The organism is Modestobacter versicolor (assembly GCF_014195485.1).
Lineage (GTDB): Bacteria > Actinomycetota > Actinomycetes > Mycobacteriales > Geodermatophilaceae > Modestobacter > Modestobacter versicolor.
In genome coordinates, this window is the sequence record NZ_JACIBU010000001.1 from 341,011 (window position 1) to 398,681 (window position 57,671).

The 57,671-nt window shown below is 74.1% G+C and carries 52 protein-coding genes (2 of these 52 only partly in view); 40 read left to right on the plus strand and 12 right to left on the minus strand.

Annotated elements, in window-relative coordinates; all coding sequences use genetic code 11:
- The 16 genes from uvrA to FHX36_RS01625 all read left to right on the plus strand — a co-directional run.
- Positions 1-1,794: the 3' portion of an excinuclease ABC subunit UvrA gene (uvrA, locus tag FHX36_RS01550; RefSeq protein WP_110550577.1), read on the plus strand. The gene continues 1,140 nt to the left of window position 1, outside the view; 1,794 of the gene's 2,934 nt are visible here — the last part of the coding sequence; its start codon lies beyond the left edge, outside the window; it ends in the stop codon at positions 1,792-1,794.
- 188 nt (positions 1,795-1,982) lie between these two features.
- Positions 1,983-2,966 (plus strand): Bug family tripartite tricarboxylate transporter substrate binding protein, encoded by a 984-nt coding sequence (locus FHX36_RS01555; RefSeq protein WP_110550578.1) that lies wholly within the window; start codon positions 1,983-1,985, stop codon positions 2,964-2,966.
- A complete protein-coding gene (locus FHX36_RS01560; protein WP_110550579.1) occupies positions 2,963-3,559 on the plus strand; it encodes a tripartite tricarboxylate transporter TctB family protein in 597 nt (198 codons plus the stop codon). The genes FHX36_RS01555 and FHX36_RS01560 overlap by 4 nt, the downstream gene beginning before the upstream one ends.
- Positions 3,559-5,145 carry a tripartite tricarboxylate transporter permease gene (locus FHX36_RS01565; RefSeq protein WP_246405386.1) on the plus strand — a complete coding sequence of 529 codons (1,587 nt, stop codon included), beginning with the start codon at positions 3,559-3,561 and terminating at the stop codon, positions 5,143-5,145. Before FHX36_RS01560 ends, FHX36_RS01565 begins: the two co-directional genes overlap by 1 nt.
- A gap of 14 nt (positions 5,146-5,159) precedes the next feature.
- Positions 5,160-5,561, plus strand: a complete 402-nt coding sequence (locus FHX36_RS01570; RefSeq protein ID WP_110550581.1) for a universal stress protein — start codon at positions 5,160-5,162, stop codon at positions 5,559-5,561.
- Positions 5,562-5,587: 26 nt separating this feature from the next.
- Positions 5,588-6,493 carry an alpha/beta fold hydrolase gene (locus tag FHX36_RS01575; protein ID WP_110550582.1) on the plus strand — a complete coding sequence of 302 codons (906 nt, stop codon included), beginning with the start codon at positions 5,588-5,590 and terminating at the stop codon, positions 6,491-6,493.
- 70 nt (positions 6,494-6,563) lie between these two features.
- Entirely contained in the window at positions 6,564-8,633 is a 2,070-nt protein-coding gene (gene uvrC, locus FHX36_RS01580; RefSeq protein WP_110550583.1) for an excinuclease ABC subunit UvrC, read from the plus strand.
- On the plus strand, positions 8,630-9,592 hold the full coding sequence (gene rapZ, locus FHX36_RS01585; RefSeq protein ID WP_183513446.1) for an RNase adapter RapZ: 963 nt from the start codon (positions 8,630-8,632) through the stop codon (positions 9,590-9,592). Before uvrC ends, rapZ begins: the two co-directional genes overlap by 4 nt.
- Complete coding sequence (locus tag FHX36_RS01590; protein WP_343056548.1) at positions 9,592-10,626, plus strand: gluconeogenesis factor YvcK family protein; 1,035 nt, start codon at positions 9,592-9,594, stop codon at positions 10,624-10,626. Before rapZ ends, FHX36_RS01590 begins: the two co-directional genes overlap by 1 nt.
- 79 nt (positions 10,627-10,705) lie before the next feature.
- Positions 10,706-11,680 (plus strand): DNA-binding protein WhiA, encoded by a 975-nt coding sequence (whiA, locus tag FHX36_RS01595; RefSeq protein ID WP_425487818.1) that lies wholly within the window; start codon positions 10,706-10,708, stop codon positions 11,678-11,680.
- 207 nt (positions 11,681-11,887) lie between these two features.
- Positions 11,888-12,892 (plus strand): type I glyceraldehyde-3-phosphate dehydrogenase, encoded by a 1,005-nt coding sequence (gene gap, locus FHX36_RS01600; RefSeq protein ID WP_110553186.1) that lies wholly within the window; start codon positions 11,888-11,890, stop codon positions 12,890-12,892.
- Positions 12,892-14,085 carry a phosphoglycerate kinase gene (locus tag FHX36_RS01605; RefSeq protein WP_110553185.1) on the plus strand — a complete coding sequence of 398 codons (1,194 nt, stop codon included), beginning with the start codon at positions 12,892-12,894 and terminating at the stop codon, positions 14,083-14,085. Before gap ends, FHX36_RS01605 begins: the two co-directional genes overlap by 1 nt.
- Positions 14,085-14,897 carry a triose-phosphate isomerase gene (gene tpiA, locus FHX36_RS01610; protein ID WP_110553184.1) on the plus strand — a complete coding sequence of 271 codons (813 nt, stop codon included), beginning with the start codon at positions 14,085-14,087 and terminating at the stop codon, positions 14,895-14,897. The genes FHX36_RS01605 and tpiA overlap by 1 nt, the downstream gene beginning before the upstream one ends.
- A 106-nt stretch (positions 14,898-15,003) precedes the next feature.
- The gene (locus FHX36_RS01615; RefSeq protein ID WP_258372890.1) at positions 15,004-16,707 is read left to right on the plus strand and encodes an ABC transporter substrate-binding protein; all 1,704 of its coding nucleotides are present in this window, start codon (positions 15,004-15,006) and stop codon (positions 16,705-16,707) included.
- Positions 16,708-16,890: 183 nt separating this feature from the next.
- Positions 16,891-17,124 (plus strand): preprotein translocase subunit SecG, encoded by a 234-nt coding sequence (gene secG / locus FHX36_RS01620; protein ID WP_220036015.1) that lies wholly within the window; start codon positions 16,891-16,893, stop codon positions 17,122-17,124.
- A gap of 272 nt (positions 17,125-17,396) precedes the next feature.
- Entirely contained in the window at positions 17,397-17,738 is a 342-nt protein-coding gene (locus tag FHX36_RS01625; protein WP_183513447.1) for an RNA polymerase-binding protein RbpA, read from the plus strand.
- Between the two features lie 48 nt (positions 17,739-17,786).
- Here the strand turns inward: FHX36_RS01625 and pgl are convergent, their stop codons facing one another.
- From pgl to tkt, 5 genes are all read right to left on the minus strand, one after another.
- Positions 17,787-18,599, minus strand: a complete 813-nt coding sequence (gene pgl, locus FHX36_RS01630; protein WP_183513448.1) for a 6-phosphogluconolactonase — start codon at positions 18,597-18,599, stop codon at positions 17,787-17,789.
- A complete protein-coding gene (locus tag FHX36_RS01635) occupies positions 18,596-19,801 on the minus strand; it encodes a glucose-6-phosphate dehydrogenase assembly protein OpcA (RefSeq protein ID WP_183513449.1) in 1,206 nt (401 codons plus the stop codon). Before FHX36_RS01635 ends, pgl begins: the two co-directional genes overlap by 4 nt.
- 37 nt (positions 19,802-19,838) lie before the next feature.
- A complete protein-coding gene (gene zwf, locus FHX36_RS01640; protein ID WP_110552459.1) occupies positions 19,839-21,356 on the minus strand; it encodes a glucose-6-phosphate dehydrogenase in 1,518 nt (505 codons plus the stop codon).
- Positions 21,357-21,518: 162 nt separating this feature from the next.
- Positions 21,519-22,625, minus strand: coding sequence for a transaldolase (gene tal / locus FHX36_RS01645; protein WP_110552460.1), 1,107 nt, complete (start codon positions 22,623-22,625; stop codon positions 21,519-21,521).
- A 30-nt stretch (positions 22,626-22,655) separates the two neighbouring features.
- Positions 22,656-24,881, minus strand: coding sequence for a transketolase (gene tkt / locus FHX36_RS01650; RefSeq protein WP_110552461.1), 2,226 nt, complete (start codon positions 24,879-24,881; stop codon positions 22,656-22,658).
- A gap of 323 nt (positions 24,882-25,204) precedes the next feature.
- On the opposite strand from tkt, the gene FHX36_RS01655 reads away from it, so the two are divergent.
- Complete coding sequence (locus tag FHX36_RS01655; protein WP_110552462.1) at positions 25,205-26,128, plus strand: heme o synthase; 924 nt, start codon at positions 25,205-25,207, stop codon at positions 26,126-26,128.
- Positions 26,129-26,187: 59 nt separating this feature from the next.
- Complete coding sequence (locus FHX36_RS01660; protein WP_110552463.1) at positions 26,188-26,622, plus strand: hypothetical protein; 435 nt, start codon at positions 26,188-26,190, stop codon at positions 26,620-26,622.
- Positions 26,623-26,650: 28 nt separating this feature from the next.
- On the opposite strand, the gene FHX36_RS01665 is transcribed toward FHX36_RS01660, so the two are convergent.
- On the minus strand, positions 26,651-27,589 hold the full coding sequence (locus FHX36_RS01665; protein WP_258372760.1) for a COX15/CtaA family protein: 939 nt from the start codon (positions 27,587-27,589) through the stop codon (positions 26,651-26,653).
- 170 nt (positions 27,590-27,759) lie between these two features.
- Between FHX36_RS01665 and FHX36_RS01670 the strand changes: the two genes are divergently transcribed.
- The 10 genes from FHX36_RS01670 (at position 27,760) to FHX36_RS01715 (ending at position 38,058) form a co-directional block, all read left to right on the plus strand.
- Entirely contained in the window at positions 27,760-30,312 is a 2,553-nt protein-coding gene (locus FHX36_RS01670; RefSeq protein ID WP_110552465.1) for an ATP-dependent Clp protease ATP-binding subunit, read from the plus strand.
- 163 nt (positions 30,313-30,475) lie between these two features.
- Positions 30,476-31,309 (plus strand): MarR family transcriptional regulator, encoded by an 834-nt coding sequence (locus FHX36_RS23265; protein ID WP_183513451.1) that lies wholly within the window; start codon positions 30,476-30,478, stop codon positions 31,307-31,309.
- Between the two features lie 29 nt (positions 31,310-31,338).
- The gene (gene sufB, locus FHX36_RS01680) at positions 31,339-32,745 is read left to right on the plus strand and encodes a Fe-S cluster assembly protein SufB (protein ID WP_281371888.1); all 1,407 of its coding nucleotides are present in this window, start codon (positions 31,339-31,341) and stop codon (positions 32,743-32,745) included.
- On the plus strand, positions 32,745-34,067 hold the full coding sequence (sufD, locus tag FHX36_RS01685; protein WP_110553216.1) for a Fe-S cluster assembly protein SufD: 1,323 nt from the start codon (positions 32,745-32,747) through the stop codon (positions 34,065-34,067). Before sufB ends, sufD begins: the two co-directional genes overlap by 1 nt.
- Positions 34,064-34,408: a non-heme iron oxygenase ferredoxin subunit gene (locus tag FHX36_RS01690; RefSeq protein ID WP_110553215.1), complete on the plus strand. Its 345-nt coding sequence runs from the start codon at positions 34,064-34,066 to the stop codon at positions 34,406-34,408. Before sufD ends, FHX36_RS01690 begins: the two co-directional genes overlap by 4 nt.
- Positions 34,409-34,421: 13 nt before the next feature.
- Positions 34,422-35,264 (plus strand): Fe-S cluster assembly ATPase SufC, encoded by an 843-nt coding sequence (gene sufC / locus FHX36_RS01695; protein WP_110553214.1) that lies wholly within the window; start codon positions 34,422-34,424, stop codon positions 35,262-35,264.
- Positions 35,261-36,586: a cysteine desulfurase gene (locus FHX36_RS01700; protein WP_110553213.1), complete on the plus strand. Its 1,326-nt coding sequence runs from the start codon at positions 35,261-35,263 to the stop codon at positions 36,584-36,586. The genes sufC and FHX36_RS01700 overlap by 4 nt, the downstream gene beginning before the upstream one ends.
- Before the next feature lie 2 nt (positions 36,587-36,588).
- The gene (sufU, locus tag FHX36_RS01705; RefSeq protein WP_110553212.1) at positions 36,589-37,050 is read left to right on the plus strand and encodes a Fe-S cluster assembly sulfur transfer protein SufU; all 462 of its coding nucleotides are present in this window, start codon (positions 36,589-36,591) and stop codon (positions 37,048-37,050) included.
- Position 37,051: 1 nt separating this feature from the next.
- Complete coding sequence (locus tag FHX36_RS01710; protein WP_014741600.1) at positions 37,052-37,423, plus strand: metal-sulfur cluster assembly factor; 372 nt, start codon at positions 37,052-37,054, stop codon at positions 37,421-37,423.
- Between the two features lie 74 nt (positions 37,424-37,497).
- The gene (locus tag FHX36_RS01715; protein ID WP_220036017.1) at positions 37,498-38,058 is read left to right on the plus strand and encodes a hypothetical protein; all 561 of its coding nucleotides are present in this window, start codon (positions 37,498-37,500) and stop codon (positions 38,056-38,058) included.
- Between the two features lie 66 nt (positions 38,059-38,124).
- Here the strand turns inward: FHX36_RS01715 and FHX36_RS01720 are convergent, their stop codons facing one another.
- Both FHX36_RS01720 and FHX36_RS01725 read right to left on the minus strand, forming a co-directional pair.
- Positions 38,125-39,945 (minus strand): SCO7613 C-terminal domain-containing membrane protein, encoded by a 1,821-nt coding sequence (locus tag FHX36_RS01720; RefSeq protein ID WP_183513452.1) that lies wholly within the window; start codon positions 39,943-39,945, stop codon positions 38,125-38,127.
- A 61-nt stretch (positions 39,946-40,006) separates the two neighbouring features.
- A complete protein-coding gene (locus tag FHX36_RS01725) occupies positions 40,007-42,166 on the minus strand; it encodes a DUF2157 domain-containing protein (protein WP_183513453.1) in 2,160 nt (719 codons plus the stop codon).
- A gap of 127 nt (positions 42,167-42,293) precedes the next feature.
- On the opposite strand from FHX36_RS01725, the gene FHX36_RS01730 reads away from it, so the two are divergent.
- The 10 genes from FHX36_RS01730 to FHX36_RS01775 all read left to right on the plus strand — a co-directional run bounded on the left by FHX36_RS01730 (position 42,294) and on the right by FHX36_RS01775 (position 50,535).
- Complete coding sequence (locus FHX36_RS01730) at positions 42,294-43,895, plus strand: ABC-F family ATP-binding cassette domain-containing protein (RefSeq protein WP_110553625.1); 1,602 nt, start codon at positions 42,294-42,296, stop codon at positions 43,893-43,895.
- Between the two features lie 160 nt (positions 43,896-44,055).
- On the plus strand, positions 44,056-44,289 hold the full coding sequence (locus FHX36_RS01735; protein ID WP_110553623.1) for a helix-turn-helix domain-containing protein: 234 nt from the start codon (positions 44,056-44,058) through the stop codon (positions 44,287-44,289).
- Positions 44,286-45,062 carry an enoyl-CoA hydratase/isomerase family protein gene (locus tag FHX36_RS01740; protein WP_110553621.1) on the plus strand — a complete coding sequence of 259 codons (777 nt, stop codon included), beginning with the start codon at positions 44,286-44,288 and terminating at the stop codon, positions 45,060-45,062. Before FHX36_RS01735 ends, FHX36_RS01740 begins: the two co-directional genes overlap by 4 nt.
- Before the next feature lie 87 nt (positions 45,063-45,149).
- Complete coding sequence (locus tag FHX36_RS01745; protein WP_110553619.1) at positions 45,150-47,045, plus strand: ABC transporter ATP-binding protein; 1,896 nt, start codon at positions 45,150-45,152, stop codon at positions 47,043-47,045.
- A gap of 169 nt (positions 47,046-47,214) precedes the next feature.
- A complete protein-coding gene (locus FHX36_RS01750; RefSeq protein WP_181428891.1) occupies positions 47,215-47,442 on the plus strand; it encodes a hypothetical protein in 228 nt (75 codons plus the stop codon).
- A 32-nt stretch (positions 47,443-47,474) separates the two neighbouring features.
- A complete protein-coding gene (locus tag FHX36_RS01755; RefSeq protein WP_181428890.1) occupies positions 47,475-48,176 on the plus strand; it encodes an ABC transporter ATP-binding protein in 702 nt (233 codons plus the stop codon).
- Entirely contained in the window at positions 48,173-48,832 is a 660-nt protein-coding gene (locus tag FHX36_RS01760; RefSeq protein ID WP_183513455.1) for a hypothetical protein, read from the plus strand. Before FHX36_RS01755 ends, FHX36_RS01760 begins: the two co-directional genes overlap by 4 nt.
- A gap of 102 nt (positions 48,833-48,934) precedes the next feature.
- On the plus strand, positions 48,935-49,402 hold the full coding sequence (locus tag FHX36_RS01765; RefSeq protein WP_110554223.1) for an SgcJ/EcaC family oxidoreductase: 468 nt from the start codon (positions 48,935-48,937) through the stop codon (positions 49,400-49,402).
- Positions 49,399-50,229: a sulfurtransferase gene (locus FHX36_RS01770; RefSeq protein ID WP_110554222.1), complete on the plus strand. Its 831-nt coding sequence runs from the start codon at positions 49,399-49,401 to the stop codon at positions 50,227-50,229. The genes FHX36_RS01765 and FHX36_RS01770 overlap by 4 nt, the downstream gene beginning before the upstream one ends.
- A 30-nt stretch (positions 50,230-50,259) precedes the next feature.
- Positions 50,260-50,535, plus strand: a complete 276-nt coding sequence (locus tag FHX36_RS01775) for a hypothetical protein (protein WP_110554221.1) — start codon at positions 50,260-50,262, stop codon at positions 50,533-50,535.
- Between the two features lie 7 nt (positions 50,536-50,542).
- Here the strand turns inward: FHX36_RS01775 and FHX36_RS01780 are convergent, their stop codons facing one another.
- From FHX36_RS01780 to FHX36_RS01790, 3 genes are read right to left on the minus strand one after another with little or no spacing between them, the layout of a single operon-like run.
- Complete coding sequence (locus FHX36_RS01780) at positions 50,543-51,244, minus strand: sirohydrochlorin chelatase (RefSeq protein ID WP_110554220.1); 702 nt, start codon at positions 51,242-51,244, stop codon at positions 50,543-50,545.
- Between the two features lie 52 nt (positions 51,245-51,296).
- The gene (locus tag FHX36_RS01785; protein ID WP_183513456.1) at positions 51,297-52,058 is read right to left on the minus strand and encodes an SDR family oxidoreductase; all 762 of its coding nucleotides are present in this window, start codon (positions 52,056-52,058) and stop codon (positions 51,297-51,299) included.
- Positions 52,058-54,877, minus strand: coding sequence for an aconitate hydratase (locus tag FHX36_RS01790; protein ID WP_110553231.1), 2,820 nt, complete (start codon positions 54,875-54,877; stop codon positions 52,058-52,060). Before FHX36_RS01790 ends, FHX36_RS01785 begins: the two co-directional genes overlap by 1 nt.
- A gap of 255 nt (positions 54,878-55,132) precedes the next feature.
- Between FHX36_RS01790 and FHX36_RS01795 the strand changes: the two genes are divergently transcribed.
- Both FHX36_RS01795 and FHX36_RS01800 read left to right on the plus strand, forming a co-directional pair.
- Complete coding sequence (locus FHX36_RS01795; protein ID WP_110553230.1) at positions 55,133-56,086, plus strand: phosphatase PAP2 family protein; 954 nt, start codon at positions 55,133-55,135, stop codon at positions 56,084-56,086.
- A 9-nt stretch (positions 56,087-56,095) separates the two neighbouring features.
- Positions 56,096-56,833 carry an SIR2 family NAD-dependent protein deacylase gene (locus FHX36_RS01800; RefSeq protein WP_110553229.1) on the plus strand — a complete coding sequence of 246 codons (738 nt, stop codon included), beginning with the start codon at positions 56,096-56,098 and terminating at the stop codon, positions 56,831-56,833.
- A gap of 6 nt (positions 56,834-56,839) precedes the next feature.
- Here the strand turns inward: FHX36_RS01800 and FHX36_RS01805 are convergent, their stop codons facing one another.
- Positions 56,840-57,671, minus strand: partial view of an IclR family transcriptional regulator gene (locus FHX36_RS01805; RefSeq protein ID WP_258372899.1) — the 3' portion only. 113 nt of this gene lie beyond the right edge of the window; the window shows 832 of its 945 coding nt (coding positions 114-945); its start codon lies off the right edge, out of view; the stop codon is at positions 56,840-56,842.

Here is a 57,671-nt window from a genome sequence, read left to right on the forward strand (position 1 = left end):
GTGCTGCCCTTCCTCGAGCGCCGGCACGAGGACACCGACAGCGAGTTCATGAAGGACAAGTACGAGGGCTACATGCGGGACGTGCCGTGCCCCGTCTGCCACGGCACCCGGCTGAAGCCCGAGATCCTGGCCGTCAAGATGAACGGCCGGTCCATCGCCGAGGTCACGGGCCTGTCCATCGGCGACGCGTCGGAGTGGCTGGACGCGCTGGAGCTGGGCGAGCGCGAGAAGGCCATCGCCGACGCCGTCCTCCGCGAGATCCAGGCCCGGCTGTCCTTCCTCGTCTCCGTCGGGCTGGACTACCTGTCCCTCGACCGGCCGGCGGCGACCCTCGCCGGTGGTGAGGCGCAGCGCATCCGGCTGGCCACCCAGATCGGCTCGGGGCTGGTCGGCGTCCTCTACGTGCTCGACGAGCCCTCGATCGGGCTGCACCAGCGCGACAACGTCCGGCTGATCGAGACGCTGGTCCGGCTCCGCGACATGGGCAACACGCTGATCGTCGTCGAGCACGACGAGGACACCATCAAGCACGCCGACTGGGTCGTCGACATCGGCCCGGGCGCCGGCGAGCACGGCGGCGAGGTCGTGGTCAGCGGCACCTACGAGGACCTGCTGGCCAGCGAGCGGTCGATCACCGGGCAGTACCTGTCCGGCCGTCGCGAGATCGCGATCCCCAAGGAGCGGCGGGTGCCGACCCCGGGTCGCGAGCTGGTGGTCAAGGGCGCCCGGGAGAACACCCTGCGCGGGATCGACGTGACCTTCCCGCTCGGCGTCCTGGTGGCGGTCACCGGTGTCTCGGGCTCGGGCAAGTCCAGCCTGGTCAACGACATCCTCTACACCACGCTCGCCAACGAGCTGAACCGCGCGCGGATGGTGCCCGGCCGGCACCGCACCATCACCGGCCTGGACCAGCTGGACAAGGTCGTCGGGGTCGACCAGTCGCCGATCGGCCGCACCCCGCGGTCCAACCCGGCCACCTACACCGGCGTCTGGGACCACGTCCGCAAGCTGTTCGCCAGCACCTCGGAGGCGAAGGTCCGCGGCTACCAGCCCGGCCGGTTCTCCTTCAACGTCAAGGGCGGCCGCTGCGAGGCGTGCTCGGGCGACGGCACGCTCAAGATCGAGATGAACTTCCTGCCGGACGTCTACGTGCCTTGCGAGGTGTGCAAGGGCGCCCGGTTCAACCGGGAGACCCTCGAGGTGCACTACAAGGGCAAGACGGTGGCCGAGGTGCTGAACATGCCGATCGAGGAGGCCGCGGAGTTCTTCGAGGCCATCCCGGCGATCTCCCGGTACATGCGCACCCTCACCGACGTCGGGCTCGGCTACATCCGGCTCGGCCAGCCCGCCACGACGCTGTCCGGCGGTGAGGCGCAGCGGGTCAAGCTCGCCAGCGAGCTGCAGAAGCGCTCCAACGGCCGCACCATCTACGTGCTCGACGAGCCGACCACCGGCCTGCACTTCGAGGACATCAACAAGCTGCTGCAGGTCATCCAGGGGCTGGTCGACAAGGGCAACTCGGTCATCGTGATCGAGCACAACCTCGACGTCATCAAGAGCGCCGACTGGCTGATCGACATGGGCCCCGAGGGCGGGTTCCGCGGCGGCATGGTCGTCGCCGAGGGTGCCCCGGAGCTGGTCGCGACCGTCCCGGAGAGCCACACCGGCCGGTTCCTGGCCACCATCCTGGACCCGGAGGCCGTCGCCGCGGCCGCCGCGCCCGCCGCCCCGAAGAAGCGGACCCGCAAGAAGCCGCAGCTCACCGCTGCGGTCGCCGGCGAGCAGGCCAGCTGACCGCTCCGGCCGGGCCCCGCGCGGCCCGGCCGGCCACCGGACCGGACGGGGTGCGCCCCGCCCGGTCCGGCGGTCCGCACTACCAGGTCACGCTCCGGGGCCGAGTCACCGCCCGGAGTTCCCGGAGCCCGCCGGCTGTGGTTGCCTGGCTGCGCCGAGAGCAGCGTCGCCGCAGGAGGAGCACCACCGTGCCGTTGAGCCGCAGGAACTTCCTCGCCGGAGCCGTCGCCGCACCCGCCCTGGCGGCGCTGTCCGCCTGCGCCGGCACCGTCGTCCAGCCCGGTGACCTCTCCCGGCTGCGGATGATGGTCCCGGCCAGCCCCGGCGGCGGCTGGGACACCACCGCGCGCACCCTGCAGCGGGTCATCCAGCAGGCCGGTGTCGCCCGCAACGTGCAGGTCTTCAACGTCGAGGGCGCCGGCGGCACGATCGGCCTGGGGCAGCTGGCCCGCGAGGACGACGACGCGCTGTTGATGATGATGGGCCTGGTCATGGTGGGCGCCATCGACACCAACGACTCCACCACCCGGCTCGACGACGTCACCCCGATCGCCCAGCTGATCGCGGAGACCGAGCTGATCGTCGTGCCGGCCGAGTCGCCCTACGACGACCTCGCCTCCTTCGTCGAGGCCTGGGCCGCCGACCCGCGCGGCACACCGATCGCCGGTGGCTCGGCCGGTGGCACCGACCAGATCCTGGCCGGGCTGCTGGCGCAGGCGGCCGGCATCGACCCCGAGCAGGTCAACTACATCCCGTACTCCGGGGGCGGTGAGTCGCTGTCGGCGCTGCTCGGCAACCAGGTCGCCGCCGGCATCTCCGGCACCGCCGACTACGGCGCCCAGGTCACCTCCGGCACGCTGAAGGGCCTCGCCGTGTCCACGGCCGAGCGGTCCGGGCAGGTGCCCGACGTCCCGACGATCATCGAGTCCGGGTTCGACGTCGAGGTGACCAACTGGCGCGGGCTGATGGCCAGGCCCGGCATGACCGCCGACGCCCGCGACGACCTGATCGCCGTGGTGCAGGACGCGCACGACACCGACGAGTGGGCCGAGGCGCTGGAGAACAACGGCTGGCTGGACACCTTCCAGACCGGTGACGAGTACGGCGACTTCCTCGCCGAGGAGGAGACCCGCGTGCGCCAGGTCCTGACCGAGATCGGGCTGATCCCGTGAGCACCGCCGCCGGGCACCCGAGCGACCCGCCGGCGGGTCAGCCGGCCGAGTCACCGGCCGGGGAGCCGGTCCAGCAGCACGTCCAGCAGCCGACCCGGCCGGAGCGGAACACCGGCGAGCTGGTGATGGCCGCGCTGCTCGCCGCGCTCGGGGTCTACCTGCTCATCGACGCCGGGGCCATCGCCGTCCCGGGCTCGTCGAACACCGTCGGCCCGCGGTTCTTCCCCTACGCCGTCGGCGGGCTGACCGTGCTCACCGGGGCCGCGCTGGCGATCCGCGCGCTCCGCGGTGACCGCGGGCCCTCCGACGACAGCGAGGACGTCGACCCCGACGCCCCCACCGACTGGCGCGCGGTCGCGATCATCGCCGTGGCCTTCGTCGCCCACGCCCTGCTGATCAACGTCGTCGGCTGGCCGCTGGCGGTGGCGCTGATGTTCGCCGCGGTGGCCTGGGCGCTCGGGGCGGTCGGCACCGTCCGGCCGTTCCTGATCGGGCTGCTGGTCAGCTGCATCGTCTGGGTCATCTTCGTGAAGGCGCTCAACGTGGCGCTGCCCGGCGGCACCGTCCTCGAGTTCGTGACGGACTGGATCTGATGGCCATCGACGAACTGCTCGGCGGTTTCGCCGACGCGCTCACCCCGCTGAACCTGCTGTTCGCCCTGCTGGGCGTGCTGCTGGGCACCGCCGTCGGCGTGCTGCCCGGCATCGGCCCGGCGATGACGGTCGCACTGCTGCTGCCGGCCACCTACGTGCTGGAGCCGACCAGCGCGCTGATCATGTTCGCCGGCATCTACTACGGCGGCATGTACGGCGGGTCGACGACGTCGATCCTGCTCAACACCCCGGGTGAGTCCAGCTCGATCATGACCGCGCTCGAGGGCAACCGGATGGCCAAGGCCGGGCGGGGCTCGGCGGCCCTGGCCACCGCGGCCATCGGCTCCTTCGTGGCCGGCACCATCGCCACCCTGCTGCTCGCGCTGGTCGCCCCCACCGTCGTCGACCTGGCCATCGGCGTCACCCCGGCCGACTACTTCGCGCTGGCGGTGATCGCCTTCGTCGCCGTCGCCACCGTGCTCGGTTCCTCCCCGCTGCGCGGCCTCGCCGCGCTGTGCCTGGGCCTCTACCTGGGGCTGGTCGGCACCGACGTCCTCACCGGTCAGGAGCGGTTCACCCTCGGCGTCCCGCAGCTGTCCGACGGCATCGACGTCGTGGTGGTCGCGGTCGCGCTCTTCGCGGTCGGCGAGGCGCTCTACGTGGCCTCCCGGCTGCGCCGCGGCGCCGTCCAGGTGATCGACCACAAGGGCAACTGGATGACCAGGGACGACTTCCGCCGCTCGTGGAAGCCGTGGCTGCGCGGCACCGCGTTCGGCTTCCCGTTCGGTGCGCTGCCGGCCGGCGGTGCGGAGATCCCGACGTTCCTCTCCTACGCGACCGAGCGGAAGCTCACCAAGCACCCGGAGGAGTTCGGCAAGGGCGCCATCGAGGGCGTCGCCGGCCCGGAGGCGGCCAACAACGCCGCGGCCGCCGGCGTGCTGGTGCCGCTGCTCACCCTGGGCATCCCGACCTCGGCCACCGCCGCGATCATCCTGGCCGCCTTCCAGGGCTACGGCATCCAGCCCGGGCCGACGCTGCTCACCACCGAGGGGCCGCTGGTCTGGGCGCTGATCGCCTCGCTGCTGATCGGCAACGCGATGCTGCTGGTGCTGAACCTGCCGCTGGTCGGGCTGTGGGTGAAGCTGCTGCGCATCCCGCGGCCCTACCTCTACGCGGGCATCCTGATGTTCGCCTCGCTGGGCTCCTTCGCGGTGAACGCCGACCCGCTGGACCTGGTGCTGCTGCTGGTCCTCGGCCTGCTCGGCTTCCTGATGCGCCGGTACGGCTGGCCGGTCGCCCCGGCGGTCATCGGCCTCATCCTCGGGCCCATCGCCGAGACCAACCTGCGCCGCGCGCTGGCGATCAGCGGCGGCGACCTCGGCGTGCTGGTGGACAGCTGGTTCAGCCGGATCGTGCTGTTCCTGGCACTGGTGGCCCTGGTCGGGCCGATCGTGCTGCGGTTGGTGAAGGGCCGCCGGTCGACGCCGGCGGAGGTGCAGGCCGACGGTCGGCTCGAGCACCGCGACCGGGACCAGGCCGTCCGCACGGGCGCCGACCGGGAGGACTGGGGGGCGTCGGACGGATGAGCGGAGACACGGACATGGCAACGGTCGTCGTGGGGCACGTGCCCAGCCCGCGTGGTGCTGCCGCGCTGGAGCACGGGCTGCAGGAGGCCCGCCGCCGGGGCGCCCGGCTGGTGGTCGTCAACAGCTCCCGGGGTGACGCGCTCGTCGACCCGGAGTACCTGCAGGGCGACGCGCTGCGCCGGCTGGAGGACCAGCTGGCCACCTCGGGGGTGCCGTTCGAGGTGCGCCAGCCGGTCGGCCGGGACGTCGCCGAGGAGCTGTCCCAGGTGACCGCGGAGACCGGCGCCGAGCTGCTGGTCATCGGCATCCGGCACCGGTCGGCGGTCGGCAAGCTGCTGATGGGCAGCGCCGCCCAGCGGATCCTGCTGGACGTCGACTGCCCGGTGCTCGCGGTCAAGACACCGCCGTCGTCCTGATCCCGGCGACCGAGGAGGAGCGCGCGATGCCCGGAGAGCGGCACGTCATCGAGAGCGTCGGCGGGGTGCACGTCACCTACCGGCGCTGGCTGCCCGGCGGCGACGCCCGGGCCACCGTCCAGGTGGTGCACGGCGCGTCCGAGCACTCCGGCCGGTACGACCGGCTGGCCGCCGCCCTCACCGCGCGCGGCCTGGCGGTCTACGCCATGGACCTCCGCGGCCACGGCCGGACGGCGGAGGGCACCGGCACCGGCCGGTTCGGCGCCCCCGGCGTCTCCGGCGTGCTGGACGACGTCCGGGCGCTGCACCTGGTCGCCGCGGAGCAGCACCCCGGCGTGCCCCGGCTGCTGGTCGGGCACTCGATGGGCTCGGTCATCGCACTCGCCGCGGCGGAGCAGGACGGCGGCGACCTCGCCGGGCTGGTGCTCTCCGGCCCGCTCGGCGTCGACCCGGACCTGGTGGACACCGTCTCCGCCCTGGAGGCCGCGCTGGCCGCCGGGCGCGGGGACCAGCCGCTGGACGCGCTCGGTGCCTTCAACGCCTCCTTCGAGCCGGCCCGCACCCCCTACGACTGGCTGTCCCGTGACGAGGCCGAGGTGGACGCCTACCTCGCCGACCCGCTGAGCGGCGACGACATGCCGCTGACCCACGCCTACGCGGCCGGCGTCTTCGGGCTGAACGTCCGGGCGACCAGCCCCGAGGGAGTGGCCGAGCTGCCCGCCGGGCTGCCCGTGCTGCTGCTGTCGGGTCAGCGCGACCCGGTCGGCGGCGTCGACGCCGGCCAGGTCACCGCGCTCGCCGGGCTGCTCCGGGACCGTGGGCTGCCGGTCGAGCAGCACGTCTACCCCGACGCCCGGCACGAGGTGTTCAACGAGACCAACCGGGACGAGGTCGTCGCCGACCTGCTCCGCTGGACCGACGCCCGGATCTGAGCCCGCGCGCATCCGCGCAGGTCGGGAACGGGGCGTCCGGAGTGTCGGGGGGCCGACCTAACCTGGGGTCATGCCCGACCCGTCCACGTACCGCCCAGCGGTCGGCAGCATCCCGGAGGACCCCGGGGTCTACAAGTTCCGCGACCCGGCCGGCCGGGTCATCTACGTCGGCAAGGCCAAGAGCCTCCGGCAGCGGCTGAACAGCTACTTTGCCGACGTCTGGGGCCTGCACCCGCGCACCCGGCAGATGGTCACCACCGCGGCCAGCGTCGAGTGGACCGTCGTCGGCACCGAGGTCGAGGCGCTCCAGCTCGAGTACAACTGGATCAAGGAGTTCGACCCGCGGTTCAACGTCCGCTACCGCGACGACAAGAGCTACCCGTCGCTGGCAGTCACGCTGAACGAGGAGTTCCCGCGGCTGCAGGTGATGCGCGGGCCCAAGCGCAAGGGCGTCCGCTACTTCGGCCCCTACGCCCACGCCTGGGCCATCCGCGAGACGCTGGACACCCTCACCCGGGTCTTCCCGGCGCGCACCTGCTCCAACGGCGTGTTCAAGCGGGCCAGCCAGATCGGCCGCCCGTGCCTGCTCGGGTACATCGGCAAGTGCGCGGCGCCCTGCGTCGGCCGGGTCAGCGCCGAGGAGCACCGCGAGATCGTCGACGACTTCTGCGACTTCATGGGCGGCCGCACCGACCAGATGATCCGCCGGCTCGAGCGGCAGATGGCCGAGGCCGCGGAGGAGCTGAACTACGAGAAGGCCGCTCGGCTGCGCGACGACCTCGGCGCGCTGCGGCGGGCGCTGGAGAAGCAGGCCGTCGTCCTCGGTGACGGCACGGACGCCGACGTGGTCGCGTTCGCCCAGGACGAGCTGGAGGCCGCCGTCCAGGTCTTCCACGTCCGCGGCGGCCGGGTCCGCGGCCAGCGCGGCTGGATCATCGACAAGGTCGAGGACGTCACCACCGGGCAGCTGGTCGAGCAGTTCCTGCTGCAGGTCTACGGCGGCGTCGACGAGCAGACCGGCACCGGCGAGGTGGGCGACTCCGTGCCGCGGGAGGTGCTGGTCCCCGAGCTCCCCGACGACGCCGAGGTCTACGCCGAGCTGCTCAGCGAGCTGCGCGGGTCGCGCGTGTCGCTGCGCGTGCCGCAGCGCGGCGACAAGCGGAGCCTGATGGAGACCGTCGAGCGGAACGCCAAGGAGTCCTTCGCCCGGCACCGGGTGAAGCGGGCCAGCGACCTCACCGCCCGCTCGATGGCGCTGTCGGAGATCCAGGAGGCGCTCGACCTGGCCGAGGCGCCGCTGCGCATCGAGTGCATCGACATCTCGCACGTCCAGGGCACCAACGTGGTCGCCAGCATGGTGGTGTTCGAGGACGGCATGGCGAAGAAGTCGGACTACCGGCGCTTCTCGGTCGCCCAGGGCACCGACGACACCGCCGCGATGGCCGAGGTCGTCCGGCGGCGCTTCGCCCGGCACCTCAAGGACGAGGCCGACCGCCGCGACGAGCAGGGCGTCGCCGCGGAGGAGGGCCGGCCGCGCCGGTTCGCCTACCCGCCGAACCTGCTCGTCGTCGACGGCGGCGCCCCGCAGGTGGCCGCGGCCAGCCGCTCGCTCGCCGAGCTGGGCATCGTCGACGTCGCCGTCTGCGGGCTGGCCAAGCGGATGGAGGAGGTGTGGCTGCCCGACGACCCCGACCCGGTGATCCTGCCGCGCACGTCCGAGGCGCTGTACCTGCTGCAGCGGGTACGTGACGAGGCCCACCGGTTCGCCATCACCTACCACCGGCAGAAGCGATCCAGCACCATGCTCGTGTCGCTCCTGGACGACGTCCCGGGGCTCGGCGACACCCGGCGGAAGGCCCTGATGAAGCAGTTCGGATCCCTCAAGCGGCTGCGTGCGGCCTCGGTCGAGGAGCTCATGGCGGTGCCCGGCATCGGCCGGCGCACGGCCGAGGCGGTGCTGGCGGCCGTTGCCGAGCCGGTGGCGGCCGGCGCGGACCCCGACCGGGTTGCCGAGGACGCCGTCGAGCTGGAGGAGGCGCCGGTGGGCGCGGCCATGCCCGTCCGGCCGGTGCACGGCGCCGAGGCGGGGGAGAGCGCCGAGATCGGCCGGGTCCACCGGGTGGAGGGGAGCGGGGCGTGAGCGTCGACCAGCGGGCCGGGGAGCCCACCGACGCCGAGCAGGATCCCGCGGGGCCGCAGAGCGACGTCCCACCGGCCACCGACGGCGCCAGCACCGAGCTGGCACCGCTCGACGTCGTCGTCGTCACCGGGCTGTCCGGCGCGGGCAAGAACTCCGCCGGCCGGGTGCTCGAGGACCTCGGCTTCTTCGTCGTCGACAACCTGCCGCCGGCGCTGCTGCAGCCGATGGTGGAGCTCGGCGCCCGCGGCGACCTGCGCCGGTTCGCCGCCGTCGTCGACGTCCGCAGCCGGGCCTTCTCCAGCGACCTGCAGGAGGCCATCCGGCTGCTCGCCGAGGCCGGTCACCGGCCCCGCGTCGTCTACGTGCACGCCCGCAACGAGGTGCTGATCCGCCGGTACGAGTCGGTCCGCCGCGAGCACCCGCTGCAGGGCAGCGGCCGGCTCATCGACGGCATCGACGCCGAGCGCGAGCTGCTCACCGGCATCGCCGGCGAGGCCGACCTGTGGATCGACACCAGCGACCTCAACGTCCACCAGCTGCGGGCCACGCTCGAGTCGGCCTTCGTCGAGGACGGCGCCCCGCCGCAGGTGGTCGCCACTGTGCTGAGCTTCGGCTTCAAGTACGGGCTGCCGCTGGACGCCGACCTGGTCGTCGACGCCCGCTTCCTGCCCAACCCGCACTGGATCCCCGAGCTGCGCCCGATGAACGGCCGGGACACCGAGGTGCGCGAGTACGTGCTCGGCCAGGAGGACGCCCCGGCGTTCCTGGACCGCTACACCGAGGTGCTGCGGCTGCTGCTGCCCGGCTACCGGCGGGAGGGCAAGCGCTACCTGACTCTCGCCGTCGGCTGCACCGGCGGCAAGCACCGCAGCGTGGCCATCGCCGAGGAGTTCGCCCGCCGGCTCAGCGCCGAGGGCGTCCCGGCCACCGCCCGGCACCGCGACCTGGGGCGCGAGTAGTGGGGCCCGACCCGTACGGCGACGAGGCCGTGCGGCTGGCCGCACCCCCGCCCGTCCCGGTGCCGGTGGGCGGCGACCGGCGCTCGGCCGACCGGCTGCGGGTCGTGGCGCTGGGCGGGGGGCACGGGCTCGCCGCCGCGCTGACCGCCTGGCGCCGGCTGACCCGGGAGCTCACCGCGGTGGTCACCGTCGCCGACGACGGCGGCTCGTCGGGGCGCATCCGGCGCGAGATGCCGGTGCTGCCCCCGGGCGACCTGCGGATGGCCCTGGCGGCGCTGGCCGGTGAGCACCCGCGCACCCAGGAGGTGGCCCGGCTGCTGCAGCACCGCTTCGGCGGCAGCGGCGTCCTGGCCGGCCACCCGGTCGGCAACCTGATGCTCACCGGGCTCACCGAGATGCACGGCGGCGACAGCGTGCGCGCCCTCGGCGTGCTCGAGGAGCTGCTCGGCGCGCAGGGCCGGGTGCTGCCCATGGCGGAGGTCCCGCTGGACCTGGTGGCCACCGTGGCGAGCACCGACCCTGACGACCCGCAGGACACCCGGCGGATCCGCGGGCAGGTCGCGATCGCCTCCACCCCGGGGCGGGTCCGGGAGATCCGCGTCTCGCCGGCCGACCCGCCGGTGCCGGACGCCGTGCTCCGCGCGATCGCCGAGGCCGACGTCATCAGCCTCGGCCCGGGCTCCTGGTACACCTCGGTGCTGCCGCACCTGCTGGTGCCCCGGCTGCGGCAGGCGCTGGAGGACAGCCCGGCCCGGGTGGTCGTCGTGCTCAACCTGGAGCCCCAGCCGGGGGAGACCGACGGCTTCTCGCCCGAGGAGCACCTGGGGGTCCTGCTGGCCCATCTGGGGGGCGTGTCGCTGCACACGGTCATCGCCGATGCCGCTGCGGTTGTTGACCGGCGTGGTCTGCTGTCTGCTGTGCAGGGATGTGGTGCGGAACTGGTGCTCGCTCCGGTCGCCGCACCCGACGGTGCACCACGGCACGACCCCGCGCGGCTCGCCGCGGCACTGGCCTCCATGGTCGGTGCGCGGTGACCGGGCGGGGGGAGGTCGGGCACGGGGACGACGGGTGCACCGGCCAGCACACAGGGGGAAGGGAAGACCGCTGATGGCTATGACGGCGATGGTGAAGGACGAGCTCTCCCGCGTGGAGTGCACGAAGACCTCCGAGCGCAAGGCCGAGGTGACGGCGCTGCTGCGCTTCTCCGGCGGCCTGCACATCGTGGGTGGCCGCGTGGTCATCGAGGCCGAGCTCGACACCGGCTCGGTGGCCAGGCGGCTGCGGCGCGACATCAGCGAGGTGTACGGCTACACCAGCGGCGTGAGCGTGCTGGCCGGCGGCAACATCCGCCGCGGCGTGCGCTACCTGGTGCGTATCGCCAAGCACGGGGAGGGGCTGGCCCGGCAGACCGGGCTGGTCGACCAGCGGGGCCGGCCGGTGCGCGGGCTGCCGCCGTCGGTCGTCTCCGGCGGCATCGGTGACGCCGAGGCCGCGTGGCGCGGCGCCTTCCTGGCGCACGGGTCGCTGACCGAGCCGGGGCGCTCGTCGTCCCTGGAGGTCACCTGCCCGGGGCCGGAGGCGGCGATGGCGCTCGTCGGCGCCGCCCGCCGGCTGGGCATCGCCGCGAAGGCCCGCGAGGTGCGCGGCACCGACCGCGTCGTCGTCCGCGACGGCGACGCGATCAGCGCGCTGCTCACCCGGATGGGCGCCCACGACGCGGTGCTCGCCTGGGAGGAGCGGCGGATGCGCCGCGAGGTGCGGGCCACCGCCAACCGGCTGGCCAACTTCGACGACGCCAACCTGCGCCGGTCCGCCCGGGCCGCGGTCGCGGCCAGCGCCCGCGTCGAGCGGGCGCTGGAGATCCTCGCCGACGACGCCCCCGAGCACCTGCTGGTCGCCGGCCGGCTGCGGCTGGAGTTCGGTCAGGCCTCGCTGGAGGAGCTCGGCCAGCGCGCCGACCCCCCGATGACCAAGGACGCTGTTGCCGGGCGCATACGGCGTCTCCTGGCGATGGCGGACAAGCGGGCCAAGGACCTCGGCATCCCGGACACCGAGTCGGTCGTCACCGACGACATGCTCGCCCAGTAGCAGCCGCGGTCAGGCGGCCCACCGGTGCGTCGTCGCAGGTCAGGAAGACGTCCGCGACGTCTCATGGGTCTGCGGCGGCGGTCCGGACGCGGGGTCGGGCGGGTGCGCCGGGGCCGATAGGCTGACCTGGACATGTGGCCGTGCACACGCGCGGCCGACGGCGCAGCCGGGCAACACGGCCTGGCAGCACGGTCTGGGAGGTCCGCAGTGACGGTACGGGTCGGGATCAACGGGTTCGGTCGGATCGGCCGCAACTTCTACAGGGCCGCTGCCGCCAGCGGCGCGGACATCGAGATCGTGGCGGTCAACGACCTCACCACCCCCGAGACGCTCGCGCACCTGCTCAAGTACGACAGCATCCTGGGCAAGCTGCCCGAGGACGTCTCGGTCGTCGGCGACGGCATCAAGGTCGGCGGCGCCACCATCAAGGTGCTCGCCGAGCGCGACCCGGCGAACCTGCCCTGGGGCGACCTGGGCGTCGACGTCGTGGTCGAGTCCACCGGCTTCTTCACCAAGGCCGACGACGCCCGCAAGCACGTCGACGCCGGTGGGGCCAAGAAGGTCATCATCTCCGCGCCGGCCACCGGTGACGACCTCACCATCGTCATGGGCGTCAACCACGAGCAGTACGACGGCTCGCAGACGATCATCAGCAACGCGTCCTGCACCACCAACTGCCTGGCCCCGCTGGCCAAGGTGCTCAACGACGCCTTCGGCATCGAGCGTGGCCTGATGACCACGATCCACGCCTACACCGCCGACCAGAACCTGCAGGACGGCCCGCACAAGGACCTCCGCCGCGCCCGCGCTGCCGCGCTGAACATCGTCCCCACCTCCACCGGTGCGGCCAAGGCCATCGGCCTGGTGCTCCCGGAGCTCAAGGGCAAGCTCGACGGCTACGCGCTCCGCGTCCCGGTGCCGACCGGCTCGGCGACCGACCTCACCGTCACGCTGTCCCGCGAGGTCACCGTCGAGGAGGTCAACGAGGCCTACAAGGCCGCCGCGGCCGGCCCGCTGGCGCCCTACCTGGTCTACACCGACGCGCCGATCGTCTCCTCCGACATCGTCACCGACCCGGCGTCGTGCATCTACGACTCCGGCCTGACCAAGGTCTTCGGCAACCAGGTCAAGGTCGTCGGCTGGTACGACAACGAGTGGGGCTACTCCAACCGCCTCGTCGACTCCGTCGCCCTGGTCGGCAGCAAGCTCTGATGCGGTCCGTCGACGAGCTCATCGCCGACGGGGTCTCGGGTCGGCGCGTGCTGCTGCGCGCCGACCTGAACGTCCCCCTGGACAAGGTCACCCGCGAGATCACCGACGACGGCCGGATCAAGGCCAGCGTCCCCACGATCTCCGCGCTGCGCGAGGCCGGGGCGCGGGTCGTCGTGGCCGCGCACCTCGGCCGGCCCAAGGGCGAGCCCGACCCGCAGTTCTCCCTCGCCCCGGTCGCCGCGCGGCTCGGTGAGCTGCTCGGCACCGAGGTGCCGCTGGCCGCCGACGTCGCCGGCCCGGACGCCACGGCCAGGGCCGCGGCGCTCGGCGACGGCGAGGTGCTGATGCTGGAGAACGTCCGCTTCGAGGCGGCCGAGACCAGCAAGGACGACGCCGTCCGCGGCGAGCTCGCCGACCGGCTCGCCGGGCTGGCGGACCTCTACGTCGACGACGCCTTCGGTGCGGTGCACCGCAAGCACGCCTCGGTCTTCGACGTCGCCGAGCGGCTGCCGCACGCGGCCGGCCGGCTGGTGGCCCGCGAGCTCGAGGTGCTCACCCGGCTCACCGAGAGCCCGGAGCGGCCCTACGTCGTCGTCCTCGGCGGCTCCAAGGTCAGCGACAAGCTCGGCGTGATCGAGGCGCTGCTGCCCAAGGTCGACCGGCTGCTGGTCGGTGGCGGGATGACCTACACCTTCCTCGCGGCCCAGGGCCACGAGGTGGGGCAGTCGCTGCTGGAGGCCGACCAGGTCGACAGCTGCCGGCGGCTGCTGGCCGAGGCCGGTGACCGCATCGTGCTGCCGGTCGACGTCGTGTGCACGCCCGAGTTCAACGCCGAGGCGCCCACCACGGTGCTGCCGGCCGACCAGATCCCGGCCGACCAGATGAGCCTGGACATCGGGCCCCGCAGCGTCGAGCTGTTCGCCGAGGCGCTGTCCGGTGCGCGCACGGTGTTCTGGAACGGCCCGATGGGCGTGTTCGAGCTGGCCCCCTTCCAGGGCGGCACCCGCGGGGTGGCCCAGGCGGTCGGCGCGATCGACGGGCTCTCCGTCGTCGGTGGTGGCGACTCGGCGGCGTCGGTGCGCCAGCTCGGGCTCGACGAGGCCGCCTACGGCCACATCAGCACCGGTGGCGGCGCGTCGCTGGAGTACCTCGAGGGCCGCGAGCTCCCGGGCCTCTCGGTGCTGGCCGGCTGATGGCGCGCACCAAGGCCCCCAAGGCGCCCCGCGAGGGGCGACGTCCGCTGATCGCGGGCAACTGGAAGATGCACCTGACGCACCTGGAGGCCATCGGCCTGGTGCAGAAGCTGGCGTTCTCGCTCACCGAGCCCCAGCTCGAGGCCGCCGAGGTGGTCGTCGTCCCGCCGTTCACCGCGCTGCGCAGCGTGCAGACGCTGGTGGCCGGCGACAAGCTGGAGATCGGCTACGGCGCGCAGGACCTGGCCGCAGCCGACTCCGGGGCGTACACCGGCGACGTGAGCGGGGCGATGCTCGCCGCGCTGGCCTGCCGGTACGTGCTGGTCGGTCACTCCGAGCGGCGCACGCTGCACGGTGAGGACGACGCGGTGGTGGCGGCCAAGGTGCAGGCGGCGCTGCGGCACGGCCTGGTACCGATCCTGTGCGTGGGGGAGGGGCTCGACGTCCGGCGCGCCGGCACGCACGTCCCGCACTGCACCGACCAGCTCGACCTGGCGCTGGCCGGGCTCAGCACCGAGCAGCTGCAGGAGCTCGTGATCGCCTACGAGCCGGTCTGGGCGATCGGCACCGGCGAGGTGGCCACCCCGGATGATGCGCAGGAGGTCTGCGGGGCACTGCGGGCGCGGCTCGCCGAGCGTCACGGGCCGGAACTGGCCGCCGGCGTCCGTATCCTCTACGGCGGGTCGGTCAAGGCCGGCAACACCGCCGGCATCCTCGCCGGACCGGACGTCGACGGAGCGCTCGTCGGCGGGGCCAGCCTGGACGCCGACGAGTTCGCACAGATCTGTCGTACCGCTGCCGGTGGGAGCTGACCGCCGCCGGCACTGACCGGGCGGAGCAGCACCCACGTTGAGGCACAGCACCGAACGACGGCTGACCGGCCGACGCTCCTCCCGGGGAGCGCGGCGGTCGGCCGTCGTGCTGTCCGTCGTCGCCCTGCTCGCGCTGCTGGCCGGCTGCGGCGGCGGCAACAGCGGCGCCGCGGGCGTGCCCACCCAGGCGGGCGAGGCGAACAGCGGGGTGGCCGGCGTCCGCGCGCCGTCCGACACCCCCGGCGGCACGCTGCGGCTGGTGGCCGGGGAGATCGACAGCCTGGACCCGCAGCGCTCCTACGTGCCCGGCGTGTGGAACCTGATGCGGCTCTACGCCCGCACGCTGGTCACCTACTCCTCCGTACCGGGCCGCACCGGCGAGCTGGTGCCCGACCTCGCCACCGACATGGGGACGACGCCCGACGGCGGTCGGACCTGGACCTTCACCCTCAAGGAGGGCGTCCGGTTCGAGACCGGCCGGCCGATCACCTCCCGCGACGTGAAGTACGGCATCGAGCGGTCGTTCGCCTCCGACGTCATCGTCGGCGGCCCGACCTACGTGCTCGACCTGCTCGACGACCCGGAGAACCCCTACGCCGGGCCCTACCAGGACGAGTCGGCCGACAGGCTCGGGCTGGCCTCGGTCGCGACGCCCGACGACCGGACGATCACCTTCACCCTGACCACGCCGACGCCGGACTTCCCGTTCGTCATGGCGCTGCCCTCCAGCAGCCCGGTGCCGGCCGAGAACGACCTCGGCGCCGGCTACGGCACCCACCCGGTGAGCTCCGGCCCCTACATGGTGGCCTCGGTCGACGCCCAGGCCGGCATCACGCTGGTGCGCAACCCGCAGTGGGACCCGGCGACCGACGAGGTCCGCAGCGCGCTGCCCGACCAGGTGGTCGTGCGCAGCGGCCTCTCCGGCGTCGCCCGGGACCAGGCGCTGCTGGCCGGCTCGGCGGACGCCGACCTGTCCGGCACCGGCGTGCAGCAGGCCACCACCAGCCGGCTGGAAGACGAGGCGCTGGCCGGCCGGATCGACGACGTGACCACCGGCGCGCTGCGGCTGCTCGCCCTGCCGAGCTCGGTGGCGCCGATGGACAACCCGGCCTGCCGGGCGGCCGTGGCCGCGGTGGTCGACCGGGCGGGCGTGCAGGAGGCCCTCGGCGGCCCGGAGAACGCGGTCCGCTCGTCGCTGCTCTGGCCACGGTCGCTGGCCGGGGACCTCGAGGACCCTGACCCTCAGCCAGACCTCGAGGCCGCCCGGGCGTCGCTGGCCGCGTGCGGTCAGCCGAACGGGTTCAGCACCGTCTTCGCCGTGCCCGACGCGCCGAGCAGCGTCGCGGTCGCCACCTCGATCGCCGCCGACCTGGCGCAGGTCGGCATCCAGGCGGAGGTGCGGCCGCTGGACCCGGCCACCTACTACGCCACGGACGTCGGCAACCCGGAGGCCGTCAACGCCGCCGGCTTCGGGATCGTGCTGGCCACCTGGACGGCGGACTTCCCGACCTCCGCCTCGTTCCTGGTGCCGCTGGTCGACGGCCGCTCGATCCGCCAGGTGGGCAACACGAACTACGCGCGGCTCGACGACCCCGGGGTCAACGGGCTGGTCGACGCGGCGCGAGCGGTCGCCGACCCGGCGGCGGCCGGCGAGGCGTGGCGCCAGGTGGTCGCCGCGGTGCAGACGACGTCGGCCTACGTGCCGCTGGCGGAGAACCGCGTGCAGCTGCTGGCGGGCCAACGGCTGCGCAACGGGGTGGTCATGCAGCCCTACGGGGGCTACGACGTCGCCACCGCCGGCGTCAGCTGACAGCCTCGGGAGCATCGCAGGGAGCGCCAGCGACCGAGGAGCGGACCGAGGCGCGGAAGCTGACCGGGTCGACGGGGTCAGCTGACGGGGGTCGTCCACGGCGTCGGTTAGGCTGGACCGTCGAGAGCCCCCGATCCACCGGGTGCGAGCCCACCCCGTGGTCAACGGGACAGGAGACTGACGATGATCGAGCTGGTCCTCAACGTGCTGCTGGTGCTCACCAGCGTGCTGCTGATCGTCCTGATCCTGCTGCACCGCGGCAAGGGCGGCGGCCTCTCCTCGATGTTCGGCGGCGCGGTGTCCTCGCAGCTGTCCGGCAGCTCCGTCGTCGAGAAGAACCTCAACCGGCTGACCGTCTTCGCCGGGCTGATCTGGACCGTCTGCATCGTCGCGCTGGGCATCCTGATCAAGGTCTGAGCAACGACCTCCGCGCCCCCACCCGCTCGCAAGCTCGCGGCGGGCCCCTGAACGGGGGCCGGAACCGCACCACCTCGCTCCGCTCGGCGGCGGGCCCCCGACGAGGGCCGTTCCAGCAGGTCGCCAGCGTGCGAACGATTGCATCAGCGGACCGGTGCGTGCCGGTACTGACGGTGTCCGCATCGTGACCCGAGAGTGCCTGTCCAGGCCCTAGACTGCCCGGGCGGTGATCAAGAGCACCGCGATCGAAGCCGACGATCAGGGGGCCGCTCGTGGCTGGTGGGAATGCGATCCGGGGCAGCCGGGTCGGTGCGGGTCCGATGGGTGAGGCCGAGCGGGGCGAGGCTGCGCCCCGGCACCGGGTGGGGTTCTGGTGCGCGAACGGGCACGAGTCGCGGATCGCCTTCGCGGCCGATGCCGAGGTGCCCGAGACCTGGGACTGCCCGCGCTGCGGGCTCCCGGCCGGCACCGACCAGCAGAGCCCGCCGCCGGCTCCGCGCACCGAGCCGTACAAGACGCACCTGGCGTACGTCCGCGAGCGGCGCAGCGACGCCGACGGCGACGCGCTCCTGGAAGAGGCGCTGACCCGCCTGCGCGCCCGCCGCGGCGCCTGACGACGGAGGGCCCGGGTGCACCGCACCCGGGCCCTCCGTCGTCCACGCTCAGTCGCGGGGCAGCTTGCTCGCGGCAGCGGTGTCCAGCAGCCAGCGGGTCGCCCGCCGGCCCCGCGCGCCGGCCGCCGGGAGCTGCAGGCGGTCCGCTCCGGACAGCGCCTGGGCGACGGCGTCGGCCTTGCCCTCGCCGCTGACCAGCAGCCAGACCTCCTCGGCCGCGGTGATCGCCGCGAAGCCCAGGCTCACCCGCGTGGGCGGCGGCTTCGGGCAGTCGCGCACCGCGACGACCGGACGCTCGTCGGAGGCGGCCGGCGACTCCGGGAAGATCGACGCGACGTGGCCCTCGGGGCCCATGCCCAGCATCAGCACGTCGATGCGGGGGAGCGGCTGACCGTCACCGGCCGAGGCGGCCAGCTGCTCGGCGTACCAGGCAGCGGCCTCCTCGGGCTCGTCGAACCCGGCGTCGGAGGACGGCATCGGGTGGATGCGCTCGGGGTCGAGGCCCACCCGGCCGAGGAACGCCTCCCGGGCGCCGAGCTCGTTGCGGTCGGCCGAGTCGGCGGGCACGAACCGCTCGTCGCCCCACCAGACGTCGACCGCAGTCCAGTCGACGACGGCGTGCTCGGGCTCGGCCGCCAGGTCGGCGACCCGCTGCAGCACGGCCGTGCCGATCCCGCCGCCGGTGAGCACCACGGATGCCGTCCCGTGCACCGCCTGCGCGGCGGCGAGCCGGGCCACCAGCGCCGAGGCGACCGACCGGGCCAGCTGGTCGGCGTCGGGCTCGATCACCACGTCGGGGGTGGGCAGGCCCTCGGCGACCAGGGCCTGCTCGACGCGCTCGCCGGGGGAGTGCTGGCTCACTTCCGGCCCGCCTTCCGGGCGGAGGGCGCGGCCGCGGCCTGCACGACCGGCTGCTCGTCGGAGTCGTCGGCGGGGGAGTCGTGCTCGCCGGCCTCGGCCACCTCGTCGGTGTCGCCCGGCACGTCCGGGACGGTCGGCGCGGGCGCTGCGGCCCCGGAGCCGATCAGCGGGCCGTCGCCATTGCCGTTGGTCGGCTCGACGGACTGCTCGGGGCGCATCGGGTCGAACCAGACGTGGTCCCGGCAGTCCGGCCGGTCCGACAGCCCGGTGGCGCCGGTGACGGCCTCGAGCGCCTCGCTGTAGGGCTCGTCGGAGTCCAGCCGGCGCAGCTCCTCACCGATCAGCTCACCCAGCGAGCGGTCGGGCAGCGCCACGACCGACTCCGGGCGGAACGGCTGGTCGATGATGGCGCCGCCCTTGCGGTCGTCCTGGAGGCGGACCTCCTCGCCCTCGTCCAGCCGCAGCACGACGGAGTCGATGCCGGACGAGCCGGGCACCCGGGAGCCCGGGACGACCGGGATGGTGCAGCCGCAGCGGGCGGACAGCCAGCCGGCGACCAGCCGGGCGGTGGCGTTGGCCGGGTCGCCCTCGACCTGGCCGCCGAGCACCTGCACGGCCTCGCCTCGGCGGCCGGAGACGGAGTCCAGCGTGGAGGCCAGCGTGGCCCGCCAGGGGGTGCTGCGGGTCCAGGTCAGGTCGGTGTCGCCGGGGGCGTAGTCCTCGGCGCGGACGTGCAGCGCGGCGATCGCGTCCTCGGCCATCGAGGCGTCGGTGATCCGCCGGTCGGCGATCACGCCGAGCGCGTCGCGGGCGATCCGCTCCGGCGGCGCCTCGTGCCACCAGGTGACCACCGGGGCGTCGGCCGCCAGCAGCGGCAGCACGACGGACTCCGCGTGCAGACCGAGGCGGCCGTACATCCGCATGACGACGGCCTCGCCGGGGCCGAGCCGGCCGCCGATGAGCACCTCGGCGTCCAGCCGTGGCACGGGCGCCTCGATCTGCCGGCGCACCACGATCAGCAGCCGGCAGGGGTGCAGCTCGGCGGCGGCGGTCGCGGCCTGCTCGGCCTCGGTGACCCGGCCCTCGTCGGCGACGACGACCAGGGTCAGCGCGACGCCGCTCATGACCGCGCCACCGGTGCGGCGCTGGGCCGCCAGTTCCTTGACCACCGCGGATCCGGTGGTGTCCCACAGCGTCGTCACGACAGGCTCCTGGAGATCGGGTGTGCGGGGCGGCGGGTCACGGTCGGCGCCACTGCCGGCCCTCGGCCTCGAGCATGGCGTCGGCGGCCCGCGGGCCCCACTCGCCGGCCCGGTAGGGCTGCGGCTCGGTGGTGGCCCAGTACTCCTCCAGCGGGTCGATGACCGCCCAGGAGGCCTCGACCTCCGCGTTGCGCGGGAAGAGGGTGGCGTCGCCCAGGAGGACGTCGAGCAGCAGCCGCTCGTAGGCCTCGGGGCTCGCCTCGGTGAACTGCTCGCCGTAGAGGAAGTCCATCGCGACGTCGCGGACCTCCATGACGCTGCCGGGCACCTTGGAGCCGAACTTCAGCGTCATGCCCTCGTCGGGCTGGACCCGGATCACCAGCTGGTTGTGGCCCAGCTCCTCGGTGTCGGTCGGGGCGAAGGGCAGGTGCGGCGCGCGCTTGAAGACCAGCGCGATCTCGGTGACCCGCCGGGGCAGCCGCTTGCCGGTGCGCAGGTAGAACGGGACACCGGCCCAGCGGCGGGTCTCGACGCCCAGCCGCACGGCGGCGTAGGTCTCGGTGGTGGAGTCGGGGCTGACGCCGTCCTCCTGGCGGTACCCGGTGGCCCGCTGGCCGGCGAGCCAGCCCTGCTCGTACTGGCCGCGGACGGCGAAGCGCTCCATGTCCTCGGGCACCGAGACGGCGCGCAGCACCTTGAGCTTCTCGGTGCGGATCTCCTCGGCGGAGAACTCGACCGGCTCCTCCATCGCGGTGAGCGCCAGCAGCTGGAGCAGGTGGTTCTGCAGCACGTCGCGGGCGGCGCCGGTCTTCTCGTAGAAGCCCGCGCGGCCGCCGATGCCGACGTCCTCGGCCATGGTGATCTGCACCGAGTCGACGTGGTGGCCGTTCCAGATCGGCTCGAACAGGCTGTTGGCGAACCGGAGGGCCAGCAGGTTCTGGACCGTCTCCTTGCCCAGGTAGTGGTCGATCCGGAAGACGTCGTCGGCGGTGAACACCGAGTCGACCAGCGCGTTCAGCTCGCGGCTGGAGGCCAGGTCGGTGCCGAACGGCTTCTCCACCACGACCCTGCGCCAGCGGTCCGGCGTGCTCTCGGCCATCCCGGTGCGCTGCATCTGCTTGAGCACCGTGGGGAACATCGCTGGGGGGATCGACAGGTAGAACGCGGCGTTGCCGCCGATGCCGTGGCTGCCCTCGAGCTCGGCGAGGTTCTCGGCCAGCTCGTCGAAGGCGTTGTCGTCGTCGAAGGAGCCCTGGACGAAGCGGACGCTGTTGGCCAGCCGCTCCCAGACCTCCTCGCGCCAGGGGGTGCGGGCGTGCTCGCGGGCGGCGGAGCGGGCCAGCTCGGAGAACTCCACGTCACCCCAGTCGCGGCGGGCGAAGCCGAGCAGCGCGAAGTTCGTGGGCAGCAGCCCGCGGTTGGCCAGGTCGTACACGGCCGGGAGGAGCTTCTTGCGCGCCAGGTCGCCGGTGATGCCGAACACCACGAGGGCGCAGGGCTCCGGCACACGGGGCAGTCGCCGGTCCCGCGGGTCGCGCAGCGGGTTGCTGGGCATCGTTTCCGTCCTCGAGTTCTGGGGCCACCCGCCGTCCGGCTCGGCGCTGGGCCGGACGGCGGGTGGGTTGTTCAGTGGGTGGTGCAGTGCCCGAGGGGCATGCGGCCCCCTGCAGGGGCCCGCCGCGAGCGTGCGAGCGGTGGGGGGCAGGGGGTCCTTCCGCTACGCCTTGTCCTGCAGCTGCTCCTGCACCGAGCCGGTCAGCTCGTCCCAGGCGTCGATGAACTTCTGCACGCCCTCCTGCTCCAGGAGCTGGAAGACGTCGTCGAGGTCGACGCCGGCGTCGGCGACGGCCTGCATGACCTTCTCGGCGTCGGCGTAGGCCGACTGCACCGGGGTGCCCGGCTGACCGTGGTCGGCGTAGGCCAGCATCGTCTTCTCCGGCATGGTGTTGACGGTGCCGGGGGCGATCAGCTCGGACAGGTACAGGGTGTCCGAGTAGTCGGGGTTCTTGACCCCGGTCGAGGCCCACAGCGGCCGCTGCGGCTTCGCGCCCTTGGCCTCCAGGGCCTTCCAGCGGTCGGAGGAGAAGACCTCCTCGTAGGCCTGGTAGGCCAGCTGGGCGTTGGCGACGCCGGCCTTGCCCTTGAGCGAGGGGTCGGCGCCGGCGGCGTCCAGGCGCTTGTCGATCTCGCTGTCCACGCGGGACACGAAGAACGAGGCGACCGAGGCGATGCCGTCGAACGAGGCGTCGGGGTCCTCCGCCAGCCGCTGCTCGAGGCCGGCGATGTAGGCCTCCATGACGGCGCGGTAGCGCTCCAGGCTGAAGATCAGCGTCACGTTGACGCTGATGCCCTTGGCGATCGTGGAGGTGATCGCCGGCAGGCCCTCGACGGTGGCCGGGATCTTGATGAACAGGTTCTCCCGGTCGACGAGCCACCACAGGTGGGCGGCCTCGGCGGCGGTGGCGTCGGTCTCGTGGGCGAGCCCGGGAGCGACCTCCAGGGAGACCCGGCCGTCGCCGGGGGCAGCCGCCGCGACCGGGGCCAGCAGGTCGCAGGCGTCGCGGACGTCGGCTGCGGTGATGGTCCGCAGCGCCTCCTCGACGCTCACGTTGCGGACCGCCAGCGCGTGCAGCTGGTCGTCGTAGCTCTTCGACCCGCTGATCGCGGCGGCGAAGATGCTCGGGTTGGTGGTGACGCCGACGACGCTGTGCTCGTCGACCAGCTGCTGCAGGTTGCCGCTGCGGATCCGGTCGCGGGAGAGGTCGTCGAGCCAGACGGCGACACCCGCCTTCGACAGCTGTGCCAGGTTCTCGTTCTGGGCCATGTCATACCCTCCAGTCGTGGTGGTGGTTGTTCAGCGGTCGCCGGTGGGGCTGTCCAGCCCGCCGACGGAGACGCCCGGGCCGGTCGGCGCGACGGCGGGGGCGCCGGCGGCCTGCAGGCTCTCGCGGGCAGCGGCGACGACGGCCTCGGCGGTGAGGCCGAACTCCTCGTACAGCTTGCTGTAGGCCGCGCTGGCGCCGTAGTGGTTGAGGCCGACGATCCGGCCCGCGTCACCGACGAAGTCCCGCCAGCCCATCGGCACGCCGGCCTCGACGCTCACCCGGGCGCGGACCGCCGGGGGGAGCACCTCGGTGCGGTACGCCTCGTCCTGCTCGGCGAACCACTCCCAGCAGGGCAGCGAGACGACCCGGGTCGGGACGCCGTCGGCCTCGAGGACCTCGCGGGCGGCGACCGCGATCTGCACCTCGGAGCCGGTGCTCAGCAGGATGACCTCCGGGGTGCCGGTGGAGGCCTCGGCCAGCACGTAGCCGCCCTTGGCGGTGCCCTCGGCCGAGCCCATCGTGCTGCGGTCGAAGGTCGGCAGGTTCTGCCGGGAGAGCGCCAGGCCGGCCGGCCGGTCGTTGTTCTCCAGGATCGTCCGCCACGCCACCGCGGTCTCGTTGGCGTCGGCCGGGCGGACGAAGTCCAGACCCGGGATGGCGCGCAGCGCGGCGTAGTGCTCGATCGGCTGGTGCGTCGGGCCGTCCTCGCCCAGGCCGATGGAGTCGTGGGTCCACACGTAGGTGACCGGCAGCTGCATGAGGGCCGCGAGCCGGACGGCGCCGCGCATGTAGTCGGAGAACGTGAGGAACGTGCCGCCGTAGACGCGGGTGCCGCCGTGCAGCGCGATGCCGTTCATGATCGCGCCCATGGCGTGCTCGCGGACGCCGAAGTGCAGCGTGCGACCGAAGGGGCCACCGGTCCACATCTTGGTCTGGCGGTTGGCCGGCAGGAACGACGGCTCGCCCTTGACCGCGGTGTTGTTGCTCTCCGCGAGGTCGGCCGACCCGCCCCACAGCTCGGGGAGCTCGGGGTAGATGGCCGCGAGGACCTCACCGGAGGCCTTGCGGGTCGCGACGCCCTTGGCGTCGGCGTCCCAGGTCGGCAGCTTCGCGGCCCAGCCCTCGGGCAGCGTCCGGGTCTTCATCCGGGCGAGCAGCTCGGCGCCGGAGGGGTTGGCCTGCTGCCAGGCCTGGAAGCCCTTCTCCCACTCGGCGTGCGCCTGCTGGCCGCGGGTGACGGCCTTGCGGGTGTGCTCGATGACCTCGTCGCTGACCTCGAAGGTCTGCTCCGGGTCGAAGCCGAGGACCTGCTTGGTGGCCTTGACCTCGTCGTCGCCGAGCGCCGAGCCGTGCGCGGCGCCGGTGTTCTGCTTGTTGGGCGACGGCCAGCCGATGATCGTGCGCAGCACGATGATCGAGGGGCGGGTGGTCTCGGCCTTGGCCGCGGCGAAGGCGGCGTCCAGGGCGGCGAGGTCCTCGCCGTCGTCCACGTGCTGGACGTGCCAGCCGTAGGCCTCGTAGCGCTTGCCGACGTCCTCGGTGAAGGCGATGTCGGTCTGGTCCTCGATGGAGATCTTGTTGTCGTCGTAGACCAGCACGAGGTTGCCCAGCTGCTGGGTGCCGGCGAGCGAGGAGGCCTCGCCGCTGACGCCCTCCTCCAGGTCGCCGTCGGAGGCGAAGGCCCAGATGGTGTGGTCGAACAGGCTCTCGCCCTCAGCGGTCTCGGGGTCGAACAGGCCGCGCTCGCGGCGGGCGGCCATCGCCATGCCCACCGCGTTGCCCACGCCCTGGCCGAGCGGGCCGGTGGTGGTCTCGACGCCGGGGGTGTGGTTGACCTCGGGGTGGCCGGGGGTCAGCGAGCCCCAGGTGCGCAGCGCCTTGAGGTCGTCGAGCTCCAGGCCGTAGCCGGCGAGGTAGAGCTGGACGTACAGGGTGAGGCTGGAGTGGCCCATCGAGAGGACGAAGCGGTCACGCCCGGTCCACTGCGGGTCGCTCGGGTCGTGCCGGAGCCACTTCTGGAAGAGCAGGTAGGCGGTGGGGGCCATGCTCATCGCCGTGCCCGGGTGGCCGTTGCCCACCTTCTGCACCGCGTCCATCGCGAGCACGCGGGCGGTGTCGATGGCGCGCCGGTCGAGCTCGGTGAAGCCCTCGGGGAGGGTGGGGTTCGGCTGCTTGGGCGACCCGGTGGGGCTGTCGCTGGCTGCCTCGGCGGGGGCCTCGGCCTCGGTGCTCTTGGTGCCGCTGTCGCTGGTCATGTGGCGCTCGGTGCTCCCTCGGGGTCGGTCGATGTCAGACCGCCCGGGGGCGCGGGGACCCACCCACCCCGGGCGGACGACGGTGCGCACCACGGCCGCACCCGGATGGGGCGCGACCGAGAGTCGTACAGCGGTTGGTGCGCCGGCGTCCTCGACGACCGCCCTACCCGCTTCACGCGCAGAGTCAACGTGATCAAACCCTAGTGGTGCCCAGCAATTCCCGAGGGGCCGCCGGGCTACAGTTGCGGGGCAACCCATCCCCCGGCGGAGAAGGACCTCGTGGTGCCCTGCTGCCCGCGCGACGCCGCGCTCCTGGGCCCCCGGTGACGGCGATCGACGACCGCGCCGTCGACCGCGCCCGGACCCGCCGTCCGGCCCGCGCGACGGTGGGCGCCTACGTCTCGCTGACCAAGCCCAAGCTCGTCGAGCTGCTGCTGGTCACCACCCTCCCGGCGATGATGATCGCGGCCGGTGGGTGGCCGGGCACCGGCCTGGTCGTGGCCACGCTGGTCGGCGGGATGCTCGCCGCCGGGGCCGCCAACACCATCAACTGCTGGTACGACCGCGACATCGACCGGCTGATGTCGCGCACCCGCGACCGGCCGATCCCCAGCGGCGTGATCGCACCCCGCAACGCGCTGTGGTTCGGCGTGCTCCTGGCGTGGGTGTCGCTGGTGCTGCTGGGCCTGTTCACCACCCCGCTGGCCACGGCGCTGGCGGCGGGGGCGGTGCTGGCCTACTCCGTCGTCTACACGATGGTGCTCAAGCGCCGCACCCACCACAACACCGTGTTCGGCGGGCTGCCGGGCGCGGCGCCGGTGCTGATCGGCTGGGCCGCGGTCACCGGCTCGCTGGACTGGCCGGCCCTGGTCTTCTTCGCCATCGTCTTCTGCTGGCAGATGCCGCACTTCTGGGCGCTGGCCAGCCGTTTCCGCTTCGACTACTTCCGGGCCGGGGTGCCGATGCTCTCGGTGGTGGCCGGGCCGGTCAGCGTCGGCCGCCAGTCCGTCGCCTGGGCGTGGGGCACGCTGGCCGCCTCGCTGCTGATGGCGCCGGTGACCCCGCTGCTGGGCTGGACCACCGGCGTCGCCGCGCTGGGCCTGGGCGCCTGGTACGTCGCGGAGTCGCACGCCTGGCTGAACCGGATCAAGGCCGGCGTGCCCGACCGCCCGATGAAGCTGTTCTCCGTGTCGATCACGTACATGACGCTGCTGTCCGTGGCGATCGTGCTGGACGTGCTGGTCTGAAGGTCCCCGCGCTCGACATCGGGCGTGGCCTGGCGATCGACCCGTGCTCGCTGCGCACCGTGGTCGGCGACCCGGCCCTCTTCGCGGTCAGCGTGCAGGCCTCCACCGACCCGGCCGACGCCGTCCTCGAGGCGCTGGTGGCCGGCCGGCTGGACGAGGCCCAGCGCCGTGCGGACCGGATGAACGCCTCGTCGCCGGACTCGCCGTTCCGGGTCCGGGCCCTCGCCGCCGACGTCCGCAGCGCCCGGGGCGAGCACGAGGAGGCCATCGGCGCCTACCGGGTGCTGCTCGCGGAGACGCTGGGCGGGCCGCAGGAGGCCGTGGTCCGCCAGCACCTGGGCAAGGCGCTGTTCGCCGCCGGTCAGCTCACCGCGGCCCGGGCGGAGTTCGACGTGGCGCTGCGGCGGCGGTCGGCCGCCGGTGCGGCCAGCGGCCTCGTGGCGTCGTCCCGGCTGGCCCGGGACCGGGTCGACGAGCTGATCGCCGGCGCCTGAGCCGCGTCGTCCAGCGGGTCGCCGGGCCTCAGCGGACGGCGGTGGTGGCCACCGGGGCCGCGCCGACCGGCAGCTCGGAGGCCGGGCCGCGCACCGACCAGACCAGCCGCGCGGTGTAGACGGTGATCAGCACGGCGCCGGCCATGTGCAGCAGCACCAGCACCGCCGGCAGCTGGGTGAAGTACTGCACGTAGCCGATGAGGCCCTGGGCGAGCTCGACGAGCAGCAGGTCGCGGGCGGCCCGGCGGACCCGGCCGGGGGAGTCGGTGGCGTGCAGGCCGACCAGCAGCGCGACGGTCAGCCCGATGAGCAGGAAGACGACGTCGGCGTGCAGCTGGCTCATCAGCTCCGGGTCCAGCCCGGTGCGGCCGGCCTCCGGGTCGCCGCTGTGCGGGCCGCTGCCGGTGACCACGGTGCCGGCGACCTGGACGGCGGCGACGGTGACCGCGATGCCGGTGACCAGCAGCGCGAAGGGGCGGCGCACCAGGAGCTGCCCGACCCCGGGTTCGCGCGAGCGCAGCCACAGCAGGGTGGCGATGGCCACGAGCACCGCCGACACCAGGAAGTGCGCGGCGACCGTCCACGGGTTCAGCCCGGTGAGCACCGTGACCCCGCCCAGCAGCGCCTGCGCCGGGATGCCCAGCAGGCTCAGCACCGCCAGCCGGCGCAGGTCCCGCCGCACCGACGCGAAGACCGCCAGCACGGTCGCGAACGCCACCACGACGAGCACGAAGGTGAGCAGCCGGTTGCCGAACTCGATCAGCCCGTGGCCGGCGAGCTCCGGGGTGGGCCGGATGCTGCCGTCGGTGCACTCCGGCCAGGTGGGGCAGCCCAGCCCCGAGCCGGTGAGCCGCACCGCGCCGCCGGTCACCACGATCACGCCGTTGGCGACGACGTTGGCCAGGGCGACCCGGGAGACCACGGACGGGTTCATCCGAGAGCGGAACGACGCGGGAAGAACGGCCACGCCCTCGATGCTATGTGAGGCGGTGCCCCTCGCCGCCCGGCCCGATCAGCCGCCCGGCGCCCCACCCCGACGCGCGACGTCCGCCGAGCCGAGAAGACGGCGATCGGTACGCAGAGTCGGCCGTGGGCAGGTGAGCACCGCCACACCCGACACGAGAGGCGCCATCTGCCATGACCAGTGGTCTCCCCGGCGGTCCCTTCGGGGGCAGCCCCTTCGACGACTTCTTCTCCGCCTTCCTCGGCGGCCCCGGCGCGCGGCGCGGCATGCAGCGGGTCGACATCACCCAACTGCTCAGCTCGCACTCCCGCGAGGTGGTCTCCGCCGCGGCCCAGCAGGCCGCCGCGTGGGGCAGCCCCGACCTGGACACCGAGCACCTGCTCTGGGCCCTGGCCGGCCACGAGCCCACCCGCACCCTGCTGTCCCGCAGCGGTGCCGACCCCGACCGGCTGCAGGCCGACCTCGCCGCCCAGCTGGGCCGCGGTGAGCCCACCGGCCAGGGGCTGGCGCTGACCCCGGCCGCCAAGCGCGCGCTGCTGGACGCCCACCAGGTCTCCCGGGCCAGCGGCTCGACCTACATCGGCCCGGAGCACCTGCTCTTCGCGCTGGCGCTCAACCCCGAGTCCGGGGCCGGCCGCGTGCTGGGTTCCTCCCGGGTGACCCCCGAGGCGGTGCAGCGCGCCGCGGCGGGGGGCCCGGTGCCCACGTCCGGCGGGAGCGGCGGTGGCGAGCAGCCGCCGTCGAGCACCCCGACGCTCGACGAGTTCGGCCGCGACCTGACCGCGATGGCCCGGGACGGGAAGATCGACCCGGTCATCGGCCGCGCCCAGGAGATCGAGCAGACCATCGAGGTGCTGTCCCGGCGCAACAAGAACAACCCGGTGCTGATCGGCGAGGCCGGCGTCGGCAAGACCGCGATCGTCGAGGGCATCGCCCTGCAGATCGTGGACGGCGACGTCCCGGAGAGCCTGCGCGACCGCCGGCTGGTCGAGCTGGACCTGACCGGCCTGGTCGCCGGCACCCGGTACCGCGGTGACTTCGAGGAGCGGCTCAAGAAGGTGATGGACGAGATCCGCGAGCACAGCGACGAGGTGATCGTCTTCATCGACGAGCTGCACACCGTCGTCACCGCGGGCGGTTCCGAGGGCTCGGCGGGCGCGGGCAACATGCTCAAGCCGGCGCTGGCCCGCGGCGAGCTGCACATCATCGGCGCGACGACGCTGGACGAGTACCGCCGCAACATCGAGAAGGACGCGGCGCTCGAGCGGCGCTTCCAGCCGGTGCTGGTGCCCGAGCCGAGCACGCTGGACACCATCGAGATCCTGCGCGGTCTGCGCGACCGCTACGAGGCCCACCACCAGGTGCGGTTCACCGACGAGGCGCTGGTCGCCGCGGCGGAGCTGTCCGAGCGGTACGTCACCGACCGGCACCTGCCGGACAAGGCGATCGACCTGATCGACCAGGCCGGCGCGCGCACCCGGCTGCGGGTCAAGCGGCCGACCACCGACCTGCGGGCGCTGGAGCAGCGGGTCCAGGAGCTGCAGCGGGAGAAGGACCAGGCGGTCGCGGCCGAGCAGTACGAGCGGGCCTCGGGCCTGCGCGACGAGATCACCGCGGCGCAGGCCGAGCTGGAGGTGGCGCGGTCCGGCGGCGACGCCGGCATCCCCGAGGTGGGGACGGCGGAGATCGCCGAGGTCGTCTCCCGGGCGACCGGCATCCCGGTGGCCCAGCTGACCGAGGAGGAGCGCGACCGGCTGCTCCGCCTGGAGGACGTCCTGCACGAGCGGGTCGTCGGCCAGGACGAGGCCGTCGAGGTGGTGGCCGAGGCGATCCGGCGCTCGCGGGCGGGCCTGGGCGACCCGGACCGGCCGATCGGCAGCTTCCTGTTCCTCGGCCCGACCGGCGTCGGCAAGACCGAGCTGGCCCGGGCGCTGGCGGAGGCGCTGTTCGGCGACTCGGACCGGATGGTCCGGCTGGACATGAGCGAGTTCCAGGAGCGGCACACGGTCAGCCGGCTGGTCGGCTCGCCCCCCGGCTACGTCGGGTACGAGGACGCCGGGCAGCTGACCGAGGCGGTGCGGCGGCGCCCCTACTCGGTGGTCCTGCTCGACGAGGTCGAGAAGGCGCACCCGGACGTGTTCAACACGCTGCTGCAGCTGCTGGACGACGGCCGGCTCACCGACAGCCAGGGCCGCACGGTCGACTTCACCAACACCGTGGTGATCATGACCAGCAACCTCGGGTCGGAGGCGATCGTGAACACCGCCGGCCCGCTGGGCTTCACCAGCAACGGCGGTGGCGGCAACGACGTCCGGGACGCCGTGATGCGGCGGCTGCGGGAGGCGTTCCGGCCGGAGTTCCTCAACCGGATCGACGAGATCGTGGTCTTCCGGCAGCTGGAGCCCGCGCAGCTGGCCAGGATCACCGACCTGCTGCTGGACGAGACCCGGCGCCGGATGGCGGCCCAGGACATCACCCTGGAGGTCACCCCGGAGGCGGTGACCTGGCTGGCCGAGCACGGCTTCGAGCGGGCCTTCGGTGCCCGGCCGTTGCGCCGCGCGATCCAGCGCGAGGTCGACAACCGGCTCTCCCGGCTGGTGCTGGGCGGCGAGCTGTCGCCCGGCCAGCAGGTGACCGTCGGCGTGGTCGACGATGCCCTGGACCTCCGGGTGGGCGACCGCGAGCCGAACAGCGTCGCGGAGGTGGAGACCCCCGCGTCCGTCTGACGACAGCCGCGGGAGCATCGCAGCGAGGGACGAGCGAGGAGCGGACCGCGGCGCGGAGTCAGACCAACGCGACCGTGTGACATCGGTCTCGGCCGAGCACGAGGAGCCCGCAAGTAAGGTCCGCCTTCCTTGCGGGCTCCTCGATTAAGCACACAATCGTGTTGTGGAAACCGCTGCGGCACGCGCCGCCCTCCCTCCGGCCGGGGTCCCGGCCGAGGACGGGCGGACCCGCGACCGGGTGGGCAACCTGCTCCTCGAGCACGGCCCGCAGACCGCCGCCGAGCTCGCCGCCCGGCTGGGCGTCTCCGCCGCCGCCGTCCGCCGGCACCTCGACGGCCTGGTCGCCGCCGGCCGCGTGGCCGAGCGCGAGGCCCCCGGCACGCAGCGGGGGAGGGGGCGCCCCGCCCGGCACTTCACCCTCACCGACGCCGGCCGCTCCGCCTTCCCGCACGCCTACGACGACCTGGCGCTGACCGCGCTCCGGTTCGTCGCCGAGCACGGTGGCCCGGACGCCGTCCGGGCGGTCGCCGAGCAGCAGCTGTCCGGCCTGGCCGAGCGCTGCAGCACCGCGGTCGAGTCCGCCGAGGCCGCTGCCGGGTCCGGGGCCGTCGTCGACCGCGCGCAGGTGCTCGCCGCCGCGCTGACCGCCGAGGGCTACGCCGCGACCGCCTCGGCCATCTCCAGCGGTGGGCAGCTGTGCCAGCACCACTGCCCGGTGGCACACGTCGCCGCCGAGTTCCCGCAGCTGTGCGAGGCTGAGACGGCGGTGATCAGCAAGCTCGTCGGCACGCACGTGCAGCGGCTGGCCACGATCGCCCACGGCGACGGGATCTGCACCACCCACATCCCTGCCCCGCTGACCCTCCGGGCCGAGCAGCGCGCCGGGAACAAAGCCACCTCCGCACGCCCTGTACCTGCTGGTCGCGCCACGGCCCCACGGGCCGGCGCCAGCACGCGCACCACCCCCTCGATCGACCGGGAGAGGACCCCCGCATGACCACCACACAGCCGGTGCCCAGCACGCCGATGACGCAGGACGAGACGATCGACTCGCTCGGCAACTACCAGTACGGCTGGTCGGACACCGACGTCGCCGGGGCCTCCGCCACCCGCGGCATCAACGAGGACGTCGTCCGCGACATCTCGCGCCGCAAGAACGAGCCCGAGTGGATGCTCGAGCGCCGCCTCAAGGCGCTGAAGATCTTCGGCAAGAAGCCCATGCCCGACTGGGGCTCGGACCTCTCCGGCATCGACTTCCAGAACATCAAGTACTTCGTGCGCTCCACCGAGGCGCAGGCCGCGTCGTGGGACGACCTCCCGGACGACATCAAGAACACCTACGACAAGCTGGGCATCCCGGAGGCCGAGAAGCAGCGCCTCGTCTCCGGTGTCGCCGCCCAGTACGAGTCCGAGGTCGTCTACCACAAGATCCGCGAGGACCTCGAGGAGCAGGGCGTCCTGTTCCTGGACACCGACACCGCGCTGCGCGAGCAGCCCGAGCTGTTCCGCGAGTACTTCGGGTCGGTCATCCCGGCCGGTGACAACAAGTTCGCCGCGCTGAACACCGCGGTGTGGTCCGGCGGCTCGTTCATCTACGTGCCCAAGGGCGTCCACGTCGAGATCCCGCTGCAGGCCTACTTCCGGATCAACACCGAGAACATGGGCCAGTTCGAGCGGACGCTCATGATCATCGACGAGGGCGCCTACGTGCACTACGTCGAGGGCTGCACCGCGCCGATCTACAAGACCGACTCGCTGCACTCCGCGGTCGTCGAGATCATCGTCAAGAAGAACGCGCGCTGCCGGTACACGACCATCCAGAACTGGTCGAACAACGTCTACAACCTGGTCACCAAGCGGGCCGTGGCCCACGAGGGCGCGACCATGGAGTGGGTCGACGGCAACATCGGCTCCAAGGTGACGATGAAGTACCCGGCCGTGTGGATGACCGGTGAGCACGCCAAGGGCGAGGTCATGTCCATCGCCTTCGCCGGCGAGGGCCAGCACCAGGACGCCGGCGCCAAGATGGTGCACGCCGCGCCGCACACCTCCTCGACGATCGTGTCGAAGTCGGTGGCCCGGGGCGGTGGCCGCACCTCCTACCGCGGCCTCGTGCAGATCGACGAGGGCGCCTACGGCTCCCGCTCCACGGTCAAGTGCGACGCCCTGCTGGTCGACACGATCAGCCGGTCGGACACCTACCCCTACGTCGACGTCCGCGAGGACGACGTCTCGATGGGCCACGAGGCGACCGTCTCCCGGGTCAGCGACGACCAGCTCTTCTACCTGATGAGCCGCGGTCTGTCCGAGGACGAGGCGATGGCGATGGTCGTGCGCGGCTTCGTCGAGCCGATCGCCCGGGAGCTCCCGATGGAGTACGCCCTCGAGCTGAACCGCCTGATCGAGCTGCAGATGGAAGGTGCCGTCGGCTGATGTCCGACCAGAACACCCCGGCCACCGTCGCCGGTCCCGCCGAGTCCGCCGCCCTCGCCTCGGAGCTCTTCGCCCCGGGCGTGGGCGCGCAGGCCGGCCCCCCGACCACCCCGGCCCCCGGCACCGGTACCGCCGGCGACACGCCCCCCGGGGCGCACTCGCACGGCGGCCCGGCGCCGACCGGATCCCCGGCCGAGCGGTTCACCTCCACCGACCCGGACGCCTTCGGCGTGCCCACCGGCCGCGAGGAGGAGTGGCGCTTCACGCCGATGCGCCGCGTCCGCCAGCTGCTGGACGGCGCCCCGTCCGAGGCGCACCTGCAGTGGGAGACCGACCTGCCCGAGGGCGTCGAGCTGACCTCCGTGGAGGCCGACGACCCGCTGCTCAAGGGCCTGCCCGAGCCGGTCGACCGGCTCGCCGCGCTGACCCGCCAGCGCAGCGGTGGCGCCGCCGTCCTCCGGATCGCCAAGGAAGCCGTGCTCGACCGCCCGGTCCGCCTGGGGCTGTCCGGCACCGGCGGCGAGGACGTCGTCTGGGGCCAGCTGGTGGTCGAGGTCGGGCAGTTCGCCCAGGCCACGGTCGTGCTGGACCACAGCGGCCTCGCCCGCTACTCGGGTGGCGTCGCGTTCCTGCTCGGTGACGGCGCCCAGCTCACCGTCGTCTCGGTCCAGGACTGGGCGCCGGGGACGGTGCACGGCGGTCAGTACGACGCCGTCGTCGGCCGCGACGCGAGCCTCAAGCAGGTCGTGGTCACCCTCGGTGGCGACCTCGTCCGGCTGGTCAGCAACGTGCAGTACGCCGGCCCCGGCGGCCAGGTCGACCTGTACGGCCTGTACTTCGCCGACGAGACCCAGCACCAGGAGCACCGGCTCTGGGTCGACCACGCCACCCCGAACTGCCGCAGCAACGTCGTCTACAAGGGCGCGCTGCAGGGCGACAAGGCGCACAGCGTCTGGGTCGGCGACGTCCGGATCCGCCCCTCGGCGACCGGCACCGACACCTACGAGCTCAACCGCAACCTGGTGCTCACCGACGGCGCCCGCGCCGACTCGGTGCCCAACCTGGAGATCGAGACCGGCGAGATCGTCGGCGCCGGCCACGCCAGCGCCACCGGCCGGTTCGACGACGAGCAGCTGTTCTACCTCTGCTCGCGGGGCATCGACGCCGAGACCGCGCGCCGCCTGGTCGTCCGGGGCTTCTTCGCCGACGTCGTCCAGCACATCGGCATCCCCGAGCTGCAGGACCGGCTGATGACCACCATCGAGGCCCGCCTCGGTGCGCTGCCCGACCTGGAGGAGCAGCCCGTCGAGGTGTCGGCATGACGTTCGAGCGGGTCTGCGCGCTGTCCGACGTCCCCGAGGACGGGTCGCTGCGGGTCGAGTTGCCCGACGTCGACGTCGCAGTCGTCAACTTCGACGGCACGATCTACGCCATCGAGGACGTCTGCTCGCACGCCGAGGTCGCGCTGACCGACGGCGAGGTCGAGGAGTTCGACGGCGCCCCCACCATCGAGTGCGCGCTGCACGGCTCCTGCTTCGACCTGCGCACCGGCGCGCCCACCAACCTCCCGGCCACCGAGCCGGTCCCCGTCTACCCGGTCCGGGTGGAGGGCGACGACGTCCTGGTCGACGTCGACGCCCCCCTCGCCGCGGCCACCAACTGAGGAGCGAGACCCCGTGACCAGCCCCACCGCGACCCCCGCGACCACCGGCCTCCCGACCGGCAGCGTCCTGGAGATCCGCAACCTGCACGTCACCGTCGGCGAGGGTGACGAGGCCAAGGAGATCCTCCGCGGCGTCGACCTCACCGTCCGCGGCGGCGAGACCCACGCGATCATGGGCCCCAACGGGTCCGGCAAGTCGACCCTGGCCTACTCGATCGCCGGGCACCCGAAGTACACGATCACCGGCGGCAGCGTCACCCTCGACGGCGAGGACGTCCTCGCGATGACCGTCGACGAGCGCGCCCGGGCCGGCATGTTCCTGGCCATGCAGTACCCGGTCGAGGTCCCCGGCGTCTCGGTGTCGAACTTCCTGCGCACCGCGGCCACCGCGGTGACCGGCGAGGCGCCGAAGCTGCGCACCTGGGTCAAGGACGTGCGCACCGAGATGGAGGCGCTGGAGATGGACAGCGCCTTCGCCGAGCGCAACGTCAACGAGGGCTTCTCCGGTGGTGAGAAGAAGCGCCACGAGATCCTGCAGATGCGGCTGCTCAAGCCGAAGGTCGCGATCCTCGACGAGACCGACTCCGGCCTGGACGTCGACGCGCTGCGGATCGTCTCCGAGGGCGTCAACCGCGCCAAGGCCGAGAGCCCGGTCGGCGTCCTGCTGATCACGCACTACACGCGGATCCTGCGCTACATCAAGCCCGACTTCGTGCACGTCTTCGTGGCCGGCCGGGTCGTCGAGGAGGGCGGCCCCGAGCTCGCCGAGAAGCTGGAGAACGAGGGCTACGCCGCCTACGTCAAGGACTCCAAGGCCGAGGCGCTGGCGGAGCTCCCCGGGGGTGCTCACGCATGACCCAGACCGTCTCGCGTCCCGCCGGGGCGCCGAGGGCGCCCCTGCCGCTGGACGTCGAGGCGATCCGGGCTGACTTCCCGATCCTGACCCGCACGGTCCGGGACGGTCGCCGGCTGGTCTACCTCGACTCCGGCGCCACCTCGCAGAAGCCGCGCAGCGTGCTGGACGCCGAGCGCTGGTTCTACGAGAACATCAACGCCGCACCGCACCGCGGCGCGCACCAGCTCGCCGAGGAGTCCACCGCCGCCTACGAGGCGGCGCGGACCACCATCGCCGGGTTCATCGGTGCCGCGGACACCGAGGTGGTGTTCACCCGCAACAGCACCGAGGCGATCAACCTGGTCGCCTACGCGCTGTCCAACGCGGCGACGGCCAAGGAGCCCGAGTTCCGCCGGTACGCCGTCGGCCAGGGCGACGAGATCGTGGTCACCGAGATGGAGCACCACGCCAACCTCATCCCGTGGCAGCAGCTCTGCGAGCGCACCGGGGCGACCCTGCGCTGGCTGGGGCTGACCGACGACGGCCGGCTGGACCTCTCGGACCTGGCGACCGTGGTCAACGAGCGCACCAAGCTCGTCGCGGTGACCCAGCAGTCGAACATCCTGGGCACGATCAACCCGCTGGGCGACATCGTGGCCCGCGCGCACGAGGTCGGTGCGCTCGTGCTGGTCGACGGCGCGCAGTCCGTGCCGCACCAGCCGGTCGACGTCACTGAGCTGGGCGCTGACTTCCTGGTGTTCTCCGGGCACAAGATGCTCGGTCCCACCGGCGTCGGTGTGCTGTGGGGCCGGTACGAGGTGCTCGACGCGCTCCCGCCGTTCCTCACCGGTGGCTCGATGATCGAGGTCGTCCGGATGGAGGGCAGCACCTTCGCCGCCCCGCCGCAGCGGTTCGAGGCCGGCGTGCCGATGACCGCGCAGGTGGTCGGGCTCGGTGCCGCGGTCGAGTACCTGCAGCGCCTCGGCATGGACAACGTGCTGGCGCACGAGGAGGCCCTCACCGGGTACGCCCTCGAGCAGCTGCAGGCCATCCCGGGCGTGACGGTCATCGGCCCGCCGGACACCGTCGCCCGTGGCGGCGCGATCAGCTTCACCGTCGAGGGCATCCACCCGCACGACGTCGGCCAGGTGCTCGACGACCTGGGCATCGCCGTCCGGGTCGGTCACCACTGCGCGTGGCCGGTCGTGCGCCGCTACGGCGTGCCGGCGACCACCCGCGCCACGTTCTACGTGCACACCGGCTACGACGACGTCGACGCACTGGTCGAGGGTGTCCGGGAAGCCCAGCGCTTCTTCGGTGTTGTACCGACCGAGGTGAGCTGACCATGCAGCTGCAGTCGATGTACCAGGACATCATCCTGGACCACTACCGGAACCCCCACGGCCGCGGCCTCCGCGACCCGTTCGAGGCCGAGGTGCACCACGTCAACCCGACGTGCGGTGACGAGGTGACCCTGCGGGTCCACCTGGACGGCGACACCATCGCCGACGTCTCCTACGAGGGGATGGGCTGCTCGATCAGCCAGGCGTCGGTCTCGGCGATGTACGACCTGGTCATCGGGAAGAGCGTGCCCGAGGCGCTCGGCACCGGCGAGCAGTTCATGCGGCTGATGCAGAGCAAGGGCGATGCGGCCGTGGCCGAGGAGCTCGAGGACGAGCTGGAGGACGCCGTCGCGTTCGCCGGTGTCTCGAAGTACCCGGCGCGGGTCAAGTGCGCACTGATGAGCTGGATGGCGCTGAAGGACGCGAGCGCCCGTGCTCTGTCGACCTCGGAAGGGAAGAGCTGACATGACCGAGCCCACCACCCCGGACGCCGGGATCTACGGCGGCAAGTCCGCGCTGCTCGAGGACGTCGAGGAGGCCATGCGCGACGTCGTCGACCCCGAGCTGGGCGTCAACGTCGTCGACCTGGGCCTGGTCTACGGCCTGGACATCGACACCGAGGCCAACGTGGCGATCATCGACATGACGCTGACCTCGGCGGCCTGCCCGCTGACCGACGTCATCGAGGACCAGGCCCGCCAGGCCCTCACCGGTGGCCCCGGCCCCGGCCTGGTCGACGACATCCGGATCAACTGGGTCTGGATGCCGCCGTGGGGCCCGGACAAGATCACCGACGACGGCCGGGAGCAGCTCCGCGCCCTGGGCTTCCGGGTCTGAACCTGGACCTCCTTTCACTGCTCGACCGGCTGGCCGCGGGGGAGGACCCCCCGGCAGACGCCAGCGTCACGACCGTGCCGGCGCCCCTCGGGGCGCCGGCACTCGTCGTCGGGGGGAGCGCCTGGCACGTGGTCGCGGCGGACGTCGACCCGGTCTGGGTGGCCGCGCAGGTGGCCTCCGACCCGATCGCTGCACCGCTGGGTGCCCGGTTCCTGACCGCGCTCGCCGACGAGGTGGGCGTCGAGCCGGGCGTGATCGACTCCGTGCTGGTGGCGCCGCCGGCCCCGGCGAGCCCCGGCGTGGAGCTGGTCGAGGTCGAGCCGTTCGGGCACCCACGGGTGGAGCGGGCGCTGACCCACCGCACCGGCGTGCGGGTCTGGACGACACCGGACGCCAGCGCCCTCATCTCCCTGGGCCGGGGCGTGTGCGGCCGCTGGGAGGTCAGCACCGAGGTCGACCCCGCCGCCCGGGGCCGCGGGCTGGGCACCGCGCTGGCCGCCGCCGCACCGGCGCTCGTGCCCGGCGGGGCGCCGCTGTGGGCGCAGGTCGCCCCGGCCAACACCGCCTCGCTGCGGTCGTTCCTCGCCGCCGGCTACCGCCCGGTCTGCGCGGAGACCCTCTTCGGCTCCGCCTGATCGCCCGGAGATGGCCATCTCCGGGCCCGGTGCGATCCCGAAGATGGCCATCTCCGGGGTCGGGGATCAGCGCATGTCGGCGAGCGAGGCGATCGCCACCCGCGCCCGGCGACGACGGCTCTCGTAGCTCGCGCCCACCGCCAGCAGCGCCGCCCCGGCGACGCCGAACACCACCAGCCCGGGCGGCGGCAGCACCGCGAGCAGCCGGCCCACGCCCACGACCACCAGCGAGCCCGCACCCACCAGGAACGGTGCCCGCACGGCCCAGCCGGTCGCCGCGGTGGTCGTCGCCGTCGCGGCCACCACCACCAGCAGCACCCGCAGCAGCTCGGGCTCCACCAGCGCCAGGAACACCGACGGCCCGTAGCCCGCGGCCAGCGCCGGCCCCCACGCCGACCAGGACGGCGCGGTCGCCAGCCGGCGCCCCGAGTAGAGCAGCAGCACCGCGGCCAGCGGCAGCGAGTACGCCTCGGGCACCTGCACCCCGGCGTCGCCGACCGCCAGCCAGACGGCCGCGACCAGGCCCGCGCACCCTCCCGCCCGGGCCGGCCGGCGACCGGTGCGCGCCGCGTACCCCACCAGCGCCGTCCCGAGGACGGCGAGCGCGGCGGCCAGCGCGAGCGGGTCGCCGGTGCGCCCGACGTGCGCGACGGCCACCACCCCGACCACGACGGCGGAGACGGCCAGCGGGCCCTCGTCGCGGTGGTGCCGCTCCAACGACGCCGCGGCCAGCGCCGTCACCGCGAGCAGCAGCAGCAGCGGCCCGGCCCGGCCGGGCCCCAGGTTGCCGTCGGCCTCGGCCAGCAGCGCCGCCCCGGCCAGGCAGCCCACCGCGACGGGGAGGGCGCCTGGCCGGTCGGCCGGCTGCCGCGCGGCGACCAGCACGGCCGGGAGCGACGCCGCGACCAGCAGCAGCGCCACCGCGCTCCACCGGCCGTCCGCCAGCAGCTGGACGACGCTCAGCGCCGTCGCGGTGCAGGCCAGGGCCAGCCCGGCCGGGCGCACCACCGAGTGCGGGCGGGGTGAGGCCAGCGCGGCGACCAGCGCGGCGCTGACCAGCCCCAGGTAGCCCGCCGCCGGCACACCGGCCGGGCCGGTCGACTGCAGCACCCCCGCGACGGCGGCACCGGTGACCGCGCCGGCCAGCACCGGCACCAGCGGCCGCGGACCCAGCAGCGGCCGCAGTGCCGGGCGCAGCCGCAGCGCCACCAGCCCCGCCGCGGCGCCCACCAGCAGGGCGGCGGCCGGCGCCGCGGTGGACGTGGCGGTCGTCGTCCAGACCAGGTGGGTGCCGGTGGCCACGCCGGTGACCCACCACAGCGCGGTGGTGGCGAGGGCGACCGGGGCCACCGGCCGCCGGGCGCGCAGGGTGACCAGGGTCCCGGCGATCGCGGTGCCGAGCACGGCGCTCACCTGCGGCAGCGCGCCGAGGTCGGCGCCGGACAGCGCGGTGAGGACGGCGAGCTGGGCGCTGAGCCAGGCGGCGACCGGCCAGGTCAGCGCGCGACGGCCCAGCCGGCCGAGGAGCCAGAAGACGGCGGAGAGGACGGCGAGCACGACGGCCGACGTCGGGTCGGAGCCCGCCCGGTCGCCGACCACGGCGAGCACCACGGTGGCGACGGCCAGCGTCTCCTCGGACGCCCGCAGCCGGCGCACACCGCACCACAGCGACGCCGCGGCGGTGCCCAGCGCCAGCGCGGTGGTGAACACCCAGCCGGTGAGGCTCAGCGAGGCGGCCCCGGCCACGACGACCGCGACCGCCCCGGCGGCGAGCAGCACCTGCTGCGGGCTGACCCGGCGCAGGCCCTCGTCGTCCGGCGGGGCCGGCGGTGGGGGCGGCGGGACGCCGACCGGTGGCGGGTAGACCACCTCGGGGCTCTGCGGCACCGCGCTCACCTCCTCCCGCTGGCCGTGCCCGTCCACGCTACGGGCGGTCGGCCGGTCGCGCTCAGCTCATCTGGGCCACCCAGGCCACCGCCTCGCGGGCCTGCTGGAGCCGCCGCTCGTAGGTGGCGCCGAGGACGAGCAGCACCAGCCCGGCCGCGGCGAGCGCCACCCAGGTGGGCACCAGTGGTGCGTAGGGACCCAGCCGGCTGACGACGACGAAGGCCAGCGCCCCGGCGCCCAGCACGAACGGCGCCTGCCGGTGCAGCAGCGTGCCGGCGACCACGAGCGCGGCCGCACCGGCGACCACCAGCACCAGCCGCAGCGCGGTGGGGGAGCCGGCGACCGCGAGGGCGGAGGGCACCAGGGCCACGCCCACGCCGGCGCCCTCGGCGGCCCAGGACGGGCCGCGGGCCCGGATCCGGGGCCAGGCGACCACCAGCAGGCCGGCCGCGGCCGGGAGCGTGTAGGCCTCCGCGGTCTCGACCCCCGCGCCGGCCACCGCGATCCAGCAGGCGACCACCAGGTCGGCGACGGCCGCCACCGCCACCAGCGGGCGGTGGGCCACCAGCGCGTAGCTGCCGGCGGCCGCACCGACGACGGCCAGCTGCAGCCCGACCTGCCCCCACGCCCCGGCGTCACCGGTGGTCAGCCCGGCGAGGATGCCGGTGATCGCCCCGGCGACGGCGCACACCCGCTCCTCGGGCGCCCCGGCCCGCAGCGTGGCCAGCGCGAACCCACCGGCGGCGACCAGCGCGAGCAGCAGCCCGGCTCCCGGGCTGGAGAGCCAGCCGGCCTCCCGGGCGAGCAGTGCCGACACCACGGGGGCGAGCAGGGCGGCGCCGGTCGCGACCTCCCGGACCGCGGGCACCCGGAGGGCGGTGAGCGCCGCGGGCACGGCCGCCGCCAGCACGAGCAGCGACAGCGCCCCGTACCGCTCGTCCTCGGCGAGCACCAGGGCGCCGGCACCGGCCATCGCCGTCCCACCCGCCAGCAGGGCCGCGCCGGCCACCGAACGCCCGACGGGGCCCGGGACGAGGACGACGCCGGCGAGCAGCGCCAGCCCGGCCCCGGTCGCGGCGACCGGCCCGGCCGCGCCCACCGTGCCCAGCGAGGCGGTCAGGGCCAGGCCACCGACCCCCGCCGCTGCGGCCGCGACCACCGCCGGGGACACCGCACCGCCGGCGACGCGGGGCAGCCGCAGGGCGGCCAGCGCGGCGACCCCGGCGCCCAGCAGCAGCGCCGTCGCGGTCCACGACTCGGCCGGCGTGCCGTCGACGGCCAGCACGAGGCCCCGAAGCACCCCGATCGCGGCCCACAGCGCGGCGAGCACCCGGGCCACCGGCCGCAGCGACCGGCGCAGCAGCAGGACGGCGGCCAGGTCGGCGGCCGCGACGAGCAGCGCGCAGGCCACCCCGGCGGGGGAGCCCAGCCAGCCGGTCGGCAGCACGAGCACCAGCACCGGCTGCGCGGCGACCAGCGCGGCCAGCGGCCAGGTGGTGGTGCTGCGGGTGAGCCGGTTCAGCGCGAGGGCGACCGCCACGACGACCACGCAGGACACCGCCGTCCAGGAGCGCAGGTCCACCTCGTCCAGCCCGCCGAGCCCGCGGGCGCGTGCCGCCCCGAGGGCGACGGCGAGCAGCGCCGTCCCGGCCGCGGCCAGCGCCTCCTCGGTGGCCCGCAGCCCGCGGCGGGCCGCCCAGGCCGACGTCCCGCACGCCGCGGCGGTGACGGTGACCATGACCGTCGCCTGGAAGACCAGCCCGAACCGCGTCCAGCCCAGCGCGACGAAGTACAGCGCGCCGGCCACCAGCAGCACCGCCCCCAGGCCGAGCAGCACCTGCTGCGGGCTGAGCCGCCGGCGGGGCGGCGGGGGCGGCGTGCCGGGCGCCGGCAGCCACGGCACCGGCGGCGGTGCCACCGGGGGAGGCGGAGGGGGTGCGGCCGGCGGCGGGGGAGCGGAGGACGGCGGCTGGACCGGCGGGCCCGCCGGTGGGGCCCACGGGCCGGCGCCGACCGGGACGGCCGCACCCGGTGCCGCCGCGCGCAACGCGGCCAGCAGCTGGTCGCGGTCGCGGGTGAGCTCCTCCAGCGTCGAGCTGATCCGGCCGAGGACCCAGCCGGCCTGGCCGGCGGCGGGCAGACCGCACCTCGGGCAGGGGGCGGCCGGGGGGCCGGAGACCTCGGCGCCACAGACAGGACACGCTGGTCCACGCGGGAACATGAGCGCATCCTGGCGTGCCGGCGGCCGGTGCAGGACCGCTCTCCCCAGGACGCGCCCGTCCAGGTGACGTGGAGGTCACCCGGGAAAGGGGTCGGAGGACGGCGTCCGAGCGCCTATCCTGGGGTCAGTGATCACGACGACCGGTCTCGAGCTGCGCGCCGGGTCCCGCATCCTCATCAGCGAGGCCGACCTCCGGGTCCAGCCCGGCGACCGCATCGGGCTGGTCGGCCGCAACGGCGCCGGCAAGACCACCACCCTCACCACCCTGGCCGGCGAGCGCGTGCCGCACGCCGGCAAGGTCGAGGTGACCGGTGAGCTCGGCTACCTGCCGCAGGACCCGCGCAGCGGCGACCTGGACATCACCGCCAGCGACCGGGTGCTGTCCGGCCGCGGGCTCGACGTGCTCAAGGCGAAGCTGACCAAGGCGCAGATCGCGATGGCCGAGCCCGCCGACGACGCCGAGATGGACCGCGCCGTCCGGCAGTACGGCCGGCTCGAGGACCAGTTCGCCGCGCTGGGCGGGTACGCCGCGGAGAGCGACGCCGCCCGGATCTGTACCAACCTCGGCCTGCCCGACCGGGTGCTGCAGCAGCCGCTGCGCACGCTGTCCGGTGGCCAGCGCCGCCGGGTCGAGCTGGCCCGGATCCTCTTCTCCGACGCCGACACGCTGCTGCTCGACGAGCCGACCAACCACCTGGACGCCGACTCGATCGTCTGGCTCAAGGGGTTCCTGGCCAGCCACCGCGCCGGGCTGATCGTGATCAGCCACGACGTCGACCTGCTGGCGGCCGTGGTCAACAAGGTGTGGCACCTGGACGCCAACCGGGCCACCGTCGACGTCTACAACCTGGGCTGGAAGCGGTACCTCGACGCGCGCGAGACCGACGAGCGCCGCCGCCGCTCCGAGCGGGCCAACGCCGAGAAGAAGATCGACGCGCTCACCGCGCAGGCGGACAAGATGCGCGCCAAGGCCACCAAGGCCAAGGCCGCGCAGAGCATGGACAAGCGCGCGCAGCGGCTGGCCGCGGGCCTGGAGCAGGTGCGCACGCAGGACAAGGTCGCCAAGCTGCGGTTCCCGACGCCGGCCCCGTGCGGCCGCACGCCGCTGACCGCCGAGCACCTGTCCAAGAGCTACGGCTCGCTGGAGATCTTCACCGGCGTCGACCTGGCCATCGACAAGGGCACCCGGGTCGTCGTCCTGGGCTTCAACGGCGCGGGCAAGACCACGCTGCTGCGGATGCTCGCCGGCACCGAGACCCCGGACACCGGTGAGGTGAAGGCCGGGCACGGGCTGCGCGTCGGGTACTACGCGCAGGAGCACGAGACGATCGACATGGACCGCACGCTGCTGGAGAACATGCGGTCCGCGGCGCCGGACAGCACCGACACCGAGCTGCGGAAGATCCTCGGTGCCTTCCTGTTCTCCGGCGAGAACGTCGACCAGCGCACCGGCACCCTCTCCGGTGGTGAGCGCACCCGGCTGGCGATGGCCACGCTGGTCGTCTCCGGCGCGAACGTGCTGCTGCTCGACGAGCCGACCAACAACCTCGACCCGGCCAGCCGCGAGCAGGTGCTCGAGGCGCTGCGCACCTACCAGGGCGCGATCGTGCTGGTCACCCACGACGAGGGCGCGGTGCACGCGCTCAACCCGGACAAGGTGATCATCCTGCCCGACGGCACCGAGGACACCTGGAGCGCCGACTTCGCCGACCTGGTCTCGCTCGCCTGAACCCCGATCGGCTGCGCACGTCCTATCTGCGGTGGCCGACCCCCGTCACCTGGGTGATCATGGCTCTCGGGACGCCGATGTCACCGGGACGACGGCGCCGGGGGATCAGCGGGGAACTGCCGGTGCGAGCCGGCGGGGCACCTCTGACAGGAGGGGAGTCATGGCCGACTCGAGCACTGCGGACCTGAGCAAGGGCAAGCGGATCACCGGAGACGACCGCACGTCGCTGGCGGACGAGCTGCGTGAGCGGTACGACGGCGGTGAGAGCATCCGCTCGCTGGCCACCTCGACCAACCGCTCCTACGGGTTCGTCCACCGCCTGCTGTCGGAGTCGGGCGCCAGCCTGCGCGGCCGGGGCGGGGCGAACCGCAATGCCAACAAGAAGAGTGCGTGAGCTCGCCTGACGAGAACGGGTGGGTGAGGACGGCGCGCGAGGGCGCCGTCCTCACCGTCACCCTCGACCGGGCAGACCAGCTCAACGCGCAGACCCCGGCCACCTGGGCGGCGCTGCGCGCCGTCGGTGAGGGGTTGGACGACGGCGTCCGGGTGGTCGTCGTCCGCGGCGCCGGGCGGGCGTTCTCCGCGGGGCTGGACCGCACGCTGTTCAGCCCCGACCCGGGCGTCAGCGGCGGGCTCGCCGACCTCGGCTCGATGCCCGCCGACCAGGCCCAGGAGCGCATCCGTGGCTACCAGGCCGCGTTCCGCTGGCTGCGCTCCCCGGGCGTGGTCTCCGTCGCCGCCGTCCAGGGGCACGCGATCGGCGCCGGCGCCCAGCTCGCGCTCGCCTGCGACCTGCGGGTGTTCACCGAGGACGCGCAGCTGCGGCTGCCCGAGGCCACGCTGGGCCTGGTGCCCGACCTCACCGGCACCAGCACGCTGGTCGAGCTGGTCGGCTACAGCCGGGCCGTCGAGATCTGCCTGACCGGCCGCGCGGTGGGGGCGACCGAGGCGGTCGCGACCGGGCTGGCCAACGTCGCCGTCCCGCTCGACCAGCTGGACGCGACCGTCGCCGACCTCACCGCCGCGCTGCTCGGCCCGGACGCCGACGCGTCGCGGGAGACGCTGGCGCTGCTGCGCTCGGCGGTGCGCAACGACCCCGCGCAGCAGGACGCCGCCGAACGGGCCGCCCAGGTCCGTCGTCTCGGGGCGCTGGCCAGGAGAGACTGACCGGGCGGAACAGAGCGGGCCCGGCCGCTGTTCTGCGGTTGATTACCTGGTTACAGCAGTAGGGGCCGCAGCGATGAGGTACGTGCCATGAGCTCTCCGATGACCTCGATGGCCGCCATGCGGTCGTTCAGCCGCGACTCGTCGGTGACGTCGCGGCAGATCCCCCGGGGCACGGTCCGCCGGATCCTCGGCATCGCCGGGCCCTACCGCCGCGAGCTGGTCGGGTTCCTCGCGCTGGTGGTGTTCTCCGCGGTCATCGGCGTGGTCACCCCGCTGCTGGCCGGCGACATCGTCAACCGGATCGCCGGGCTGTCGGGCACCGCGGGCGACGTCGTCCGGATCGCGCTGTTCATCGCCGGCCTGGCCGTGCTCGACGCGGTGAGCTCGCTGGTGCAGCGCTGGTACTCCGCGCGCATCGGCGAGGGCGTCATCTACGACCTGCGGACCCGGGTGTTCGAGCACGTGCAGCGGATGCCGGTCGCCTTCTTCACCCGCACCCAGACCGGTGCGCTGGTCAGCCGGCTGAACAACGACGTCGTCGGCGCGCAGCGGGCGTTCACCTCGACGCTGTCCGGCGTCGTCTCCAACGTGATCGCGCTGGTGCTGACCGCCGGTGTGATGTTCAGCCTGTCCTGGCAGATCACCCTGCTGTCGATCGTGATGGTGCCGCTGTTCGTGCTGCCGGCGCAGCGGATCGGCAAGCGGCTGCAGGAGATCACCCGGGAGTCCTACGGGCTCAACGCGTCGATGAACGCGACGATGACCGAGCGGTTCAACGTGGCCGGCGCGCTGCTGGTCAAGCTGTTCGGCCGCCCGGAGGTCGAGGCGGACTCCTTCCGCGGCCGCGCGTCACGGGTGCGGGACATCGGCGTGCTGTCGGCGATGTACGGCCGGGTCTTCTTCACCTCGCTGACCCTGGTCGCCGCGCTGGCCACGGCGCTGGTCTACGGCCTGGGCGGGGCGCTCGCCTTCACCGGGTCGCTGTCCGCCGGTGACGTCGTCGCGCTCGCACTGCTGCTGTCCCGGCTCTACGGGCCGCTGACCGCGCTGGCGAACGTGCGGGTCGACGTGATGAGCGCGCTGGTCAGCTTCGACCGGGTCTTCGAGGTGCTCGACCTGCGGCCGATGATCGACGAGGCCCCCGACGCCGTCCCGGTGCCGGCCGACGACCGGTCGGTCGAGTTCGACCACGTCTCCTTCCGCTACCCGGCGCCCGACGAGGTGTCGCTGGCCTCGCTCGAGGACGTCGCGGTGCCCGAGCAGCACGCCTCGACCGACGTGCTGCACGACGTCTCCTTCCGCGCCGAGCCCGGCCAGCTGGTCGCCCTCGTCGGCACCTCGGGGGCCGGCAAGTCGACGATGGCCGCGCTGGTGTCGCGGCTGTACGACGTCACCGACGGCGCGGTGCGGGTCGGCGGGGTCGACGTCCGGCGGGCCACCAGCGCCTCGCTGCGCGACGCGATCGGCGTCGTCAGCCAGGACTCGCACCTGTTCCACGACACGATCGGCGCGAACCTCCGCTACGCCAAGCCCGACGCCACCGACGAGGAGCTGTGGGCGGCGCTGACCGGGGCCCGGATCGCGGCGCTGGTGCACGCCCTGCCCGACGGCCTGGACACCGTGGTCGGCGACCGCGGCTACCGGATGTCGGGCGGGGAGAAGCAGCGGCTGGCGATCGCCCGGGTGCTGCTCAAGGCCCCGGGGGTGGTCATCCTCGACGAGGCGACCGCCCACCTGGACAGCGAGTCGGAGGTGGCGGTGCAGCACGCGCTGGACGCCGCGCTGGCCGGCCGGACGTCGCTGGTCATCGCCCACCGGCTGTCCACGATCCGCGACGCCGACCTGATCCTGGTCGTCGACCACGGCCGGATCATCGAGCGCGGCACCCACGAGGAGCTGCTGGCCCGCGGCGGCCACTACGCCGACCTCTACCGCACCCAGTTCGCGCCCAACGAGATGCACCAGAGCATCCGGGTCGGCTGAGCGCACTCCTCGTGAACGGCCGGGAACGCACCGGCGCCTCCCGGCGCGGGGACAGCCCACGTCCAGCCCGACCGTGGGACCGTGGAGGCGGCCGCTCCACCTCCTGAGAACAGGGCTCCCGATGACCGCTCAGCACTGGCACTCCATTGCGTCCGGCAAGCCGTACCCCGTGAGCGTCCCGCCGGAGGGCGCCTCCTCGCTGGAGGACTTCGTGGGCGACGCCGAGTTCTGCATCGACGGCGGTGCGGAGTCGCTGCTCGTCCGCGGGCACGGCGTCCGGCACGGCGAGGTGGTCCGCTTCCACGAGAAGGACGCCGTCGGCGGCAAGGACGTGCGGGTCTGGCACGTCTCGCAGCACGACGGCGGCTACGTGGCGGAGTCCATCTCCGCGTTCTGAGCCCGCACGCGCCGAGCCACTACGGTCGGCGCGTGCCAGCGCTGACGGCGGAGGGGCTCGCCCACCGCCACGGGCGCGGTCCGTGGCTGGTCGAGGGGCTGTCCCTCGCCGTCCCGGCCGGCGGCCTGCTGCGGGTGCGCGGCGGAAACGGCAGCGGCAAGTCGACGCTGCTCCGGCTGCTCGCGGGCTCGGTCGTGCCGCGCCGGGGGACCGTCCGGCGCAGCGGGCCGGTGGGCTACCTGCCGCAGCAGACCGGCGATCTGCCGGGGATCGACGCCGCCCGGCTCGTCGGGCTGCTCACCGGCGGTGTGCCGGACGGCGTCCCGGGCACCCGCGCCGACCAGCTGAGCCGGGGCTGGCAGCGGCGGGTGCTGCTGGAGGCCGTGCTGGCGCTGCCCTGCCCGGTGCTGGTGCTCGACGAGCCGGCCGCCGGGCTGGACGCCGCCGCCGTCTCCCGGCTCGCCGACCGGCTGACCGGCCGCCTCGCCGCCGGGCACGCCGTGGTGGTGGCCGAGCACGAACCGCTGCCGCTGGCCGGGGGAGAGGTGCTCGACCTCGGGGGCTCGGTCACCGCTGCCGTGGTCGAGGTGCTGCTGGCCGGCACCGGGACGTTTCGCGGGCGGACCGCCACCGGCGGGCGGCTCACCCTGACCGTCCCGGCGGGGGAGCAGGACGCCGTGCTGCTGGCCGCCCTGCAGGAGGGCTGGTCGGTGCTCACCGTGGCCCGCCGGTGAGGGCGCCGGTGCCGGTGCCCCGGGCCGCCCGGATGGGGCTGGCCACCGCGGTCGCCAGCCGCAGCGTGCTGGCTGCGTCCGCCGCCTGGCTCGTCGTCCTCGCCGCCGTCTACGCCGCCGACGCCGGGCCCCCGCTGCCCGCGCTCGCCTCCACCGCCGTCGTGTTGCTGCCGGTGGCCGCCTGGGCGACCGCCGCCCACCTGGCGGCGTCCAGCGCCGACCTCCGCCAGGTGCTCACCGCGGCTGACGGGCACGTCCGGGTGATGCTCGCCGACGCGCTGCCGCCGCTGGCCTGGCTGGCCGGTGCCACCGCGGCCGGGGTGCTGGCCAACGCCGTCCTCGACCCGCACCCGGCGCCGCTGACCGACCGGCTGCTGGGCCTGCTGCTGCACCTGCTCTGCGGTGCCGTCGGCATCGCGCTCGGGATGGTGCTGCACGCCGGGCGCGTGAGCCGGGGCGTGCAGGCCGCCGTCGTCGTCGCCGGGTCGCTGGCCAGCGCCCGGCTGGCCCTGCTGCCGCCGGCCGGCCCGTTGCTCAGCACCTGGGGTGCCGGCGCCGAGCCTGGCCCGCTCGCCGCGGGGTGGGCGGTCGGCGGCCCGGTCGTCGTCACCGCGGGGCTGCTCGCGGTCACCCTGTGGCTGCGGCGCCGGGGATGAACGGACCTGTCCGCCCCTGCACGGCGCGGGGTCGGCCGTCCTCGCGGACCGCCCACTAGCGTCACTCCTGACCCACTCGCACCACCTCGCAGGAGCACTCCCTTGAGCGCAGGCCACCCGCACGACACCCAGATCCGGGCGCTGTACGCCCGCTTCCTCGCCGGCTGGAACCAGCGCAGCGGCGTCTCGGTGTCCTCGGTGTTCGCCGACGACGGCGAGTGGGTCGACCTCGACGGGACGCTGCGCAGCGGCCGGTTGTCGATCGCCGCGGACATGCGCCGGATCTTCAGCGAGCACGCCACCCCCGGCTTCGTCGGCATCGTCCGCTCGGTGCGCCGGCTGACCGAGGGCGTCGCCGTGCTGCACGGGGTCGCCGGGATGGTGCCGCCCGGCGCGCAGGCGGTCGACCCGGCGCTGCACGCGGTGCACGTGCTCACCGCGGTGGACGACGGCGGGCGGTGGCGGATCGCCGTGCTGCAGAGCACGCCGGCCCGCTACGGCGGCCGGGCCGACGCGGTGGCTGCACTGACCGCGGAGCTGGAGGCGGCGCGCACGGAGTCCGGCCGATGACCGTGCTGACCGCACCGGAGGAGCTGCCCGGTGACGCCGTGCTGCTCGACGTCCGCTGGCAGCTCGGGCGCACCGACGGCCGGGAGCAGTACCTCGCCGGCCACCTGCCGGGTGCGGTCTTCGTCGACCTGGAGACCGAGCTGGCCGCGCCGGGGACGTCGGCGGAGGGTCGCCATCCGCTGCCGTCGTTACAGGCACTGCAGTCAGCGGCCCGGCGCTGGGGCCTCGAGGACGGGTCGAGGGTCGTGGTCTACGACGCGGCCGGCGGGCTCGCGGCGGCACGGGCCTGGTGGCTGCTCCGCTGGGGCGGGCTCACCGACGTCACCATCCTGGACGGCGGCCTGGCTGCCTGGACCGGCCCGCTGGAGCGCGGGGACGTGGTGCCCGCGCCGGGGTCGGTGACCCTCACCGGCGGCGGCATGCCGGTGCTGACCGCCGACGAGGCGGCCGCGCTGCCCGACGACGGCGGCCTGCTGCTCGACGCCCGCGCCGGCGAGCGGTACCGCGGCGAGGTCGAGCCGATCGACCCGCGGGCCGGCCACGTGCCGGGCGCGGTCAGCGCGCCGACGGCGGAGAACCTGGACGCCGACGGCCGGTTCCGTACAGCGGCTGCACTCACCGAGCGCTTCGCCGCGCTCGGGGTGCGGCCCGGGACGACGGTCGGCGTCTACTGCGGCTCTGGCGTCACCGCCGCGCACGAGGTCGCCGCGCTGGCCGAGGCGGGCATCGAGGCGGCGCTGTGGCCGGGCTCGTGGTCGCAGTGGTCGGCCGACCCCGCCCGCCCGGCGGCGACCGGTGCTGCACCGGCGGGCACCGACAGCCCCTGATCCAGGCGCCGGCGCGGCACACTGCCCGGCGTGACCGTCGCCGTCCGTTCCCGCAGGCCCCTCGTCGCCGCCGTGCTGGCCGGCGCCGCGCTGCTCGTCGTCGGCTTCTTCTACCTCGCCTCCGGGCTGGTGGTGCCCGGTTATGCGCTCGTGCCGCTGTGGCTGTGGTGGGGCGTGCAGGCCTGGGTGCTGGTGCGGCTGGCCCGGGCGCGGTCGTGGTGGGTGCTCGCCGTGCCGGTGGTCGCGGTCGCGACCTGGTGGCTGGTGCTGGCCGCCGGCGAGGCCTGGCTCGGCTGGCAGCCCTGACCTGAGCTCAGGCGAGGGTGAGGGCGGCGTCGTAGCGGTCGAGCAGCACGGCGGCGATCCGCTCGTCGGGCAGCAGCGGCGCGGTGACGGTGTCGGCACCGGCACCCTGCAGCTTGTCGTGGAAGTGCCCGGGCGCCAGCAGGTACGCCGCGACGACCACGCGCTCGGCCCCTGCCTTCCGGGCCGCGGCGACGGCGTCGGGCACCGGTGGCTGGGCGGCCGAGCCGTACCCGGTGGTGACCGGCCCCGCCCAGGCGCGCTGCAGCAGGTCGGCGGTGTCCTCGACGTCCTTGACCGATCGGGCGTCGCTGGACCCGGCGGCGGCGAGCACGATCCCGGTCAGCGGGTCGCGCGGGTCGGCACCGGCGGCGACCAGCCGGTCGGTGAGCACCGCGACCAGCCGCGGATCGGGGCCGAGCGGCTTCGCGGCGACCGCCGACGGGTGGTCGGCGACGGCACCGGCGATGTCGACGTGCACGTGGTAGCCGCCGGAGAGCAGCAGCGGGACGACGACCGCCGGCGTCCCCGCGGCGCCCAGACCGGCCACGACGTCGACCACGGTCGGCGGCTGGACGTCGACGAACGCCGCCGTCGTCTGCAGCCCCGGCCGCAGTGCGCGGGCCGCCAAGGCCAGCTCGCCGATCAGCCGGCGGCCGGTGGGGTTCCGGGTGCCGTGCGCGCAGGCCACCAGCACCGGTTGTGCACTCATCGTCGCTTCCCGGCCCGCGAAACGACGATCAGCGCACAACGGGGGTCCGCCATCACAACGCTCTCGTCACGCCGCCGTCGACGGCGAGCATGGTGCCGGTGACGTAGGAGGCGGCGGGGGAGAGGGCGAAGGCGGCGACCGCGCCGAACTCCTCCGGCCGGCCCACCCGGCGCAGCGGGATGGCGGCCTCGCTGGCGGCGCGCATGGCGGCGGCGTCCCCGGAGGCCTGCTCGATCTCGGTGATCCGGTCGGTGGCGATCGTGCCGGGCAGCAGACCGAACACCCGGATGCCCCGCGGCCCCAGCTCGTCGGCGAGCGCCTTCGCGGTCATCGCCAGCCCGGGCCGCAGCCCGTTGGAGACGGCCAGGTGCCCGATCGGCTGGCGCACCGAGGTGGAGAGGACGAACCCGATCGCCGCGCCCTCGCCCAGGTGCGGCACCAGCGCCCGGACCAGCCGCAGCGGGCCGAGCAGCACGCTGTCGACCCCGGCCCGCCAGGCGTCCTCGCCGACGTCGAGCACGCTGCCCGGGGTGGGGCCACCGACGGAGATCAGCGCGCCGTCGACCCGGCCCAGCCGGTCGACCGCCGCGCCGACGAGCTCCTCGGCGGCCGAGGGGTCGGCGAGGTCGGCGGCGACACCGGTCGCTGCGGGCGCGCCGCCCAGCGCGACGGCCGCGGCGTCGACCGACTCCGCGGACCGGGAGCTGACCAGCACCCGGGCCCCGTCGTCGACGAGGGCCCGGGCGGTCGCGAACCCCAGTCCCCGGCTCGCGCCGGTGAGCAGGAACCCGCGGCCGCCCAGGCCCAGGTCCATCAGGCGTCGCGCAGCGAGCGGAGGACGTACTGCATGATCCCGCCGTTGCGGTAGTAGTTCGCCTCACCGGGGGTGTCGATCCGGACGCGCGCGTCGAACTCGACGTCGCCGGCCTTCACGTGCACCGTGCGGGGGATCGTGCCGTCGTTCAGCGCGGTGATCCCGGTGATCTCGAACGTCTCGTCGCCGGTCAGGCCGAGCGACTCGCGGTTCTGGCCCTCGGGGTACTGCAGCGGCAGCACGCCCATGCCGATCAGGTTCGACCGGTGGATCCGCTCGTAGCTCTCGGCGATGACCGCCTTGACCCCCAGCAGCGCCGTCCCCTTGGCCGCCCAGTCGCGGGACGAGCCGGAGCCGTACTCCTTGCCGGACAGCACGACCAGCGGGATGCCGGCGTCGATGTAGGCGCGGGAGGCCTCGTAGATCGACGTCGTCTCGCCGGTCAGGTGGTTCTTGGTGACGCCACCCTCGGTGCCCGGCACCAGCAGGTTCCGCAGCCGGATGTTGGCGAACGTGCCGCGGATCATCACCTCGTGGTTGCCGCGGCGGGACCCGTAGGAGTTGAAGTCGCGGCGCTCGATGCCGTGCTCCTGCAGGTACCGGCCGGCGGGGGAGTCGGCCTTGATGGAGCCGGCCGGCGAGATGTGGTCGGTGGTCACCGAGTCGCCCAGGACGGCGAGCGTGCGGGCGCCGGTGATGTCCTGGACGGGGTCCGGCTCGGCCGGCATGCCCTCGAAGTACGGGGGCTTGCGGACGTAGGTGCTCTCGGCGTCCCAGGCGAACGTGTCACCCGACGGCGTGGGCAGGTTCTGCCACTGCTCGGTGCCGGCGAAGACGTCGGCGTAGCTGCGGCCGAACTGCTCGGCGGAGACGGCCTGGTCGATGGTCCGCTGCACCTCCTGCGGCGACGGCCAGATGTCGCGCAGGAAGACGTCGTTGCCCTCGGTGTCCTGGCCCAGCGGCTCGGTGGTGATGTCGATGTCCATCGAGCCGGCGAGCGCGTAGGCGATGACCAACGGCGGGGACGCCAGGTAGTTCATCTTGACGTCGGGGTTGATCCGGCCCTCGAAGTTCCGGTTGCCCGACAGCACCGAGACGACGGCCAGGTCGGCCTCGTTGACGGCCTTGCTGACCGGCTCCGGCAGCGGGCCGGAGTTGCCGATGCAGGTGGTGCAGCCGTAGCCGACCAGGTAGAAGCCCAGCTTCTCCAGGTACGGGGTGAGCCCGGCCTTCTCGTAGTAGTCGGTGACGACCTTCGAGCCGGGTGCCAGCGTCGTCTTCACCCAGGGCTTGCTGGTCAGGCCGCGCTCGACGGCCTTCTTGGCCAGCAGGCCCGCGCCGAGCATGACCTGCGGGTTCGACGTGTTGGTGCAGGAGGTGATCGCGGCGATCACCACGTGCCCGTGGTCGACGAAGGTCTCGGTGCCGTCCTCCATCACCACGGGGGTGCGCTTGGAGGTGCGGCTGGAGTTCGAGGTGGTGACGGCGGTGTGCGGCTTGCCGGCCTCGCCGTTGCCGTGCGCGAACGGGCTGGCCGGGTCGGACGCCGGGAAGGTCTCCTCGACCGACTCGTCCACCGAGGAGGCGGTGTCGGCGGCGTCGTCCGGGTCGTCGTCGCCGTCGGGGGCGTAGGTCGGCAGCGCCTCGCGGAAGGACTCCTTGGCGTCGGACAGCGCCACCCGGTCCTGCGGCCGCTTGGGGCCGGCGATGGACGGAACGACGGTGGCCAGGTCGAGCTCGAGGTACTCGGAGAACACCGGCTCGCGGGCGTCGTCGTGCCACAGGCCCTGGGTCTTGGCGTAGGCCTCGACCAGCGCGATCTGCTCGGCGCTGCGGCCGGTCAGCCGCAGGTAGTCGATCGTCTCGCCGTCGATGGGGAACATCGCCGCGGTCGAGCCGAACTCCGGGCTCATGTTGCCGATCGTGGCCCGGTTGGCCAGCGGGACGGCGGAGACGCCGGCGCCGTAGAACTCGACGAACTTCCCGACCACGCCGTGCTGGCGCAGCATCTCGGTGATCGTCAGCACCAGGTCGGTGGCGGTGGCGCCCTCGGGCAGCTCACCGGAGAGCTTGAAGCCGACCACGCGGGGGATGAGCATCGACACCGGCTGGCCGAGCAGCGCGGCCTCGGCCTCGATGCCGCCGACGCCCCAGCCGAGCACGCCCAGGCCGTTGACCATGGTCGTGTGGCTGTCGGTGCCCACGCAGGTGTCGGGGTAGGCCAGCGTGCGGTCCCCCTCCTGCCGCGGGAAGACCACGCGGGCCAGGTGCTCGATGTTGACCTGGTGCACGATGCCCATGCCCGGGGGGACGACGGTGAAGTCGTCGAACGCGCCCTGGCCCCAGCGGAGGAACTGGTACCGCTCGCCGTTGCGCTCGAACTCGATGTCGACGTTGCGCTCGAACGAGTCCGGCGTGCCGAAGATGTCGGCGATGACCGAGTGGTCGATGACCATCTCGGCGGGCGCCAACGGGTTGATCTTGTTGGGGTCGCCGCCGATCTCGGCCATCGCCTCGCGCATGGTGGCGAGGTCGACGATGCACGGGACGCCGGTGAAGTCCTGCATGACCACGCGGGCCGGGGTGAACTGGATCTCCTGGTCCGGCTCGGCGGACGGGTCCCAGTTCGCCAGGGCGCGGATGTGGTCCGCGGTGATGTTGGCGCCGTCCTCGGTGCGGAGGAGGTTCTCCAGCAGGACCTTCAGGCTGAAGGGGAGCTTCTCGCTGCCCTCCACCGCGTCGAGCCGGAAGATGTCGTACTCGGTCCCGTCGACGTCGAGCGTCGCCCGGGCTCCGAAGCTGTCCTTGCTGGCTGCCACTGCTTGCGCCTCACCCTCGCTGGTCCTGCGCGCGTCCTGCGCCTCGATGTACCACCCTCGATCATCCCAGCCCGCACCGGAGTCTGCGGAGCAAGGCTGCCCTTCCCTCACGCTCGGTGACCAGTCTCACCGGCGGTGAGGGCGCCCGATGTGGCGCGCACCACCCGTCACCGGAGCCCCGGGCGGTGCAGCGAGGCGGCGTGCCGCGCTCCGGCGGGACCCACGGGGCGCCGCCGTCCCCTAGCGTGCCCCGCCATGACCACCGCCGTCCGCACCGGGACGTCGGCACCGCCGGTGACGACGGCCGCCGACCGGCACCGCGGCCTGCGCCGGCTGCTGTCGGTCGGGTTGCTGGCCGCCTTCGTCGCCACCTGCGCGGTCACCGGGCTGCCCACCGACCGGCTGGTGCTGCTCGGCTGGGTGCTCGCCGCGCTCGCGCTGCAGTCGCTGGGGCGCGGGTGGGCGGCGCTGGTGCGGCTGCTCGCCGACTGGCTGCCGCTGGTGGGGCTGCTGCTGCTCTACGACCTGAGCCGGGGCATGGCCGACGGGCTGGGGATGCCGGTGCACGTCGCCGAGCTGGCCGACGCCGACCGCTGGCTGGCCGACGGGGTGCTGCCCACCGTCTGGCTGCAGGAGCACTGGCGCGCCGACTGGTGGCGGGCGGTGGCCTCGCTCGTCTACGCCAGCCACTTCGTCGTGACGCCGCTGGTGCTGGCCGTGCTGTGGCTGCGCGACCGCACCCGCTGGGTGGGCTACGCCCGGCTGGTGCTGGGGCTCTCGGCGGCCGGGCTGGTCACCTACGTGCTCTACCCGGCCGCCCCGCCGTGGCTGGCCGCCCGCGACGGCGTCATCGAGCACGTCGACCGGATCAGCAGCTCGGGCTGGGCGGTGCTCGGGCTGCCCAAGGCCGGGGCGCTGCTGCACTCGGGCCAGGGCCAGGTCAACGCCGTCGCCGCGGTGCCCTCGCTGCACACCGCCTTCGCCGTGCTCACCTGCCTGGTGCTGCTGCCGCTGGCCCGGCACCTGTGGCAGCGGGTGCTGCTGGTGTCCTACGCCGTCGTCATGCCCCTGGTGCTGGTCTGGTCCGGCGAGCACTACGTCGTCGACACCCTGCTCGGCGCCGTCTACGCCGGGGCGGTCTGGGCGCTGGTGCCCCGGGTCGCCCGGCTGTTCCGGCGCGACCGGCAGGACGCCGTCGTCCCTGCTTGACTCCCCGGGGTGGACGCACCCGACTGGCTGGCCGCCGCCCGGCGGATCTGCGTGCTCAGCGGCGCGGGGATCTCCACCGAGAGCGGCATCCCCGACTACCGGGGCCCGGACGGCGTGTGGACCCGCGACCCGGACGCCGAGAAGCTGGTCACCCTCTCCTGGTACCTGCGCGACCCGGAGATCCGCCGCCGGTCGTGGCTGCTGCGCCGGGAGCTCGCCACCGCCGACGTCCGGCCCAACCCCGGGCACCAGGCGCTGGTCGACCTGGCCCAGCAGGGGCGGTTGCGGGCGCTGCTCACCCAGAACATCGACGGGCTGCACCAGGCCGCCGGGTCGACCGACGTGCTCGAGCTGCACGGCACCGTGCACCAGGTGGTCTGCACCAGCTGCGGTGCCCGGATGCCCATCGGCGAGGTGCTGGCCCGGGTCGACGCCGGCGAGCCGGACCCGGCCTGCCCGGTGTGCGGCGGGGTGCTCAAGACGGCGACGGTCTACTTCGGCGAGGCGCTGGACCCGGCCGTCATCGACGCGGCTGCGCAGGCCGCGGCCGACTGCGACGTGCTCCTCGCCGTCGGGACGTCGCTGGGCGTGCACCCGGCGGCCGGGCTGGTCGAGGTCGCCCACGCCGCCGGGGCGCGGGTCGTGATCGTCAACGCCGAGCCCACGCCCTACGACGGGCTGGCCGACCTGGTCGTGCGCGAGCGGATCGGGACGGCGCTGCCCCGGCTGCTGGCGCCGCCGTCCTGACCCGGCTCAGAGCAGGTCGGGCTCGACCGAGCGCCGCACCGTGCGCGGGTCGACCGTGCTCACCGACGGGGCGCCCAGCGCCCGGCTGATCCCGCGGGCGGTGGCCGCGAGCACCGGCACCAGCGCGTGGCTCTTCGTCGACTCCTGCCGCACGGTGACGCCGAGGGCGGCGACCACCTCGTCGCCGGGCCCGCGGACCGGCACCGCCACGGCCAGCGCGCCGGCCGGCGGCAGCTGGTTCTCGGCGATCGCGACACCGGTGCGCCGCACCTCGGCGAGCACCCGGCGGAGCTGGTCGACGTCGGTGATCGTGTTGGCGGTGAACCGCCGGAGCGGGCTGGAGAGCACCTCGTCCTGCACCTGGGGGGAGGCGTAGGCCAGCAGCACCTGGCCGGTGCCGGTGGCGTGCAGCGGCCACCGCCCGCCCAGCCGGGAGAGCACCCGGATGGCGCCGCGCGCCCGCAGCGCCTCGACGTAGACGACGTCGTGCCCGTCGCGGACGGCGAGGTGGATGTTGGCCCGGGTGGCGTGGTGCAGGTCGTCGAGGAAGGGCAGCGCCAGCTCGCGCAGCTGCAGCCCGTGCGGGGCGAGCGCGCCGAGCTCCAGGAGCCGCAGCCCGATGCCGTAGCGCCCGTCGGAGCCGCGCTCCAGCGCCCCCCACTGCCGCAGCTCGCCGACCAGCCGGTGGGTGGTGGTCAGCGACAGCCCGGTGCGGCGGCTGATGTCGGACAGCGAGAGCCAGGCGTGCTCGGGCCCGAAGGCGGCGAGCACCGCCAGCGTGCGGCCGGCGGCCGTGGCGGGGGAGCTGCCGGGGGGCGTGGCCCCGGTCGAGGACGGG

Coding starts and splice junctions, on each gene's coding strand:
- FHX36_RS01565 (WP_246405386.1), top strand. CDS start 3,559: ATGGCCATCGACGAACTGCTCGGCGGTTTCGCCGACGCGCTCACCCCG.
- FHX36_RS01570 (WP_110550581.1), top strand. CDS start 5,160: ATGGCAACGGTCGTCGTGGGGCACGTGCCCAGCCCGCGTGGTGCTGCC.
- FHX36_RS01575 (WP_110550582.1), top strand. CDS start 5,588: ATGCCCGGAGAGCGGCACGTCATCGAGAGCGTCGGCGGGGTGCACGTC.
- uvrC (WP_110550583.1), top strand. CDS start 6,564: ATGCCCGACCCGTCCACGTACCGCCCAGCGGTCGGCAGCATCCCGGAG.
- whiA (WP_425487818.1), top strand. CDS start 10,706: ATGACGGCGATGGTGAAGGACGAGCTCTCCCGCGTGGAGTGCACGAAG.
- FHX36_RS01605 (WP_110553185.1), top strand. CDS start 12,892: ATGCGGTCCGTCGACGAGCTCATCGCCGACGGGGTCTCGGGTCGGCGC.
- tpiA (WP_110553184.1), top strand. CDS start 14,085: ATGGCGCGCACCAAGGCCCCCAAGGCGCCCCGCGAGGGGCGACGTCCG.
- secG (WP_220036015.1), top strand. CDS start 16,891: ATGATCGAGCTGGTCCTCAACGTGCTGCTGGTGCTCACCAGCGTGCTG.
- zwf (WP_110552459.1), bottom strand. CDS start 21,356: ATGCCCAGCAACCCGCTGCGCGACCCGCGGGACCGGCGACTGCCCCGT.
- tal (WP_110552460.1), bottom strand. CDS start 22,625: ATGGCCCAGAACGAGAACCTGGCACAGCTGTCGAAGGCGGGTGTCGCC.
- tkt (WP_110552461.1), bottom strand. CDS start 24,881: ATGACCAGCGACAGCGGCACCAAGAGCACCGAGGCCGAGGCCCCCGCC.
- FHX36_RS01670 (WP_110552465.1), top strand. CDS start 27,760: ATGACCAGTGGTCTCCCCGGCGGTCCCTTCGGGGGCAGCCCCTTCGAC.
- sufB (WP_281371888.1), top strand. CDS start 31,339: ATGACGCAGGACGAGACGATCGACTCGCTCGGCAACTACCAGTACGGC.
- sufD (WP_110553216.1), top strand. CDS start 32,745: ATGTCCGACCAGAACACCCCGGCCACCGTCGCCGGTCCCGCCGAGTCC.
- FHX36_RS01690 (WP_110553215.1), top strand. CDS start 34,064: ATGACGTTCGAGCGGGTCTGCGCGCTGTCCGACGTCCCCGAGGACGGG.
- FHX36_RS01700 (WP_110553213.1), top strand. CDS start 35,261: ATGACCCAGACCGTCTCGCGTCCCGCCGGGGCGCCGAGGGCGCCCCTG.
- sufU (WP_110553212.1), top strand. CDS start 36,589: ATGCAGCTGCAGTCGATGTACCAGGACATCATCCTGGACCACTACCGG.
- FHX36_RS01710 (WP_014741600.1), top strand. CDS start 37,052: ATGACCGAGCCCACCACCCCGGACGCCGGGATCTACGGCGGCAAGTCC.
- FHX36_RS01725 (WP_183513453.1), bottom strand. CDS start 42,166: ATGTTCCCGCGTGGACCAGCGTGTCCTGTCTGTGGCGCCGAGGTCTCC.
- FHX36_RS01735 (WP_110553623.1), top strand. CDS start 44,056: ATGGCCGACTCGAGCACTGCGGACCTGAGCAAGGGCAAGCGGATCACC.
- FHX36_RS01745 (WP_110553619.1), top strand. CDS start 45,150: ATGAGCTCTCCGATGACCTCGATGGCCGCCATGCGGTCGTTCAGCCGC.
- FHX36_RS01770 (WP_110554222.1), top strand. CDS start 49,399: ATGACCGTGCTGACCGCACCGGAGGAGCTGCCCGGTGACGCCGTGCTG.
- FHX36_RS01780 (WP_110554220.1), bottom strand. CDS start 51,244: ATGAGTGCACAACCGGTGCTGGTGGCCTGCGCGCACGGCACCCGGAAC.
- FHX36_RS01785 (WP_183513456.1), bottom strand. CDS start 52,058: ATGGACCTGGGCCTGGGCGGCCGCGGGTTCCTGCTCACCGGCGCGAGC.
- FHX36_RS01795 (WP_110553230.1), top strand. CDS start 55,133: ATGACCACCGCCGTCCGCACCGGGACGTCGGCACCGCCGGTGACGACG.